The organism is Bacillus cereus group sp. BfR-BA-01381, from assembly GCF_022663555.1.
Taxonomy (GTDB): Bacteria; Bacillota; Bacilli; order Bacillales; family Bacillaceae_G; genus Bacillus_A; species Bacillus_A pacificus.
This window is the reverse complement of record NZ_JAKUFR010000039.1, coordinates 1-47,483: the sequence shown is the minus strand read 5'-3', so window position 1 is coordinate 47,483 and position 47,483 is coordinate 1. Positions and strand designations below refer to the sequence as shown.

Sequence of the window (47,483 nt, the reverse complement as noted above, 5' to 3'; positions counted from 1 at the left end):
TAATATTCAAATTTTAAGAAAATAATGTTTTTACTACTTCACTTACTTTATCATTATGAATTTGATAATACACTTCCAGTCCTCGTCGTTCAAAGCGTACTACTTTATTTTGTTTTAATTTCGTTAAATGTTGCGAAACTGTTGATTGCGGAATTTCTAACACTTCCTGTAATTGTGTTACGTTACATGTTCCACGTTGCATTAGTTCCATTACTAGGCGTAGACGCAACGGATGCGCTAACGCTCTTAACATTTGTACATCTTCTTCTGAAATACGACATTCGAATTGATTTTGGCTCATAAAGTTCCCCTCATTTTCGTTTTTATTTTCTTTTTATTTATTTATATATCTGTTCTTATATTTCCTGTTACGACATAACTTTATCAACCTATAAAGCTGAAAATTTTTTCCACCTTAACCAGCAAAAAACTCAGGAAAAATTCCTTGCTGATTTTGAATATTATACTATATGATATAACGAAAAAGCAAAACAACGGGCTGCAAATACTTTGCTTGCAAACGTTGTTTTATCAGGCTTTTTGTTATATTTTCACCTCATTGCAACGTACAGTAATGATATTGTAAAATACCGTCTATAATTGATAACCTATCGTAACGTATTTGGGTTATATTTAACCTCTTTGTTACGCTAAAAGGAATTTTCAGTAAAAAGAGCTACCGTAACATTAAATATTAACTTATTACTTTTTAATTCATATTCACTAGCTTGAACTATGATGGAATACTTCCTATTAAATACATTTCCTGTCCCACTCCTAACTTGATCAAATGGGACAAGCGATACATTCTGCAGCTCTATATTCGATACAAAAACGGTCTCTACTATAGAGCTGTAGGATCAATAATGTATAAACAACTATAAGAAAAGAATATGCAAATCATTTATCTCGCCCACTCAAATAGATTTGAGTGGGCTTTTTGTCTACTTTATGAACAAAGCATTTCTTTTAACACTATTATGGAATAATTATACTTTTTTACGTTGACAATAGTGTTGAAGGAGAATATACTAAGCATGTAAGTTGATTGTGAATAGTTTCACAAATAATGTGAATTTCTTCACATAAAATAGATAGGAGTTGTCATTATTATGAGTACTTGGACACAAATTTATGACCCATTAAACAATATTTGGTTATCTGCTCTAATCGCAGCACTTCCAATTTTTTGCTTCATCATTTGTTTAATGGGACTGAAAATGAAAAGTTATATCGCTGGGCTTTACAGTGTGATTGTCGCTATTATTCTTGCTATATTCGTTTATAAAATGCCAGCAACAGTAGCTGTAGCATCTGCCGGATTCGGTATTTTATCCGGATTTTACCCAATTTGTACTATCGTTATCGCAGCAATTTTCCTTTACAAATTAACTGTTAAAACAGAGCAATTCAACATCATTCGTGATAGTATTTCAAGCATTACAAATGATCAACGTTTACAAGTATTATTAATCGCTTATTCTTTCGGTGCTTTCTTAGAAGGCGCAGCTGGTCTAGGGGTTCCAGTTGCTATTACAGCTGCACTACTTGTAGGTATGGGCTTTAATCCATTAAAAGCAGCAGGTATTTGTTTAGTAGCAAACATCGCTGGTGGTGCTATGGGTGCTATGGGTATCCCAGTTACAGTACCAGCACAATTAACTGAATTAGATGCATTAACTATCGGTCGTCAAACTGTTCTTATTCTACCATTCATTAGTATTGTATTACCTTTCTTACTTGTTTCAATGGTCGATGGAATTAAAGGTATTAAAGAAACTTGGCAAGGTATTCTTGTAAGTGGTATTTCTTTCGCAATTACTCAGTTCGTTGTAACTTACTTCTTAGGTGCAGAACTTACTAATATTTTCGCAGCCGTTGTAAGTATGATCTCTCTTGCATTATTCTTACGTGTTTGGCAGCCAAAATCTTCTGCTAAAGAAGAAAAACAAGAAGAAAAAGAATCTCATACATTCAATCAAATTTTATATGCTTGGTCTCCATTCGTATTCTTAACTGCATTTGTAACAATCTTTAATTTAAAACCAATTAAAGCTTTATTTGCTCCGGATGGCGCACTAGCAAACCTAGTATTTAACATTCAATTCCCTGGTCTTCATAACGCTGTTATGAAAACTACACCAATTACAAAAGCTGATACACCTTTCGCAGCGGTTTTCAAATTTGATGTATTCTCATCTACAACTACTGCAATCGTATTAGCAATTATCGTTTCACTTATCGTGTACCGCGTAAAAGGTAAAATGGTTAAAGAATTAATGGTTGAAACAATAAAAGAACTAAAAGCTCCAGTGTATACAATCTGTAGTGTTATCGCTTTAGCTTACGTGGAAAACTACTCTGGTATGTCATCTACACTTGGACTTGCATTCTCTTCTACTGGTAATGCATTCCCAGTTCTTTCTCCAATCTTAGGATGGATTGGCGTATTCATTACAGGTTCAGTAGTATCAAGTGGTTCATTATTCGCACCGCTTCAAGCAGTAACTGCAGATCAATTAAACATCGTTCCTTCTACTCTTGTTGCATTAAACGTAGTAGGTGGTACAATGGCAAAAATGGTTTCACCACAATCTGTAGCAGTTGCTTGTGCAGCAGTTGGACTAGTTGGTAAAGAATCTGCCCTATTTAAAACAGCAATGAAATACAGTTTAATCTTCTTAGCTATCATTAGCTTACTTCAATTAAACGCTGTATTTAATATCTTTTAAAAAAAGGAAAAAGTCTCGATTTGTAACGGGACTTTTTCCTTTTTTCAATTCAAAAAACATCTTTTTATAAGACGTTTTTTCTTGTTATATTGCTGTTCGTCTTATATAATTCCCCCCCTCTCAACATGAAGTAAATTTGAATAGTAATATAAAAACACCTCCTGAATTTGCATACTACGTATGTAAATTCAATGGAGGTGTTTTTTCACATTACATCTTCTTATTCTTTAGTAAAGAAGCACCAGCAATTTCAGGATGCGTCATTTCGAATGGATCTAAAATAATATCCAATTCTTCTTCTGTCAGTACACCATGTTCTAAACATAACTCCCGAACAGATTTTCCTGTTTCAATTGCTTCACGTGCAATACGTGATGCTGCTTCATAACCAATATGAGGGTTAACTGCTGTAATAATTCCAACACTTTTCTCAACATATTGTTTCAGCAGTTCTTCATTTGCTGTAATTCCTTTAATACAATATTCACGGAATACACGGAATCCGTTATTCATAATACTAATAGATTGAATTAAATTAAATACAAGCACAGGCTCCATTACGTTGAGCTCCAGTTGTCCTGCTTCTGACGCTAAGCAAATTGTATGATCGTTACCAATTACTTGGAAAGCGACCTGATTAATTACTTCTGCCATAACAGGATTTACTTTACCCGGCATAATAGATGAACCTGGTTGACGAGCTGGTAATTGAATTTCCGCCAATCCAACACGTGGACCAGATGCCATAATCCGAAGGTCGTTCGCAATTTTAGACATATTCATCATACATACTTTTAATGCTGCAGATACTTCTGTGTATGCATCTGTATTTTGCGTTGCATCAACTAAATGCTCTGCACCAACAAGTGGGAATCCGCTAAATGTTCGTAAGTGTTTAACCACTTGCTCAATGTAGGTAGGGTTTGCATTTAATCCCGTACCAACAGCTGTCGCCCCCATATTCACTTCATATAAATGTTGGCGAGATTGTTTAATTCTTTTTATATCACGCGCAAGCACTCGGCTATACGCTTCAAATTCTTGTCCAAGACGAATCGGAACAGCATCTTGTAAATGTGTACGTCCCATTTTAATGACGTGATCGAACTCTTTTGCTTTTGCACAAAAAGCAGCATGAAGTTCTTCCATTGTAATAAGAAGTTCTTCTAACATCATAAGAGTTGCAATATGAATCCCCGTTGGAAACGCATCATTCGTTGACTGAGCCATGTTTACATGGGTATTTGGGCTAATTTTTGCATACTCGCCTTTTTCATATCCCATACGTTCTAACGCTCGATTAGCGATTACTTCATTCGTATTCATATTAATAGAAGTTCCAGCACCGCCCTGAATTGGATCTACAATAAATTGATCATGAAATTTCCCATCAACAATTTCTTGTGCTGCCTCTGCAATTTCGTGTCCAATGTCTTTCGCTAAGTAACCAGTATCGATATTTGCAAGTGCCGCCGCTTTTTTCACAATTGCCATTGCCGTAATGAGTGACGGATGAATGCGATACCCTGTAATCGGGAAGTTTTCTACCGCACGTAATGTTTGTACACCGTAATAAGCTCTACTTGGTACTTCCTTTTCACCTAAAAAATCTTTTTCTATACGTATATCCTTCGTTGCTATCATTTTCATCACCTATACTTTTCATTCTAAATCCCTATTTAAAAAATTCGCCCTCTAAAAATACGAGTATCATTCAGAAGAATTTTTCAGTGTCCACCTTCACTATATAGCACCTTTTTTGAAAGCGCAAACATTTAATTTTCTATATATACCTTTTATAGAAAATCATTCTTCTCCCTTCTTTATTTCCACTCGTTTAATTTGATGCATATCTTTTTCCAGAACTTTAAAAGAAAAGCCGTGTTTTTCAATAATATCTCCTTCAGCAACGATTTGCTTTTGTACCATAATCCAGCCACCAATTGTATCTACATCATCAGCGATTAAGTGTATGCCAAATAAATCATTTACTTCACTAATAAGCACTTTCCCCTCTACAATTTTACAGCCTTCACTTATATGTTCTATAGGCGGGTGTTCATCTTCATCGTATTCATCTCGAATTTCTCCAACAATTTCTTCTAAAATATCTTCTAATGTAACAATCCCTGCTGTACCACCATATTCATCATACAACACAGCTAATGGAATGTGTTTTCTTTGCATTTGTAATAGTAAATCATGAATTGGAATATTTTCTAACACTTCAATAACCGGCCTTGTATATGGCATAATCGAGCACTCCTCGTCCCGATTACCATCCATATAACGAATAAATAAATCCTTTACATTAACCATTCCAATGATTTCATCTTTATCTTCACCAAATACAGGATACCTCGTATATTTTTCTTGTGCGATTATTTTAATATGTGTTTCAAATGGTTCGTCCTCATATAAACCTACAACTTCCGTACGAGGCACCATAATTTCCTTTGCTACTCTATTATCAAATTCAAAAATATTATTTACATATTTAAATTCCCTTTGATTAATCTCTCCGCTCTCATAACTCTCAGATAAGATTAATCGTAATTCTTCTTCCGAATGAGCAACTTCATGCTCAGAAGCTGGATGTAACCCGAATAGTCCTGTTACAAGCCTTGCAGAACCATTTAAAGCCCAAATAAACGGATACATTACTCTGTAAAAGTAAATAAGTGGCTTCGATAATAATAAGCTAACTTGCTCTGCTCTTTGTATGGCGAACGTCTTAGGAGCAAGTTCACCAATAACAACATGTAAAAACGTAATAACTGCAAAAGCAATAATAAATGAAACGGTACTTGCAATTGCAGAAGATAGGTGTAGTTTTAAAAACAACGGCTCAAGTAAATGTTTTATAGTCGGCTCGCCTAACCACCCAAGTCCTAAAGCGGTAATTGTAATACCTAACTGACATGCTGATAAATATTCATCTAAATTTGAAGTTACTTTTTTTGCTGCCAATGCTCCTCGTCGTTTCTCACTAACGAGTTGGTCAATACGACTGCTACGCACCTTAATAATTGCAAACTCAACAGCTACAAAAAAACCTGTTAATGCAATAAGAATGACTACCATCAGTAATTTTAAAATATCCACATATATCCTTTAGCTTTCTTAGCTAAAGTGACACCTCCTTTAAAAAAGAAGTTTCACTTTAGTTTCTTCATTTACTCAAAAGCAACCCTATATAAAATTCACCAATTTCAAACCTCATACAATTCTAAAGGTAGACCATCCGGATCTTGGAAAAAAACAAATTTCTTTCCGGTTATTTCATCAATACGTATCGACTCAGTCTCAACACCACATTCGTTTAAATGTTTTACAGCCTCTTCTATATTTGTAACAGCAAATGCTAAATGTCTAAGTCCAGACGCTTCTGGAAAACTCGGGCGCTCAGGTGGACTTGGGAATGAAAATAATTCAATTTGATACTCTCCCCCTACACATAAATCTAACTTATAAGAATCTCGTTCCTTTCTATATACCTCATTTACCTCTTTAAAACCTAATATCCTGGTATAAAAATCTTTTGATACATCATAATTTGAACAAATAATTGCAACGTGGTGTACTCTACATATATTCATACTCTCTCTATTCCTTTCTTTACCAAAGATGCATATTCTCCCTTGAAATGAAAAACATATATAGCAGAATATCTCTATTAGGGGGCTTACTATGAAATTTATTACTTTTTTCGTGGGACTTATCGTTGTTTTCTTCCTTGCTTATATTGCTAGTAACAATAAGAAACATATTAAATTGAAACCTATTTTCATCATGCTTATTATACAGTTAATTTTAACCTATTTATTATTAAATACAGAATTTGGCCTCATACTTATTCGGGTCATTTCTAGTCTGTTTACAAAGCTACTCGAGTATGCTGCTGATGGTATAAACTTCGTATTTGGCGGCCTTGCCAATAAAGGTGAAATGCCATTTTTCCTTACTGTCTTATTACCAATTGTCTTCATTTCCGTCTTAATTGGTATATTGCAACATTTCAAAATACTGCCATTTTTCATTCGTTGGATCGGTTACTTCCTTAGCAAAATAAATGGTCTTGGGAAATTAGAGTCTTACAATGCTATCGCATCTGCCATTGTCGGCCAATCAGAAGTTTTTATTACGGTCAAAAAACAATTAGCTCAAATTCCAAAACACCGTCTTTATACACTTTGTGCATCTGCCATGTCAACTGTATCTATGTCTATCGTAGGTGCCTATATGACTATGATCGAACCTAAATATGTAGTAACCGCACTCGTTCTCAATTTATTTAGCGGCTTTATTATCGTACTTATCATTAACCCTTACGACGTGAGGGATGACGAAGATATTTTAGAAATAAAAGGTGAAAAGCAAAGCTTTTTTGAAATGCTTGGAGAGTACATTCTAGATGGCTTTCGAGTAGCTATCGTTGTCGGTGCTATGCTTATCGGATTCGTCGCATTAATTAGCTGCATTAATGATCTATTCCTCATTATATTCGGCATTACTTTCCAGCAATTAATCGGCTACGTCTTTGCACCAATTGCGTTTCTTATCGGTGTACCAAGTACTGAAATTGTCACAGCTGGTAGCATTATGGCAACGAAGCTTGTAACGAATGAATTTGTAGCCATGATGGATCTTAGTAAAATTTCTAATAGCCTTTCTCCTCGTACAGTTGGTATTATTTCTGTCTTCCTCGTCTCTTTTGCCAACTTTTCTTCTATCGGCATTATTTCAGGTGCGGTAAAAGGATTAAACGAAGAACAAGGAAACGTCGTTGCCAGATTTGGCCTTAAATTACTATACGGAGCAACTCTCGTTAGCATTTTATCTGCAATTATCGTAAGCATTATGTTGTAATTAGGTAAAATTTTATCATTTTCTTCTCCCTATCTTTTGTATACAATAACGAATAGATGTCTTTATAAATAATCAAGACATCTATTTTTTATACATGTACAATCGCTTTTATTTAGCGTACAATATTTTTTATGTGTTTGAATGCGCTTCTAGATGTATATACTTTGATAGTTTTAAAGGAGAAAAAATGATGAAATCCGATATGAACAAAGATACTCGAGCCAAAAAAGGACGCTCAAAGAAAAAACGCCTACTTTGGTTCCTGCTTATTCCATTACTGGTTGTAGCACTTGGAGCTGGGGGCTATTCCTTCCATATATACAGTAAAGCAAAGTCTGTGTTAAGTAATGCCTATTCTGAACTGGGCCGTGGGGATAAATCCAGCAAACGTGAAAAAGCCGTTAAACCTATGACTGATAACATTTCTGTACTCATTATGGGGGTTGATGAAAGTGAAATCAGGGACAAAAATTACGGAAAAGCAACTCGTACAGATGCACTATTACTTGCCACAATTAATAAAAACGATAAATCTGTTAAGCTTGTCAGTATTCCACGTGATTCACGTGTATACATTAAATCACGTGATAAATACGATAAAATTACACATGCGCACGTATTCGGTGGTGTAGATAGCACGATTGATACGGTAGAGAACTTTTTAGATGTTCCAGTTGACTACTATGTAAAATTCAACTTTAAATCCTTTATCAAAATTGTTGATTCCCTTGGTGGGATTACTGTAGATGTTCCAGTGGAGTTCACAGAACAAAATAGTAAAGATGAAGCAGATGCAGTTCACCTTAAAAAGGGACGTCAACATTTAAATGGAGAGGAAGCACTGGCACTAGCAAGAACTCGTCATATCGATAGTGATTATATGCGCGGTCAACGACAACAGCTTGTTTTAGAAGCTATCGCTCAAAAAGCACTATCACTTAATTCCATTAATAAGATCGGTGGTCTATTAGATGCTGTCGATAAAGACTTAAAAACAAATTTAACTTTTGATGATATGATGACAATTGCAAAAAATTCAATGGATTCCAATTTAAAAATGGACAAAATGCAAGTAGAAGGTACTGATAAATATATAGGTGGTATTTATTATTACGTTCCAAACGAAAAAAGCGTCAATACGATTTCGACAAAACTACAAGAACATCTTGGTGTTACGAATAAAAATGAACATAAAAAATTATAATAAAAAGGCTGCTAGAACTTTCTAGACAGCCTTTTTATTATAATTTTCAACATATTTTTCGTACATATTGTGACAAAAAGAGACAATTATTACAACAGTGTAACATTTTTTATAAAAACATTACACACATAGTGAAAATAATAGTATACTAGTACGTACATAATGTTATTTTCATCATTTTTATACAAAAAATGTAATACATATATTTATACAAAAATTTCTGGGGGGAAATAAATGAAGCTAAGTAAAATACTGATCGGTTCTGCAATTGCTGGAGGCATATTACTTTGTGTTGGCGGATATCAATATGTATCCAAACTAAATAATCAATTAGATACTACTGCATTACCCAATACTTCATTTGAAGGTATTTCTCTCGATGGAAAAAATAAAAAAGATATTCAAGCTATTATTAATCAAAAAATCACTGAATTAGATCAAAAATCACTTACGTACATATTCCAAAACGATAAACAAACTTACACATGGAAAGATTTAGGGATAAATTATAAAGAAAAAGATATTATCGACAAAATCTTTAAAGAACAAGAAGGCAACGCAATAAATCGTTACAAAATGCGGAAACAAGCTGAGAACGGTGAAGTAAAACGTGACTATAAATTAACACCTCAATTAAATACAACTGCTTATAAAAACTTTATGAAGGATAAATATAATGAAACATTAAAAAATCCCGTTAATGCTGAATTAAGTATTGAAGGCACTACAGTAAATATTAGCCAGAGCCAAAATGGAGAAAAAATCGATAAAGAAAAGTTAACTGATTTAACGCAGCAAGCCATTACTTCTGGCACATCTGACGTTACATTACCCGTTACACTATTAAAGCCTGAACGTTCTACAGAAGATATACAGAAAATGGGGATTAAAGAAGTAATTGCTGAATATTCAACTCCAATGGCTGGTCGTAATGGGAATCAATCCTTTAACGTAAATAAGTCAGCTAATACTTTAAGTGGAGTGATTGTCGCACCTGATGAAACATTTAGTTTTAATGGCCGCGTTGGCGTAACGGATGCTGCTCATGGTTATAAATCCGCAGCTGTATATTCACAAGGGAAAGTTATACAAAGTGCAGGTGGAGGCGTTTGCCAAGTTAGTAGTACTTTATATAGCGCAGCTTTAAGAGCAGATTTAGGAATTGTTTCTCGAAGCAATCATTCTATGCCCGTAAATTATTTACCACTTGGGCAAGATGCAGCAGTAGCAGATTATGGTCCAGATTTAAAATTTAAAAACAATACAGGCAATCATATTTATATTCAAGCATTTTCAAATGGAGGTAGTATTACTACACGTATTTTCGGCACAAATACTGGTAAAAATGTTGAAGTTTCTTCTCAAGTAATTAGTAGAACTAATGATAAAATAACAGCAGTTACATATAAAAAAGTTACACAAAACGGTGAAGTAATATCTAATGGGCAAATTTCAAAAAGCGTATATAAAAGCGCTCCAAAAGAATAAGACACTATTAAACGAACAAATTTCAAAAAGAAAAAGGCGTGAATAAGTCACGCCTTTTTCTTTTGCAATAATACTAAAAAGGTTGCAAGATGGTCTTTCGTTTCTTCTAACGACCACATACGATTTCCTTGCTTCGCAGCTAATACGCACGCCTCTTCCCAAGCATCCTTTTTCTTCATATATAATAATTCATCGCGTAATTTCAAAACAATTTCTTCGTCCTCTTGCTCTATAAACTCTTCCATCACGCCTACTACTTCATCCTCATGGATACTTAACGTACAATACGATTTGAAAAAATATTGTAATGTCGTATACATATTTACTCCCCCTTCTTATTTATCAGATGGATAAGAAGTAATGATCTTATATCCTAAATCTCCTGACTTATCTCTCGCTAAAACAGTAACAGTTTTGACTAACTTGTCTTTTACATTCATATTTTTCTTTATTACCGTTTTTCCAACCGGGAATGAATGTGTTGTATTTAATACGAGACGAGCCTCTTTAGAATTTTTTAACCAATCTTGAATTTCCTTATCATGCTGCTTCAAACTATCTTTTACAGCTTTCGTTGCCGTTTCCTTGTCATAGTATGTACTTGCTGCTGATACTTTATCTGTCTTCAAGCGATTCTTCAAATCTTCTTCTGATTTGCCTACATGTCTTTCAATCGTGTGACCATTTTTAGGTGGCCCTTCCATTTCGTCTAAAATATTATCACTAATTTTTTCTACTGATGTCGATTGATTCCCTGTTTGTTTCTCTGTTTTTTGTTCTTTTCCTGCACATCCACTTAAGATCAGTATTAATGCCAATAAACTACTCAAGAAAAGACTACTTATTCGTTTCATCATATCACCTCTTTCATGATTATTATCGTAACTTCACTAAAAGTCAATTTCACACCGAAAAAACATATACATTTTTCAAATTCCTCATCTATTTTTCATAAAATCGCTATTTTTGACCTTTTATAAATATACCCCTATGTTTTTATAATTATTTCCCAAGTTTAAACACCTATAAAAACACCAAATAAACCCTTTAAACAAAGGGTTTATTTGGTGTTTTTAAGTTATATAAATATACCCCTTATTACATATACCCAATACCTATATAAGGTATATGAATGGTGTTTTATCAACGTTTTCTACATTATGTAAATTTGCACTTGCCTATACAATGGAAATATGGTGTAATGCAAAAAAAGATAAAGGATTTTAAACAATGGCTGAAACAATTCAAAACTTCTTAACAGACTATTATTCAATCGCAATTCCACTTAGCATCTTAATCAACATAGTCATTAGTCTTTTAGGCGTTATCCCTAGTATTTTTTTGACCGCTATTAACATACAGCTCTTTGGTGTAACAAATGGAACTATTATTTCGATCGCTGGTGAGGCATTAGGGGCTATTATCTCGTTTTATATTTATCGTATAGGTCTTCAGAAATTCACTCACAGCAAAGTAAATAAGTATCCAAAGGTAGAACGCCTACTTTATGTAGAAGGTAGAGAGGCCTTTCTACTCGTCCTATCGTTCCGCCTCATTCCTTTCATTCCGTCTAGTATCGTGACTTTATTTGCAGCTCTAGGCAAAATGTCATTACTATCCTTCAGTATTGCCAGTACAATAGGTAAAATACCGGCATTGTTAATCGAGGTATATTCTGCATACCATGTCATGAATGGCACAAATGAAGCGAAGTGGATTGTAACAATCGCAGGTTGCATTGGGTTGTATTATTTGTGGAAAAAATGGAGAAAAAAATAAAGAAGGAGCCTATGCTCCTTCTTTATTTTTGAGGTATTTTATTAATAGCTATCCTCTAAAGCCTTAGTTGATACCAACAGCACTAAATGATTGCTTAACTGCTGCTACTTCTGCAGAATTCGCACCATATAAGTCAGCTGCAGCTTGTACTGCACCAGCACGAGCTTGGCTAAATGTAGTAGATTGCGTGTAATATTGTGTGTTTGCACGGTAGTAAATTGCACCTAGCTTATCTTTACCGATACCAGTCACAGTTACACCGTAATGTGTTCCGCCATTTGCTAATAAATAAGCTTGTTTATTAATAATACCACTGTTTGTATGAACCCCACCGTTATCACTTGAACCTGTGTAACGCTTAGAATAATGATCTGGATCACCATACTTCGTAGGGTCACTCATAGAACGAAGCGCATCTCCCGCTTTACCAGGTGTGTAAATATCTTCACCAATCTCCCAATCTGGGTTACGGTTATCATAGAATTCTACTAAAGTACCAAAGATATCAGAAATTGCTTCATTTAAAGCTCCTGATTCATTTTGATAAATTAAATTAGAACTATTTTCCGTAACTGCATGCGTTAATTCGTGACCAATTACATCAATTCCACCAGATAATGAAGTGAACGTTACACCATCACCATCTCCATATACCATTTGTGATCCGTTCCAGAATGCATTATTATAATTACTTCCGTAATGAACTGTTGATTTTAACGGTGCTCCTGCATCATTAATAGAATTTCTATTAAATGTAGCTTTATAGTAATCATATGTTTTACCTGCATAGTAATGAGCATCTACTGCTGCTGCATCATACGCTGCATTGAAAACATTATCTGCATCTGCCCATAATGTTCCTGGTAATGTTGAGCGGTTTTTCGCATCATATGTGAAAATCGTTGCTCCGCGCGTATTATCTTGTAAATAGTAAGAAGATCCAGATAATGTTGTATTAAGCGACTTCGTATCTCCTAATACCCCTTTACCAGTTCCTACTTTATTTGTTCCTGTTACAGGCTTTACAACTGCTTTTGCATCTTGCTTAGGAGCCTCTTGTTTAACTGGTGACTTATCATCATTTGTCACATGATCGATTGTATTAAACTTATTTAATACTTTACCGCTTTCTGCCTCAATGAAATAGTAGTAGTTTCCTGGACTTGGATCTAAGAAGTTTAAATTCACAACATATGCGTATGTTGTATCTTCACCGTTTTGATATACATATAAGTCCGCTTTTGGTTCTACCTCATATTTAGGTGTAATCCCTAAATCTTTTTGCGCAATTTCAATTGCTTTTGCGCCTTCAATCTTATTTTTATTTTTCAGCTTGTCTTTTTTGTCTAAATCAGCCGCAACTGTTCCAGACAATACTTTTAAAGAGCCATCTTTACTCACATGAGCTACTTGAGTAGAACCCCATACAGGTACTCCTTCGTATACTTGTTGCAAACGTACTACCGTTGAATCAGTTACAGCATCTTTCTTCACTTGTTTCACTTTGAAAGAATCTTGCGCACTCTTTTCCCCTAACTTGTAATCGCCTTTTGCCGCGTTTAAGTAATCAAACACAACAGATTCTGCTTTCTTACCAGTTGCTTCAGTTAGATCACCAGAAATAAACTCTGGTGACTGTACTGTCTCATTGTACTTCTTCGTAGAGAGCACATTTTTAGAATCCGCAAACGCAGAGCCTGTCCCTCCAAACGTAGTAACTGCCATTCCTGTCGCTAACACTAATGCTAAACTTTTCTTTTTCATGAACCTTCCCCCTAATAAATTATTTTTTGAAAAAGAGTAGTTTCATATTAGCATTATGTTTTCACTATTAATATACTAAAAATTCAAATAATTTTTTTCTCAAGTTTTGTAGAATTTTGAGGAACAAATATTGAAAAACCCCTTTCCGGTTGGAAAGGGGTTTTTTATTAAGAATTTACCAATTCAACTACTTTTTCTCCTTGACCATAGATATCCGATGTCCAAGCATATTGTGGTTCCAATACTACCAATACAGCTATCAAAGCCAAAGCACCAATAATTATTTTCTTTTTCATACTATTTTCCTCCCTTTTCTTCTAATAAATTAATTGCTAGTTTATAGTAATTATTACTTTCCCTATACTCTAATAATTCTTCATGGTATCCCGCTAGTTCTAAATACACCATTTTTAATTCTTTTTTATTCTCTTCACTTCTAAAGAACGGGATTGCCTCAACCTCTAAAAACTTTTTATAAACATCTTTAGTTTCAAAATATTTATGCTTAAGTATTAAAAGTATATATAGCATACTTTTATACTTTTCATCCCTCTTCGCGACATCTATCCCTTTATCAATCCAATCTTTTGCTTCTTCAAATTCTTTTAATTCAATGCACTGCAAAGCGATCTCATATACTGCATCAATATAATTTAAATCCTCTTCCTTTTTGTACTTTAGACATTGCAAATAATAGTCTTTAGCTTTCGCATAATCTTTTAAGTTATAGTACAAGAAGCCTAAATTATTTAAAGCAATAGCTATTATACTTTCTTTATCGGCAAAAGAATTTGCTTCTCTCAAAATATTATTATAAATAGCTAGTGCTTCATTATATTGTTTTTTTTGTATATAACTCAATGCAATAAGTAACTGGCAATTTATCACATAACGGAATTTATATTCATTCTTAAATCCTTCCATTGCTACATTAGCAAAATGTAAAGTCATATGTTCAACTTCCAATTCATTATAAACAAGAGCTAAGTTGAAATATATTCCATTTTCATGATAACCTTGTTCCTTTGCCATTACTTCTGTTCGAGTCAAATACTCCAATGCCCTCTTATATCTATGTTGTAAAAAATAATACAAGCCTTTGCTATACGTATATAATAATTTTTGGAATGGTGAATACTTTTTGTACATCTTCTTTAAGCTCTCTAATTCTTCTTTGACAGCAGGAAAATCTCTCTTCATAATTAAATACCGCGTATAAAGTAACTTATAATAATTTATAATTTCAAAATCCAAAACATGCTTCATTTCACCTTGTAATTCTTCATATATGCGCTCTACTTGTGGCTTGTCCAAATGAACTAATGCATTTAACCATTCATCCAGCTTCCCCTTCACATCTTCTTCTACATCTCTCAAATCCGTCACGGCAATTTCTAATCTTGCGCAGAGCAATTGTAGAATCTCTTCTGATGCTTCGATCTTTCCATTTTCGATTTTACTTAAGTATGAGACAGAACAAATGCCCTGACATAATTCTTCTTGTGTCATTTTTTGCTGTAGCCGCTTATAAAAGACTTGTTTGCCTATCTTTTCTAATGTTTGTTGCATTGTCCTCCTCCATTCTCATTTACCCCCATTACTTTAATAATACATAAAATCTTGAGAAATATAAATTGATAAATGTTAATTTTCTAAAAAATATGCAATATTTCATTTTTTTCCCACTTGACTATACTTTCATATCCATTCTTTGCTACGAGCCGTGAAAAATTGGTATACTATAACCAAATTATGGAGGTGTTTTCGCGATGACTTATTATAAAGACGATAGCTATGCCTTACATACAGATTTATATCAAATTAATATGGCTTATACATATTGGAAAGATGGTATTCATAACCGCCGCTCGGTGTTTGATTTATACTTTCGAAAACTTCCATTCGAGAATGGTTATGCTGTTTTTGCTGGTCTTGAAAAAATTGTAGAGTACATAGAAAACTTCAGCTTTACCGAAAGCGATATCGCTTATTTAGCAGAATTACAATTTGAAGAAGAATTTCTTCAGTATTTACAAAATATGAAATTCACTGGGACGATTCGAAGTATGCAAGAAGGTGAAGTTGTCTTTAATAACGAGCCTTTATTACGTGTCGATGCACCACTCGGCGAAGCACAAATTATTGAAACCGCCCTGTTAAACATTGTGAATTACCAAACATTAATTGCAACGAAAGCAGCTCGTATGAAGCACGCTGCAAATAACGATGAACTTTTAGAATTCGGCACAAGACGTGCCCACGAGTTCGATGCAGCCCTTTGGGGTACACGTGCTGCCTTTATCGGTGGTTTCTCATCTACGAGTAACGTACGGGCTGGGAAACGCTTCGGAATACCTGTAGCCGGCACACATGCACACTCTTTCGTTCAAGCATACCGTGATGAATATGTTGCGTTTAAGAAATACGCTGAAACTCATAAAAAATGCGTCTTTCTCGTTGATACATATGACACATTAAAATCTGGTGTTCCAAATGCAATTCGCGTGGCGAAAGAGTTCGGGGATCGCATCGATTTTTACGGAATTCGCCTTGATAGTGGTGATATGGCTTATTTATCTAAAAAGGCAAGAAAACTACTAGATGAAGCTGGCTTTACACATACAAAAATTATTGCTTCTAGCGATTTAGATGAATACACAATTATGCACTTAAAATCTCAAGGAGCAAAAATTGATGTATGGGGCGTTGGAACAAAATTGATTACCTCCTTTGAGCAACCAGCTTTAGGAGCTGTTTATAAACTCGTTGCGATTGAAGATACTGATGGAAAATTAAATGATACAATTAAAATTTCATCTAACCCTGAAAAAATTACTACTCCAGGACTGAAACGAATTTATCGCATTATCAATCGAGTGAACGATCATGCTGAAGGCGATTATATTGCATTAGATTGTGAAGAACCAGGAAAAGAAGAGCGCCTAAAAATGTTTCATCCTGTTCACACGTATATAAGTAAATTTGTAACCAACTTTGAAGCACGCGAACTGCATAAAGACATTTTCGTTAACGGTGAAAGAACATATGAACTACCAGGCATATTAGATATTCAAAAATATAATGAACAAAGTCTCGCACTATTTTGGGAAGAATATATGCGAACTTTAAATCCTGAAGAATACCCTGTCGATTTAAGTCAAGAATGCTGGGATCATAAAATGAATTACATTCAAACTGTTCGAGAACAAGTTGAAAAAAATATACAAAAATAAAACAGAGAAGCTGCCCTTCTCTGTTTTTTTCAATGCTATATATCTTTGTAAAAAATATATTAAAATAACAAGACAAATATTTTTTATTTGTAAATTTTAATATTACGTTATTTATTTTAAAAATAATATTTGTTATTATTTTATTGAGTCAATTTCAACAGAATAACCTAAAAAAGAGGACGCAGGTTGCGTCCTCTTTTTTATCCCGCATTAACGGGCAGTAAGACCCCCCACCTCAAAATTCAGCGAAAGCAAAGGCGTTAGATGGGGGATCAACTGCCCGTAAAAGCCCGATTGGTTCAACTAATAATCAGTGGGGGATAAAGCCCCCCCCACTGATTAAAGTTTCACTTTATAAATCTTTCACTCGTAGTACACGCATTGCATTTAACACTGCCAGTAGTGTCACACCAACATCTGAGAAAACAGCTTCCCACATTGTTGCAATACCGAAGGCACCAAGTAATAAAACTAATCCTTTTACTCCTAATGCAAAGATAATATTTTGCCACACAATGCGTCGTGTACGTTTGGCAATGTTTACAGCTGTTGCAATTTTTGAAGGCTCATCAGTCATAATAACAATATCTGCTGCTTCAATTGCTGCATCTGATCCTAAACCACCCATTGCAATACCAACATCGGCTCTTGCTAATACCGGTGTATCATTAATACCATCACCAACGAAAGCAACTTTTTCTTTTCCATGCTTCGCTGCATCAATTTTTTCAATCTCTTCTACTTTTTGTTGCGGTAATAGTTCTGCGTGAACTTCATCTAAACCTAATTCTTTACCAACAGCTTCACCAACTGGTTTTGCATCACCAGTTAACATGACTGTCTTCTTAATACCTAGTTCTTTTAACCTTTGAATTGCTTGTTTTGAATCTTCTTTTACCTCATCAGAGATAACAATATAACCTGCATATTTTCCATCTACAGCAACGTGAACTAATGTACCTACTGTTTCTGGTTGCTTAAATGTAATGTTCTCTTTTCTCATTAATTTAGCATTACCTGCAAAAATTTCTTTTCCTTGTACTTTTACGACTGTACCGTGACCAGAAATTTCGTTATAATCATCGATTATTTTTTCATCAACTGATTTTCCATATGCATTTCGAATCGATTGTGCAATTGGATGGTTAGAATACACTTCAGCAAATGCTGCATACTCTAATAATTCTTCATTTGTAATGCCTTCGCTTGGTTCCATTTTTGTAACTTTAAAGACACCTTTTGTTAATGTGCCTGTTTTATCAAAAACAATATATTTCACATCATTTAAAGCTTCTAAATAGTTACTTCCTTTTACTAACACACCACTTTTAGATGCGCCACCGATACCTCCAAAGAATCCAAGAGGAATAGATACAACTAACGCACATGGACAAGAGATTACTAAGAACACTAAAGCTCTATAAATCCAATCAGAGAATGTAGCTCCTTCTAGAATAAGTGGTGGAATAAACGCCATGATCGCTGCTGTAATTACTACAACTGGAGTGTAGTAACGCGCGAACTTCGTAATAAAGTTTTCTGTTGGCGCTTTTTTACTGCTTGCATTTTGAACTAAATCTAAAATTTTTGATACAGTTGATTCACCAAATTCTTTTGTAACTTCAATTGTTAATACACCATTTTGGTTCACAAAACCACTTAATACATCATTTCCAACTTCAACTTCACGTGGTACAGATTCACCAGTCAATGCTGAAGTATCTACCATTGATGTTCCTTCAACTACTTTTCCGTCTAACGGTACTTTCTCACCAGGTTTCACGATAATATAATCGCCGATTTGTACATCTTCTGGTGATACTTGTTTCGTTTCATTTCCAACCTTTACATTAGCGTAATCAGGACGAATATCCATTAATGAAGTAATTGATTTTCGAGAACGGTTTACCGCAATACTTTGGAATAGTTCTCCTACTTGATAGAATAACATTACTGCAACCGCTTCTGGGTATTGTTGAATTGCGAAAGCTCCTAGTGTTGCAATTGCCATTAAGAAGTTCTCATCAAACACTTGACCACGAGTTATGTTTCTTACTGCTCTCCAAACGATATCTCCACCGATTAATACATACGCAAGGACGAATAACGGAATTGTGATCATTTGTGGTAAGCCAGCTAATGCAGCAATTGCTGTCAAAATTCCGCCGACCACTAATCGTCCTACCATCTTTTTCACATTTGCTTCACCATGATCATGACTATGTCCATGGTCATGACCACCCTTTTCTTCACGAACAACTTTCACATCTGGTTCTAACTTTTGAACGACATTTGTTATATTAGCTACAGTCGCTTCTAGTTCCCTTTTATTCGCTACTTCAACTCGTAATTTCTTTGATACGAAATCAACAGTTGCTGCTGAAATGGTCGGCATTTCTTTCACTTTATTTTCAATCTTCATCGCACAATTTGCGCAATCTAAACCTTCTAATATAAACACTTCTTTTGCCATTTTTGTGTTTTTTTCTTCTTGCACTTTAATGTGCGGTTCTAATTTTGTAACGAGTTGTTTTGCTTCTGTAACAACTTCGCTTTCTTTATTTTGCGCTGTTTCTAAAACCATTGTTTTTGTCGCGAAATTTACAGAGCAAGAATTTACTCCTTCTATATTTCCAACACCTTTTTCAATTTTCATTGCACAGTTCGCACAATCTAAACCTTCTAACATCAGTTTCTTTTTCACTAATGCTTCAGCCATCGTTCTCCCTCCTCGCGTTCTATTTATTCTTCCTCGTTTACGTGTTCAAACGCTTGCTCGAAGATATGAATTACGTGTTGGTCAGCTAACGAATAATAAACGACCTTTCCTTCTTTACGATTCTTTACAAGTTTCGCTTGCTTTAACACACGAAGCTGATGTGAAATAGATGATTGTGTCATTCCTAATAAATACGCTAAATCACAAACACACATTTCAGCTTCAAATAACGCATGTAATATTCTCGTACGTGTACGATCGCCTAATACTTTAAATAATTCTGCTACTTTACTTAAACTTTCATCCGTTGGAATTGTTTGTTTTACTTGATCAACAACTTCTTCATGAATTATCGTTTGAGAACATGTCTCTTGTGGTGTTTCTACTTTATTTCCAGCCATTATAGCTCACCTCTTTATTTGAACATATGAACAATCATTCATATATCTTATACCTTTATTATATGAGCGTCCATTCATATGTGTCAATGAAATCTCATACATTTTTTTGAACATTTCGTTCACATTTAAAAAAGATCTACACATATTTTCCGCATCCATTACATTCTCATACAAAAAAGAATATACACTTTGCACAAAAGAAAAAGCCTTGCGCGTTCCCTAGACGCACAAGGCTTACTATACTTATATCCCTTTTAACTAAGCTTTTAATTAGCTTGTTCTAAATTATCCTGCGAACTTCCATCGTCTTTTAAATGACTATGTTTTTTCGAATAAACAAAGTATACAACTACTCCAATTGCTAACCAAATACCGAAGTAGATCCATGTTGTTAATGGTAGGTTAAACATTAAGAATAGACAACATGCGATTGAAATAAGCGGTAGCGTTGGTACAAGTGGTACCATAAAGCCACGTTTTAAGTTCGGATGTGTTTTACGAAGAATAATAACTGACACACCTACCATCGCAAATGTTAACAATGCTCCAATATTCGCTAAATTCGACAATTCTTTTAAATCGATAAATCCAGCAATTAAAGCACTACCAATACCTGTTAACCAAGTTGAAAATACTGGTGCTTCTGTCTTTTTATTAATTTTCGCAAATGATTTTGGTAATAAACCATCACGGCTCATCGCGAAGAATACACGTGTCGTTGCATAAATGTAAGCAAAGATTACAGCCATAATACCAATTACAGCTCCAACTGCGATTACACCTGCTACTTTATCTTGTCCTACAACTTCTAACACATATGCCATAGCTTCTGGTACATCTAATTCTTTATAAGAAACCATACCTGTCATAACGAGACATACTACAACATAAATAATTGTACAAATAACTAACGAAGCAATAATACCAATCGGTAAATCACGTTGTGGATTTTTTACTTCTTCAGCAGAAGTTGCTAATGCATCAAATCCTAAGAAAGCAAAGAATACTGCTGCTCCGCCGGCAAAGATTCCGCTAATACCGTATGGTGCAAATGGTGTCCAGTTTTCTGGTTGTACGTAGAACGCACCAACTGCAATGAATAAAATAACAATACCAATTTTAATTAATACCATTATGTTATTCACACGCTTACTTTCTTTCGTACCTCTTGATAGTAACCAAGTTAAAACTAATGTAATGACTACTGCTGGTAAATTCACGATCCCACCTTGTGATGGAATCTTTAACAACTCTGTTGGAATTTCTAATCCGAATCCACTCACTAAGTTATTAAAATAACCTGTCCATCCACCTGCTACCGCAGCAGTTGTTACGACATATACAGATAGTAATGTCCATCCCATTAGATGGGCAATAAACTCACCAATTGTCGCATATGAATATGTGTACACACTACCTGAAACCGGAAGTGTAGATGCAACTTCTGCATAACATAATGCTGCAAATCCACAAACAATCGCTGCAATCATGAATGAAAAGATAACTGCTGGACCAGCATCTCTTGCTGCTACTAATCCTGTTAATACTAGTACTCCTGTACCAATTATCGCACCAATCCCTAGCATTGTTAGGTCAAATGCCCCTAGCGTTTTCGTTAAAGTTTTACTTTTACTTTCCCCTAACAATTGCGTAACGGATTTCTTTTTAAATAGGTTGGCCACGATGTATGCCCCCTTTTGCCAAGAAGAGCTAAGAGATATTCACTCTTAGCTCTTATCATGTTGGTTTATATATTGTTCGATTTTGTTTTGTATAATGCTTCTATTAGCAAGATACTGTTTCTGCTTCTAATAATTCTTTAGCACCTTTGTACTCTACACTGTGAGCTTCTGCAACTGCTTCGAATGTTACATAGCCATCTAATGTGTTAATACCTTTTAGTAATGCAGAGTTGCCTAAGCAAGCTTCTTTGTAGCCTTTGTTAGCAATTTGTACTGCGTATGGTACTGTTACGTTTGTTAATGCAAGAGTTGATGTACGTGGAACCGCACCTGGCATGTTTGCAACTGCATAATGAACAACGCCGTGTTTTTCGTAAGTTGGGTTATCATGAGTTGTAATACGGTCAGTTGTTTCGAAAATACCACCTTGGTCAATCGCGATATCTACAACAACAGAACCTGGTTCCATTGATTTAATCATTTCTTCTGTTACAAGTTTTGGCGCTTTTGCACCTGGGATTAATACTGCACCAATTACAAGATCAGACTCTTTTACAGCTTCTGCAATATTGTACGGATTAGACATTAAAGTTTTTACTTGGTTTCCGAAAATGTCATCTAATTGACGAAGACGTTCTGCACTTAAGTCGATGATTGTTACATCCGCACCTAGTCCAACTGCAATTTTAGCAGCATTTGTACCAGCTTGTCCACCACCGATGATTGTTACTTTACCACGTTTAACCCCTGGAACACCTGCAAGTAAGATACCTTTACCGCCTTTGTTCTTCTCAAGGAATTGTGCACCAATTTGTGCAGCCATACGACCAGCTACTTCACTCATAGGTGCAAGTAATGGTAGAGAACGGTTTTCTAATTGTACTGTTTCATATGCAATAGAAACAACTTTCTTTTCGATTAATGCTTTTGTTAATTCTGGTTCTGGAGCTAAGTGTAAGTATGTGAATAAGATTAAACCTTCGCTGAAGTGTTTGTATTCGCTTTCAATTGGTTCCTTAACTTTCATAACCATTTCCATGTTCCAAGCTTCTTCAGCTGTATCAACAATTTTTGCTCCTGCTTCAACATACTGAGCATCTGTGAAACCAGATCCTAAACCTGCACCCTTTTGAATGAATACTTCGTGATTGTTACGAATTAAATGTACAACACCTGCTGGTGTCATTGCCACACGGTTTTCGTTGTTTTTAATTTCTGCTGGTACCCCAATACGCATAATGAAATGCCCCCTTATAATTAACAGAAAAAAGAAAGTCTTTTTTCTTTTTGTAATAATTAATAACTTATGTCCTTATTCTAGCATAACTTAAAAGTTATGAAAACGCTAACATACTATATTTTTAAAGTTTATATATTTAGAATAGTGTAAATATATGGAACATTGATTCTATTAGTCTCTTTGTTCCATCTCGTTATCTATCAATCTATTTTTATTATACTCCTTTAAAATAAACAGCAATCATTTATTATTCGACAATAATGTAACAATGTAAGAAACACCAATGATGCCGTATACATATACATCTATGAGTTTAAACAATACTTTAGGGATATATTCTTTCCAAAAAAAACAGCTGCTAGCATTTAGCTAGCAGCTGGATAACTTATAAATAACTTGGAAAATAAATCATCTGTTGTTTCAGTAATTTTATCAAACAGATCACTTTCTTCCTCTTCTTGCTCTTTTAACATCTTAATTGTTTCACGTGCATCTTCAGGATAATCGGTAATGATACCATCTACGTTCAATTTATAATATCCCTTTAAACTTTCCATATCATTTACTGTCCATACGTAAATTGGTTTGTTTAACTTCCTTGCTTCTTTTACTAATTTCTTATTTAACATGTATTCTTCTGCTACATAAAAATCAGCTTTCACATTCTTTAAGTTGGCTCTACTTGCATACAGTATATATCCGACTTTTATATCTGAATTTGCACGCTTAAACTCTTTTATAAGTGGGTAATGTAACGTTTGAATAACACATTGCTTCTCAAATTCATTATCTTTAATCGTTTTTAATACTTTATTTACAAAATCTTTTTCACCACCATGAAGCTTCACTTCAATGTTAAGTTTGATTTTACCCTTAGCCAGCTTAATGATTTCATCAAGTGTACTGATTTGTCCTGAAAACCCATCTTGACTAAGGGTAAGCTGCCTTAACTCGTCCATCGTTAAATCCGAAACATGAACATTAGCATTAGCAAGACGTTTCAACTTCAAATCATGTATAACTGCTAGTTCACCGTCTTTCGTTTGTAGTACATCAATTTCAGCGTAGTCTGCTTTCGCATCAATAGCTCCCTGCACAGCTTCTTTCGTATTTTCTACACCTTTTGAAATATAACCGCGATGAGCCATAATAATCGGTTCTTTATATGTGTTTGTAATAAAGGTCACAATGAAAGCAACAACCATTCCCGCCGTAATAATTCCTACAATATATACACCAATAAATTTCCAACGATGTTTTTGGAAGAAACATTTATCTGCCTTCGTCTTTGAATAATCTAATCCTTCTTCTAATAAAACATCTTCGACTGGAACCTTTTGTAAATACAATCTTGTTAACGCCATAATATAGAACGGCGTCATAATAAAGCTAAATAGATACAATGTACTTGTTAGGAAAACTGAAATAGTTGACTCTGCTAGTAGTGCAAATGTCCCTTCTGGGTTTGTAAATTCATATACTCCCCACAGACAAAGTAAATAAATTCCTACACATAAAAGAAAAACAATTCCTACAGATATGAAAAAACCTACTAAAAAGAACAACACTTTAAAGAAGCTTTCTTTTACTAAGTTTGCGCTTTTGCGTGCTGCCGTACGGAACGGCTTCTCCTCTAAAACAATAATAGGTAAAACAAAAATCCAACGAAGGTTCAAATAGGCAACTACAGCAAAGAAAGTATAATATCCAACTTGCCCCATTGTTGTCTTAAATAGTTCACCTGTAATAAAATTAGGAATTTGAATTTCAGGAATCAATGCAGATTTATATCCCATACTTAATAGTGGTAATAGTACAACTGCATATAAAACAAATCCAGGTAAGCAATATGTAAACAGAGAAGGTAAATACGTTACTGTTTTATATAAAATCGGACGTAATCTCACCTTTTGCCTTTTATGAGCGAAGTACGAAATGATAATAAGTACTGCAAACTCTGTAAAGATCAGAAACAATGCCAATATAGATAAAATTACAATCGCTAAAATCCCGTATGGTGTTTTCAAAAATGCTAATAACTCATCATTTGTTGCGTTTGCATACCCACCAAAGTACAACAACTTATTGAAAATAATACCGAAAAGTGGGATAAACACAATCGCTGCTAATAATTTATAAGCAAGTTGGAATGTTAACACATTCCAAAAAGCAAATCTAACAGTTTGAAAGGAATGTCTCATTACTCCTGGTATAGATAGTCTTTTACGGTGTTGCATATATTCCTCCACATTCTAAAACGATATTTGAGATGGATTCCACATTTCCATTTCTAACCCATCCCTTTAATAATAATATATTCCGCTTAACATGAACACTCTTATACATACAATGAAAAAAGTGATGGCTACTTCCCATCACTTTTTCACTTACTCTATTTTTTCTCTAACCCTTGCCCAAATGCTTTCAAAAAACTAAAACCGAATGTAATGGCTCTATTGATATCTGGATCTTTTAATACTTTAAAGAAATCCATCACTTTTGTTTTTTTACCACTTTTTAATTCATCTGTTGCAAATTGCAATCCAGTGACTAAGCTCGAGGTAATTTGCTTCGTTACTTCTGGGTCAACTGAGGATAGTGCTTCCCCCGCACCCATCATATTGTTAAGTGCATTTTTAACTGGTTCACGATTTAATTGCTCCACAGCGATTTTTGAAACATCTTCCTTCGCAGCAAGTAAACTAATCGCCGCATCTAATATTCCAGCCTTCTGCAACTGCGCTAACAGCTGCATCGTTTCTTCTACTGCTTCACGATTATTAGATAGCTCATTTAGAAGTTCATCTGCTACTTGCTGTTTCTGTTCTTCCTCTGTTACAACTTTCTTTTTAATTAAAGTAATTTCTTTCGCCACTATCTCCGCCCCCTAGTCCACGAGTGATACATATTGTTTTCTTTGCCATTTTTGCTCGATTTCAACACCATTTTGCGGATTACGCTTTTTATCTCGCGGGTTTGAAGATGGTAACGGACGATTTCCTTTTTCACGTAATACACGCATTTTCACCATCGTTTGTTTGTACGCCGGTGTACACGTATAAAGGTCTGTTGCCGTCCCAGTTAAAATATTGATCGCTTCTTCATTTATCGTTGCATGCATCGGTAAGTATAGCTCTTTCCCCGTTACACGATCAGTAATAAGCGCTTGTACTTTAATTTTGCCAAATGGTGATGCTAATTCTACAAGACCACCATCTTTCACATTGCGTTCTATAGCAAGTTCAGGTGAAATTTCAACGAACACTTCAGATACTTTAGATAAAATACCAGCCGACTTATTCGTCATATTCCCTTCATGGAAATGTTCTAGCATACGTCCATTATTTAAAAGTAAATCATACTCATCTGGCGCTACAACTGGTGGTACCCATTCATCTAATGATAAACGAGCTAGTTTATCTGGGAAGTTAAATCCGTCTACATATAATAGCGGTGTATCACTACCATCATGGCTACCCCAACATAAACTATTCCATCCTTCTAGACGATCGTACGTTGCTTGAGAGTATAACGGTGCAAGCGATGCAATTTCGTCCATAATTTCACTTGGACTTTCGTAATTCCAATCCCCGCCGAGTGCACGAGCAACTTTTTGTAAAATCCACCAATCTGGTTTTGAATCACCCAGTGGTTTTAATACTTCATATAATCTTTGAATACGTCGCTCTGTATTCGTAAACGTTCCTTCTTTTTCTAAGCTTGGTGCCGCTGGTAAAATAACATCAGCAAAACGAGCTGTTTTTGATAAGAACATATCTTGAACAACGAGGAAGTCTAAATTCGCTAAAATATGTTGCACATGGTTCGCATTAGAATCGACTAAAGCCATTTCTTCTCCCATGACATACATACCACGTAGTTTTCCTTCTTCTGCCGCAAGTAACATTGCAATATTATTTAATCCTGGTGCTTTCGGAATCGTTGTGCCGTATGCTTTTTCAAACTTAGCACGAAGCGTATCATCCGATACTGCTTGATAACCTGGAAGCCAGTTTGGTAATGTCGCCATATCACAAGCACCTTGTACATTATTATGACCTCGTAATGGATATGCGCCTGCACCAGGACGACGATAGTTCCCCGTAACAAGCAGTAAATTTGAAATAGCAGCAGATGTTGTACTTCCTCCTGTATTTTGCGTTACACCCATTCCCCAAAGTATACAAGTTCCATCTGCTTCATATACCATACGAGCCATTTCTTTCAGGTTTTCTTTCGAAATCCCCGTAATTTCTTCTGTATAATCAAGCGTATACTTTTCTAGCATTATGCTATATTCATCAAAGTTCTTCACATTTTCAGCTATGAACTTTTTATCATGCCAATCTTGATCAATAATATATTTCGTAATACCAGCAAGCCATACGTAATCCGTACCTTGGCGCGGATGAATAAATAAATCCGCACGCTCTGCCATTTCATGTTTACGAAGGTCTGCTACAATCAGTTTTTGCTCGTGTAATTTATGAGCGCGTTTTACACGCGTCGCAAGTACAGGGTGTCCTTCTGTTGGATTCGCACCAACGATAATGACAAGGCCTGCTTCAGCTATATCTTTCACTGTTCCTGCATCTCCGCCCATACCGACAGTTTTAAATAAACCATCTGTTGCTGGAGATTGACAATAACGAGAACAATTGTCTACATTATTCGTTCCATATATTTGTCGAGCTAGTTTTTGCATAAGGTAATTTTCTTCATTTGTTACTTTCGATGAAGAAATAAATCCAAATGCATCGCTGCCGTATTCAGATTTAATATGCTGCATGTTAGAAGCAACAACTTCTAATGCTTCTTCCCATGAAGCTTCAACAAACATATCTCCTTGGCGAATTAATGGCTTCGTAATGCGATCTTCACTGTTTACAAAGTCCCATCCAAATTTACCTTTTACACATGTGGAAATACCATTAACCGGTGCATCTGAAACAGGTTGCACTTTTAATATATGGCGATCTTTCGTCCATACTTCGAATGAACAACCGACACCACAAAATGTACAAACTGTTTTTGTTTTATTCACTTTCGTCTTACGCATCGCAGCCTCTACTTCTGAAACCGCTAAAATACTACTATATCCAGGCTCTACATCTTTTACAAAATCAATCATCGGATCTAACACATCTGGTTTTAATCCTGTCATAAATCCAGCTTCACCTAACATGGATTTCTCCATCAACGCATTACATGGACATACTGTTACACACTGCCCGCAACTTACACAAGATGAGTCATTTATACTTACACCATTATCCCATATAACACGCGGACGATCTAAGCTCCAGTCTATCGATATAGTTTCATTAACCTGTAGGTTTTGACATACTTCTACACACTGTCCACAAGCAATACATTGATTTGGATCATACCGATAAAACGGATGTGACATATCCACTTCACAAGCACTTACTTTCGGCTCATACGGATATTTCTGTTCTTCAATTCCCATCATATGTACGGTGTTATGGACTTTACAATTACCATTATTGTTATCACACACGGTACAATACAATAAGTGATTCTCTAATATTCGATCCATCGCCTCAGTCTGTGCTTCTTTTGCACGCTGTGACTGTCTTTCAATATGCATACCGTTCTCTAATTTCGTTGAACAAGCACGCATTAACTTCCCATCTACTTCTACAATACACGTATCACAAGTTTGAATTGGATCTACTTCTGGTACATGACAAATTTGAGGATGTTCCAAATTACTCTCATTAAATAATTGTAGTATTGTCTTTTCACCTGATGCTGAAAATTCTTTACCATCTACGGTTACACGGACTGTCTGTTCTGCCATAGTTTCCCCTCTCCTTACAACCAACTGTACAACCCACTTGTGAATCCGTTTTCATAAGTGGGTTACTGTACATATTTTTGAAACGCTCTGCGCAAATACTTTTCTTATGAAGTCGATTCTAGATGTTATAAGGTATAACTACGAAAGCTTGAAAATATCACTATTCTACAGTTCTATTATATCGTACATATACAATAATAACCAAAATAATCTGTGATCTTCTTCCTAATAGGTGTTTTTATTTTTTCCATTGTTTTATGATAAATATGGGAGAGAAATACATAAAAAAGGGGAATTTAATATGGAGCCTACGCAAGAAACGTATACAATTGTACGCTATCAATCTGGTACATTTTCAAAACAACTGGATGAGATTGTTACAGAATCTCCTATTACAATTAAATTGAATGGTAAAGAATATGTAACAGTCGTATGCACACCAACCTATATTGAAGACATGGTCATTGGTTTTTTAATTTCTGAGGGGATTATTTCCTCTTATAAAGATGTTGAAGAACTATGGGTGCAAAAAGATAACGGAATTGTCCATGTAACATCATCAAAAATAAATCCGCTCTATCAAAATTTATATAATAAACGATACATCACTTCCTGCTGTGGAAAAGGTAGACAAGGTTTTATTTTCGTTAACGACGCAGCGAAAGCAAAAGATTTACATGATATACATGTAAAAATTACTCCTGAAGAATGCTTTTACTTAATGAATACTTTACAACAATCTTCCACTACCTTTCGTCAAACCGGCGGTGTTCACAATACCGCACTATGTGATCGAAACAATATCCTCCTATCAAGAATGGATATTGGAAGACATAATGCATTAGATAAAATATATGGACATTGTTTACGCAATGATATATCTGTTAAAGGAAAAATCATTGCATTTAGCGGGCGCATTTCATCCGAGATTTTACTCAAAGTTTCAAAAATCGGATGTGAAATTGTTCTATCTAAATCCGCACCAACAAAATTAGCATTGCAACTCGCTCACGATTTAGGCATTACTGTCGTAGGATTTATTAGAAATGAATCTTGTAATATTTACACACATCCACATCGAATTGATGGTTATCGATCGAATAACTAAAATAACTCCTCAATCGAGGAGTTATTTTAGTTATGAAAATGTAATATATTAAACACTTGAATAGTTAATAAAGTTAATATATAATTTCATTACATAATTAAAAACAAAATATTGTAGCATATATCTTTTCATTCTTTTACAAATTAAAAGAGACTGCTAACAAAACGCATACACATTCTTATATATGTAATGGATTTATTTGATTTAAAATCGACCAAGGAGGTTACAACGATGGAAATTCGCTTATTAACGACAGAGGACGCAGAAATATATTTAAAAGTTTGTATGGAAGGTTTAACGAAGAACCCGGAAGCTTTTAGCTCTTCTTATGAAGATGTTCTGAAACATGAGGATCCTGTAGCTGCTATGGCAAAACGATTAAGCAATCCGGATAAGTATACTCTAGGGGTCTTCAAAGATAATGATTTAATCGGCATTGCTACTTTAGAAACAAAGCCTTTCATTAAACAAGAACATAAAGCAAAAATCGGTTCCGTTTTTGTTTCCCCTAAAGCACGTGGCCTTGGAGCAGGACGGGCTCTCATTAAAGCAATTATCGAGAATGCCGATAAATTACATGTAGAACAACTTATGCTCGATGTTGTAGTTGGTAACGATGCAGCAAAAAAATTATATGAATCATTAGGTTTCCAAACTTACGGCGTACAAGAGCGTTCATTAAAACATAACGGTCAATATTGGGACGAGGAACATATGGTTCTATTCTTAAATGATTAATACTTCAATATAAAGTGAAACTTTACTAAATAGTTATTTTTTCCAAAAGCATCTTTTTATTAAGAAAGATGCTTTTTTTCATTACAACAATGTAATCTTCATGTCACCTTTATCGATCGTACCAAACCTTTCCATTCATTATACTAAAAATATAAAGTGAAACTTTACTCAGTGGGGAACTACATCCCACGCTGATCGCATGTACTTGATATGTAGAGGAGAATGTGACATGAAACAAAACAAACGAGCTATGGTTTTAATATTTACTACAGCAATTGTAACTTCTGGATTAGCAATTTTACCTTGGTTTATTATATAAAGTGACACTTTACTCAGTGGGGATTTTCTTCATCCCCCACTGAGTATCAGCCCCCACCTAACTTCTTTGCTTTCGCTGAATTTTGAGGTGGGGTCTTACTACCCATTAAAGTCGGATAAAAATACTCCCCCTAACAACGAAAAAAGCTTATTACTTCTTAAGAAGCAATAAGCTTTTTTTATATTATAAAATCCCCAAAATTTTATTTACACAACTTATAATAATAACCATAGATACGGCAACGCACATGACAACCGTATTACGATCTTGCTTTTCTTTTTTTGAAATTTCTTCTTTTGGATTCATGTGTATGATCTCCTTTTAAAAAAAGTGTGAGATAGGAAATTTTTCTTATCCGATGCGAGGTGAATACGAAAACCCTCTCTATCTCACATACACAATAGAATGGAATTGTCATTTTATAAATAAAATGACATGACGTTATGTCGCAACATAGGGTATTTTGTGTCGCTACGTTTTCTATTATAAAAAATAGTTGTGCAAAACTAGTGCATTTTTTATGTCAATTACTCTGAGCGAGAAATCACTCTTCCACTCAATCACATAAAAAGAGTTTTTTATCATTTTCATGTAAACTATACAAGTAGAATGAACAGTTTGGGGTGCACAAGATTATGGTAAAAATTTTATTAGTAGACGATGAAGAACGTATGTTACGATTATTAGATCTGTTCTTAAGTCCTCGTGGCTATTTTTGTATGAAAGCTACCTCTGGCCTTGAAGCACTAAAGTTAATAGAACAAAAAGACTTCGATATTGTTTTGTTAGATGTAATGATGCCGAATATGGATGGATGGGATACTTGCTATCAAATCCGTCAAATTTCCAACGTTCCCATTATTATGCTAACAGCTCGTAATCAAAATTACGATATGGTGAAAGGCCTTACTATCGGTGCAGATGACTATATTACAAAACCATTTGATGAGCATGTATTAGTTGCACGAATTGAGGCTATATTACGCCGTACAAAGAAAGATGGATTTGTTAGCTTCAATGGTATTGAGTGGGATAAAACGAAACATACTGTCACAGTGTATGATGAAAAAATCTCACTGACTCCTATCGAATTTTCGTTACTTGGACTATTTTTACAAAATACAAACCGTGCTTATAGCCGAGATGATTTAATCGAAAAAATTTGGGGTTATGAAACAGACATTGAATATAGAACAATCGATTCACATATTCGCAATATCCGTGATAAATTACGTAAAAAAGGATTTCCAGTTGAAAATTACTTAGAAACTGTTTATAAGGTCGGATATAAATGGAAAAGTGAATAATTACTTCGGTCAGTGGACAATAGTATATCACTGACCCTTTATATGAAATAAGGTATGGTGAGAAAATGAGTAAACTTTCACTTAAAATTGGTACATACTTTTTAATATTAGCTTTATGTATTGAAACAATTGCTTTCGTATCTTTTTACAAAAGCATTTCAACAATGCGGATTGAGGAAGAAACACTTGCTCTTTTAGAGAAAGGGAATCGCTATAGTAAAATGCTAAAAAAACGTGCAGAGTGGAATGAACGTACTAAACACCAACAATACACTGAACGTCCAAAACGTTATGGGTATCAGGAGTTCACTATCGAACATGCGGCTGAAGGATTAATTGAATCCGAGTTAATTGCTAACTCGGATATAACTATCATTATCACTGACAATGACGGGAAAATTATCTCTAACTCAGAACCCGTAACAAAGGAAATGCAAAAACAGCTTACTTGTAAAACAGAACCTATTCCAAAAGACGGATTAATTATTGAAAGAAATTGGAAAAAATCAAAATTCATCTCAACAGTAAGTCCAATTGAAATTCAAGGATTTCAAGGTAATTTATATATGTTATTAAAAACATCTTTCTTAGAAAGAATGTTACTTAAACTCATGAATCAATTCCTTATTATTAGTATATTGACGGTTATTTTAACAACTATTTCTGTCTTTGTTTTTTCTCGTGTTATTACAGAACCGCTTATAAAAATGAAGCGGGCAACAGAAAAAATGCCAAAATTAAATAAGCCAATTCAATTAGGTATTAAACGGAATGATGAACTTGGAAGCTTAGCAAAAACGATTGAAGATTTGTCCAGTGAACTGACTTATATGAAAAAAGAACGCAATGAATTTCTTGCTAGTGTCGCCCATGAACTATTAACTCCATTGACCTATATGAAAGGTTATGCGAAAGTAGCAAAGAGAGACACTTTAACGAAAGAAGAGCGAGAAGAATACTTACAAATCATTGAGGATGAAACAGATAGTATAACTGATCTCGTTCAAGATTTATTTATGCTTGTACAATTAGAACAACACCAATTTGTTATAAAAAAACAAAAAGTGACCCTTCAACCATTTTTAGAACGAATGGTTGAAAAGACAAAAACAACATTAACTAACAAACAAATGCAACTCCATGTATATTGCAAAGACGATTTAGAAGTTTGCATAGACGAAAGACGTATGGAACAAGTTATGTTAAATTTATTACACAATGCTTATCAACATTCGCTAGAAAACACCACTATTACAATACGCGTACTCACAGAAACAAATTCTTTTACAATAAGTGTACAAGATGAAGGTGAAGGTATTCCTGAGGAAGATATTCCGCATATTTTCGATCGTTTTTATCGTGTTGATAAATCTAGAACGAGAGCTACTGGAGGAAAAGGTATCGGGCTAGCTGTTGCGAAAGAAATTGTGGAATTGCATAACGGTTCCATTCTAGTAACAAGCAAATTAGGCGTAGGAACAACCTTTATAATTGAGCTACCTTTTGAATAATATATGTGTGTGAAAACACCAGTAGTAGTAAACACTACTGGTGTTATTTTGTTCATAAAATCAGCTCATATAAGCTAAGCTTTTGAAATTATTCTTATTTCAATATAAAATAAAGATACATTTGTCAAAGATTTGGAGGGTGATATAATTGGATATCCATGTATTAACAAAAGACGAAGCGGAAATTTACTTAGAACTTCGTGTAGAAGGATTAAAGCAAAACCCTGAAGCTTTTAGCTCTTCTTATGAAGATATTATTAATAAAGAGTGTGCGATTGAATATAAAGCACAAAAATTAGCACAAGATGAAAACTATACGCTAGGTGCATTCAAAGATGGAAAATTAATTGGGGTTGCAACACTGGAAACGAAACCATATGTAAAACAAGAACATAAAGCTAAAATCGGTTCTGTATATGTGTCTCCAAAAGCACGCGGACTTGGAGCAGGAAAAGCACTTATTAAAGAATGTCTTGAACTTGCTAAATCTTTAGAAGTAGAACAAGTTATGCTTGATGTTGTTGTTGGCAACGATGGAGCAAAAAAACTTTATGAATCATTAGGATTTAAAACATTCGGTGTGCAAGAACGTTCATTAAAATATAACGGACAATATTGGGACGAAGAGCATATGGTCTTATTCTTAGACGAAAATAAATAAATAAATAAATAATAAAAAACATCCTCTCATGTATGAGGATGTTTTTTTACTTTTTTTCTAAACCACGCTGTATTTAATAGTTGAATCGCTTTTGCAATTTCTTCTTCTGATAAGATCGCAAACCCAAGTAAAACGACATTTTCAGGTGCAGTACCGTCTTTATAGTACGTAGAAACAGGATATACTTTAATACTATATTTTGCAGCTTCTTGAATGAGTTCCTCTTCTCGCATTCCATTATGCACTTGTAATAAAATGTGCAATCCTGAATCTTCTCCTATCACTTCAACACGATTAGAGAAATACTTTTCTATTTCAAAGACAAGTCGATCCCTCTTTTTTCGGTAGACGACACGCATTTTATGAATATGTTTTTCCCAATAGCCTTCATTTAAAAACTTTCTAATCACTTCTTGATCCATTCTTGAAACGCTTTGTGTATAAAACAAATATTCTTTTTGATACTTTATAATTAAATTCTTCGGTAATACTATATAGCTCATCCGTAACGAGGGCAATAAAGCTTTTGATAGCGTCCCCATATAAATAACTTTCCCCTCTGTATCTAATCCTTGTAGTGCCGGAATTGGCCTTCCTGAATAGCGAAATTCACTATCGTAATCATCTTCAATAATATACCTGTCTTTCGCTTTCTTCGCCCATTGTAAAAGCTGCGTCCTTCTCGTAATAGGCATAATCATTCCATATGGGAATTGATGAGAGGGAGTTACAAATACAACATTTGCATCGCTATTTTCTAAATCTGCCATACAAATGCCGTCCCTATCTAAAGACAACATTTGAACCTTCTCTTCTCCCTGTTCAAAAACGACCATTTTCCTATGATAACCTGGGTTTTCAACTGCATAATTGCTTCCCTTTAACAATTGAAACAATAGTTTCACTAATATTTGTGTTCCCGCTCCTAATACAATTTGACTAGCTGAACAACGCACACCTCTAGATTCATACAAATAGTTCGCAATTTCCTCTCGTAAGCTTAATTCTCCTTGAGGGTGTCCAAGAAAAAGCAAATCATTATTATGCGGCTGCCATACATCATTTATAAGCTTGCGGTACATAGTGAAAGGAAAAGTATTCGTATCAACCCCTGTTTGGGTGAAATCAAATGTATAGTTCTCCTCTCGAAACGGTACTTCTTCTACTTTCGCTTCGCTTCCTTCTACATCAATCATTTGTTCAACTTTACATACAAAATAACCTTTTCTTGATGCCGACTCAATATAACCTTCTGCAAGTAATTGCTCATAAGCCGCTTCTACTGTATTCTTACTCACTTGTAAATAACTCGCCAGCTTTCTTTTTGCAGGTAATTTTGTAAAAGCCGGAATCGTTCCATCTTTAATCTCTTTTTTTATATACTCATACAATTGCACGTACAATGCTCTTTTACTATTCACATTTAAATTAGGTGTTAATTCTAACATAATATCTGACCCCTTAATAAAACTGAAATCTGATACTTTTTACAGTACCAGAAGTTATATATAATTCCTTTTATCATGTCACACAAAAAAAATCAAATACTGGAGAGGAGAAACATGATAATGAACAATGGTAGACGTATCGGACTCATTATGATTATTACAGGAGCTACATTATGGGGGTTATCTGGTCCAATGATTCAGTGGCTATTTCAGCATACTAATGTATCCTCAATTGATTTTTTAACAATTCGATTGCTGCTTGCGGGAATATTTATTTTATCTTTTTTACTGATAAAGAAACAAAACATTTTTCAAATTTGGAAACACCCTAGACATTCTATACAACTTATTATTTTCTCTATTCTCGGCATGCTTGGTGCGCAATACGCCTTTATCGAGACGGTTCATATTAGTAATGCGGTCACAGCGACATTATTTCAATTTCTAGGTCCTGTTCTTATTACCATTTATGTCGCATTTGAACAACGAAAATTCCCTGCTTCTATGCAACTACTCGCAATTGTAACTGCGCTAACAGGGACATACTTTATTATTACAAACGGTTCAATTGAAAATATTATTTTATCGAAAGAAGCCATTATTTTTGGTCTATTAACAGCAATTGGATTTGCATTTTATACCCTTCATCCAGCTTCCCTTATTAAAGAATACGGAACAACTGTAGTAATTGGCTGGGGGATGTTAATTGGCGGCATTGCCCTGCTTATTTGTAATCGCTCGTTTGGATGGCATGAGCTTTCGCAAACTTTTACAACAAAAACTTTTTCAATGCTTATTCTTATCATCATAAGTGGAACTCTTTCTTTTCTTCTTTATATCGGTAGTCTGAAATATTTAGCAGCAACAGAAACAAGCATTTTATCTAGTATTGAACCACTTGTAGCTGCCATCGTTTCAATCGCTTGGCTGAATGAATCTTTTGGAGCATATCAATTATTAGGCGGCGTATGTATCGTTCTTTCTGTTATTTTCTTAACGATGCCGCAAAAAGAGAATGAGCCAGCCTTTACATCTGAACAAATATAGAAAATGTCAAAAAAGGTCGTACAAAACTTACGACCTCTTTTTATACTTTAAAGGAATTGTCCCGCTTTCTGGCAAATACAATTACACTAACAATCAAAATTAGGAGTGTGGCACCATGAAAAAAATCGGAACTATGCTACTGTTCTTCTTTCTCATCACTGGATGCTCGCAATTGCAACCTGATTCAGAATTACCTAAAAAAGAAACTATCGCAACGTCATCCACTCAAGTTAATGCACCTTCCTTCTTTCACCTTAGCGTTTTAAAAGATGTAAATTGGGAAGAAACACCCTCCTTCATACAAGAAAAAATACCTTTAAGAGGTATCGAAGACAAAATCGCAATGGCTGATAGCCCTATTATCGCAAATGAAAAAAGCGAAATGATGTGGTACTTTTTAGATCCTGAAATGCCAACTGGAGAATTATCTATTATTGCACTAAAGCAAGGATCAGTAACTCCAACACCCGTACTCTTTCAACAAGAAACTTCCAAACCAACTTGGACTACTTCAAATACAATTGATTCCACTACAAGCGAACTTCCTCTCACTATGTCACTACCTTCATCTGGATTATGGGTATTAAATATATATGTGAATGAAAAATATTATGATCAGTTTGTAATTACTGCTGAGTAAAGTGACAGAACTAAATTAGTTTCTTACAACCATGTAATTTCCACGTCATATACTTCGATAGTTGAAGTCTCTCTCTTCTCTTATACTTAAAGTAAGAAATGACACGAGGAGAGATGAGAGATGAAAAAAATGATAGAAGTGATCGTAGCAGTAACTGAGGTTTTAGTAAATGGTAAACAAGTTGCAATGGAATTAAATAAATAGTGAGGAAACATAAATAAATAATGTTACACTTCTTCATTATTTTGATTTCTTATCTCAAAAAAGCAGTGCCTCTTTAGGCACTGCTTTTAGCTATTAATAACTTGGTATTTTCGTAATTTGCGCCACGCCTGAATCAATGGCTGCTTTCGCTACAGCTTCCGCAACACTTGGAACAACTCTTTTATCTAACGGATTCGGGATTACATAATTCGCATTACGTTCTTCGTCCGTAATGATGTTAGCGATCCCATATGCTGCCGCTAATTTCATTTCTTCTGTAATATCAGTCGCGCGCACATCTAACGCACCGCGGAATATTCCGGGAAACGCCAATACATTATTTACTTGATTCGCATAATCCGAGCGCCCAGTTCCTACTACAGCTGCCCCAGCCGCTAATGCATCATCAGGGAAGATTTCTGGAATTGGATTCGCCATTGCAAACACAATTGCTTTCTCATTCATCGTCTGTACAAGTTCTTTCGTTAATACGTTAGGAGCAGATACGCCAATAAAAATATCAGCCTGATGAATTGCTTCTTTTAACGTTCCACGCACATGTTCTCGATTTGTCTGTTTTGAAACTTCAATTTGCGCTGCGTTCATCCATGTTTCACCTTCACAAACAATACCTTCTAAGCTAACTAACGTAATGTGCTTTGCACCAGCTTTTAATAATAGTTTCCCAATTGCAATTCCTGCCGAACCCGCACCGTTAATAACGATTTTTACATTATCCATTTGTTTGCTAACAACCTTTAATGCATTAATAACAGCTGCTAAAACGACAATAGCTGTTCCATGTTGATCATCATGAAATACAGGAATATTCGTTTCTTCTTTTAATCGTTTTTCAATTTCAAAACAACGTGGTGCTGCAATATCTTCTAAATTGATCCCTGCAAATGTAGGCTCTAAATTTTTTACAAGGGTAACGATTTCATCCACATCAGTCGTACCTAAACATAACGGGAAAGCATCTACATTCGCAAATTTTTTAAATAAAATACTCTTCCCTTCCATAACAGGCATAGCTGCTTTCGGGCCAATATTCCCTAAACCGAGTACCGCTGTTCCATCTGAGATAACTGCCACCATATTACCACGTGCTGTATAGTCATACACTGTTTCTTCATCTGCTGCAATTGCTTTGCAAGACTCCGCTACACCTGGTGTATATGTCAGACTTAAATCATCCGCTGAATTTACTTCTACCTTACTTGTAATTTCAATTTTCCCTACTAATTCTTTATGCAATAACAATGATCTTTCATTAATTTGATTTTCTAACATACTTATAATCTCCCCTTAATTTGACAAGCTAGCTATATGAATATAGCTAGCTTGTTTGATCATGAAAACATTTTTAATAAAATTGTCGCTGTTACAACCATTGCTGCCCCGCCTAAACGAGTCGAAATTTGCGCGAATGGCATTAATTCCATTCGATTTGAAGCTGATAAAATAGCAACATCTCCAGTTCCACCTAAACCACTATGACATCCAGTTACAATCGCTGATTCAACTGGATACATTTTCATCACTTTCCCTACAAGAAAACCTGATGCTACCATTGTAAGAACAACTGATGCGCACACTACAACATATCCTACTGAAAGAACTGCTGCTACGTCTTTTAGCGGAATATATAGTAATCCTAGTCCAACCATTAAAGGCCAAGTTAAATTCTTCGAAATGAATTTATATAGATGGAATGCTCCTTGCTCCATTTTTGCTGGCATTAATTTAAAGTATTTCACAAGTGCTGCTGAGAAGATCATAATGATTGCCCCAGGAATACCGATGAACTTAGAAGCAAATCCTCCGAAGATGAAGAATGTACATGCAATTAATAAACCTGCTCCCATTAATGAGAAGTCAATTGGCTTCTCTGTATTTTGTTCTTTTAATAACTCGGCTTGATTATCTGTTTTTACTAATACACCGTTACCACTAAGCTCCGGTTTCTTCTCACCTAAACGCTTCATATACCCTGCACTCACAATAGCAAACATATTTCCAATAATAGCCGCTGGAATAAGCTGTGATACAAATGTTGCTGATGATTCATTTAAAATATCACTATAAGCTAGCGACAATGGTAAAATCCCTTCCCCGATACCACCACTCACAATTGGTACGATGATAAAGAAGAATGTTTGCTTCATTTCAAATCCAAATAGTGAACCAACCAATAATCCTACTGCTACAGAAGCTAACGTCCCTACCACTAAAGGTATAAACATACGAACGAAACCTTGCACTAATACTTTACGATTCATTCCTAAAATACTTCCGACTACTAAACAAGAAATATATAAATATAAAAAGTTCGATTTTTTCATTAACATAGTCGCAGCTTCCATTGAAGCTGGATTCATCCAGTTAAAAAATACAAGTAATGATGGAATAAATAACGAAAGTATTGCTGGACCACCGATATTTTTTAAAATTGGAATTCTCATCCCAATGTCTCCTAAGAAAATACCCATGATCATAATAACTGCAAATCCACCAATCATATCTGCTGGCAATTTATTATATACAGATGCCCCATAAATAATAGCAGCCAATACTACATATAACGGTAAAGGTATAACACCGATTTTCACATTCATAATTTTAGAAGCGAAAGATTCTCTTTGTACTTCATTTCCTCCAGAAAATGATACCGCTTCCACATCCTTTTGAATTCCCATATGGCACCCCCTTGTTTTCTTAATAACAATATTAAAACGCTTTCAATAGTAAAAATAGTTTTTGTAAGTTTTGTAATTGATTTTGTAATTAAAAAAAGTATAAGCGACTTATAATAAGTCGCTTATACGTAAAACTCTATTTTATTTTGGTCAATACATCTTAATTTACTCACCGGTCTCCCTACATGTTGATACACCATTTCGTTTTCTAACACTCCAATTTCAGTTAAAAACATTACATACTTTCGTATAGAAACCCTTGAAACACCAACTAATTGCGCCATTTCCTCTGTTGTAAACGCTTGTCCATTTAGCGACTCGATCTTCTGCCAAATTAATTGCATCGTTTGCTTCGTTAATCCTTTTGGAAGCTCTTTAGTGACAGTAGGCTCTCTTTTTTCTTTTTGCAAAATTAACGAATCTAATTCCGATTGACTAATTTTTTGTTGTTCTTTCATGAAAGTAAGTTTTTCTCGATATATAGTTAATGCCTCTTTAAATCGTTCAAATGTAAATGGCTTAATTAAATAATCTACTACGCCATATTGTAATGCTTTTTTAATACTCCCCATATCATGTACAGCTGAAATCATCATAATATCGATTTCTTTTTCTTGGTTCCGAATATACATTAAAAGCTCAAATCCAGTCTCTTCAGGCATAAAAATATCAAGTAATACTAAATCTACTCGTGATTCCTCTAATACTTCTATCGCCGATTTTACCGAATTAACTGCTTGAACAAGTTCAAACCCTCCTACTTGCTCTAAATAATGCGTATTTAACATTGCTACCATCGGGTCATCTTCTACAATTAAAACTTTAATCATATTTGCCTCTCATCCCTACCTTTAGGTATTTCAATTGTTATCGTTGTTCCCTTTCCTACTAATGAATGCATATGAATTTCCCCATTTATTCGCTGTATACTTTCTTTTACAAGATACAAACCATAACCACGGTTATCTCCCTTTGTGGAATAACCTTTCGTAAATAATGCCCCTATTTCTTCTTCTTGTATACCTTTCCCCGTATCTTGTACTGTAATGATTAATGTATCCCCATATTGTATCTCAAGTTCAACTTGCTTCTTTTCACAATTCGTCACTGCCTCTAATGCATTATCAATTAAATTTCCGACAATCGTAATTAGTTCATGAATAATACTTTCATCATCTATTTCCGGCATGTAAGAATCTTCACTTATAATTAATTTTATATTTTTCTCTCTAGCATAGCTAAGTTTCCCGAGTAAAAAACCAGCAAATACTGGACTTTTTATTCTTTCCATAACCCCACCAATTTCATATTGATGCTCTGATACCATACCGCTTATATACTTCTGTAATTCTTCATACTGCTTCATGTGTGTAAGCCCTAATACGACATGCATTTTATTCATAAATTCATGCGATTGTGCCCGTAAGGCTTCTGCATATAGTCTAATACCAGTTAATTCTTCTGCTAACTTTCTAATCTCTGTTTTATCACGAAATGTTGCAATCGCACCAACTATTTCTCCTTTTACATATAAAGGAACACGATTCGTCACAATCGTAATTCCATAAATATTTTGTTCTTCGTTTAATTGTACTTCTCCCGTTTGTAATACTTCTTTTATACGTGAATTAGGCATATACAACTCAACATCTTTACCAATAAAATCTTCTTCAAGACCACTTTTCTTAAACAATCGTTTTGCCTCATTATTTATTAAAGTTACATTGGCCTCTTTATCTACAGCAATAATACCTTCTTTTACAGATTGTAACATCGTATTTCTTTCTTCGAGAATTTTCGCTATCCTGTGAGGTTCAAGACCGAATAAACTTTTCTTTATATGTCTAGCTAGCAATATTGCTCCTATAATTCCGACTAGTATTCCAACTCCGACACCAATATAAATGATATGTCTGCTTTCCTTAACTCTCTCTTTTACATTATCTGCTGAAATACCAACGGCTACCGCTCCAAGCTGTTCACCTGTTTCAGAAAATACAGGTACAAACACTCGCATTGAAATACCTAAAGTTCCTTCTGCCAGCGATACATGTTCCTTTCCTTTCAATGCAGGCCCTTCATCTCCCCCAATAAAATGATGACCTATTTTTTGAGGATTTGGATGTGATTTTCTTATTCCATTCATGTCCATAACTACAATAAATTGAACACCTGTGTTTTTTAATATTCTATTTGTATACGTTTGGATTGCAGTAATATCTGCTTTCCCAGTCAAACCGTCGATTACAATCGAATCATTCGCCACAATGTGTGCAATTGTTTTTGCTTTCTCTGCTTGGCTATCCTCCGTTGTCCGTTCTACATTATGACTAATTAATATATCTGTCACAAGTAAAGAAAAAATTACAACTGTACAAACTAACAATGTAATCGTTTTCCATAAATTCCATAGTCTTTTTCTTTTTTTCATCCCGTTAATGACTCCCCTAATTGCTGAATAGAAAAATAAGTAAGGTGATATTATTTTCACCTTACTTATCTGCTGTTATTATACTTTAAATTTACTAGTCATCGCTTGTAGTTCTTCGGCCATCTCAGCTAAATTTTGCGAAGCTGAACTAATTTCTTCCATGGAATTAACCTGTTCTTCTGTTGAAGCTGCAACACTTTGCATACTAGCTGTATTTTCTTCTGCCGCAGCTGCAATTTCATCAATAGCATTTGTCACTTCATTTGCATCTCCAGCAATTCTCTTCGTTGTTTCTACCATTTGATTCACTTGAGAAACAATATGTGTAGTAGAACTTAAAATTTCCGTAAAACTTACTTTTGTTTTTGTTACAACATCAAGGCCTTGTTGGACTTCCCCATTCACATTATCCATCGCCTTAACAGTATGTTCAATATCAGCCTTAATTTCTGCAATTAAATTTGCAATCTCTCCAGATGATTCTCCGGACTGCTCCGCTAATTTTCTAACTTCATCTGCTACAATAGCAAATCCTCGGCCCTGTTCACCTGCTCTTGCTGCTTCAATAGCCGCATTTAAAGCTAAAAGATTCGTTTGAGTAGCGATATTTTGAATTGCTTCAGAAATAGCCCCTACCTGCTTAGATTTCTCATCAAGAAGTTTAATAATGGCATCTGACTCGGATACCGACCTAGAAATAGACTGCATTTGTTTTGCTGTTTGTTCAACTAATTCTTCCCCTTCTTCAGCTCTTTCTCTCGCATGCAATGAGGATACAGAAATTGATTCTGCACTTCCAGTTACATCTTGAATTGCTGTATTTACTTGTTGTAATGTAGCCGCACCTTCTTCAACACCTTGACTTTGTGATTCAGCCCCACCTGATACTTGTTCCATTGCAATTGTAATTTGATCTGTCGCATCATTTGCTTGCTGTACGCTCGCTGTTAACTCCTCAGCCGATGCAGCGACATGCTCTGCTGAAAAACTAATTTGAGTAATCACATCTTGTAAAGAGGCAGACATTTCATTAAAGGAATTCCCCAATTTCCCTATGTCATCCTTGGAATGGATTGTAATTTTCTCTGTTAAATCTCCCTTACTAATTTTATGTGCCGAGTCAGCTATTTTTCTTAATGGTCTTGTAATAGACTTTGTAATGAAATAAATTAATACACTACCAAATACAATAGCGATAGCAATAACAATAAAAGTCTTATAAAACACTGGATTCGCAGCCTGGTTAATTTCTTCATCAAACATAACTCCAACTACTTTCCAACCCGTTTTCTCATTTGTTGCAAAGATTAAATGCTTTTTATCATCTTGTTCTGTATAAGAGACATTTCCTTGTTTTTCTTCATAAATTGGTTTAATCCAAGGATCAGTAACTTTTGCACCTGGTTTTCTAGATGGATGACTAACAATTTGCTTATTTTGATCTAAAATAACTGCATAACCTTTTTCACCAATGTTAATCATTTTGGAAATTTTCAAGATGTTATCTAGATTTAAGTTAATTCCTATAACACCTTTACCATCTTTTACTTCTTTTGCAATTGTCACTACCATATTTTTTGTAGATGCTGATTGATATGGTGCAGTAACAATTACTTTCCCTTTATTTTCATGTGCTTCTTTATACCAAGATCTATCTGTTGGATTATACCCATCATCCATTTTGATAAATGGTTCTCTTATAAACTTTCCTGTCTGCGTTCCAATATAAATACCTTCTACTTCTGGATGAAGTTTTATATATTGCGCTAACTTCGTTCTTACTATTTCTTCTTGTCCGTTTGGATATGTATCCTCTGTTAAGATGTCTGCAAAGTATGCTGCATCAACAAATTTCTCTTCTATATTTTGAGAAATAACAGTATTTAAAATCGAAATGTTTTCCTTTGCTTTACCTGTGATTTGTTGTTCAAAATTTGTTTTGGCGGTTTGATATGAAACACCACCGATAATAAGTCCTGGTATAGTTAAAATAAGAAAAAATGAAATGATTAATTTTTTCTTGATGCTCATACATTTAACCCAGTTAAATATTTTTTGCATAATAAGCCTCCTTTATGGAATGTGGATACTTGTGTAATTTTATACAAGTAACATATATAAAACAATATATAATGATAACATATAATATTTTCGTCAATTATGCATTTTTACATATTCACTACTTCTAAATATTTAATCATAAAAAACAAAAGAACTTTAGCTTATATAATAGGCTAAAGTTCTCTTATTTCTTAACAAAAAAACCAACAAAACTCCTCTTATAATTCCTTACTAATTCATTTAGAGCTTTTCACATAACTAATCGCCTGACTCCCCATTTGTACCCATGCCTTTTCAAAACTTTCTCTCGGTACTTTTACATCTAAACTATCACTTAGAGGATCTCGAATATATACAAATTTCTTATCATATCCAATAAGCACTACACAATGTTCATTATACGTAATAGAAACATCCCCACTATTTGTGTCCCATGTAGTAAATTCATCTTCATCTAACGGCGCAAATGTTGCATTCGTAATCATGACTACCGGTTGTCCTGATTTTACACTCTTATAAAGTTCTTCTATACTCTTCCCCGTTAAGTCCACAGCTTTATTAGGTAAATACTGTTTCGCTAATTGAAATAATGGTCCATGATATACACCATATCCAGATTCAGAAAAGGTATAAATATTCCCTACAAATCCTTCATTCGGGTTCCCACGTATACCATCGTTCATAAAATCAACTTTCTTTATTTCGTTTGCTAATTTCATCTTATCCACTGTAATACCTGCGTATTGTAGCATCATCGCTAAGCTCGTTACTTCACAGCCTCTATCTAACTCTGGTAATTGCTGAATGAAAGGTACATTTGATAAGATGACCTTTTCACCATTATTACTAATCTTCGCTTCTTTTCCACTTTGTATATTGAAGAATGTTAACTTCTCCACATACTTTGTAATTCCATTTGTATATACGTTCCATACTGCTATACCGAGTAAGGCCATACATAAATACCACTTCCATTTCCGTATCACTCTCACACCGATACGATAAACTTAACTAAATCTATACAATTCAATCAAATTTACACAAGTTAGTGCTTCATCGTGTTCTCGCAGCCCCAAAGGGACGAGGGGTATAACACTCCACACGAGGCAGTATCGTTACCTCCTATTATCAAGCATTTATTTTACCCATCTTGATAAATTTATCGACGCATTTACATCCCTATCGTGATAGCTATTGCATGAAGCACAACACCACTCACGTATTTTTAAACTCCACTGTCCTTCTGGTTGAACTGAATGGTCGTATTTTACTCCGCAACATGAGCAAATCTTGCTTGAGGCGAAACATTTATCAGCTTTTACATACGCAATGCCGTACTTCTCGCACTTGTATGATAAACATTGAAAGAAGAAGTTTAATTTTTGAAAGGAAAGTGCCTTCGATAGTTTTTTGTTTTTTAACAGGTTTGAGATAGATAAGTCTTCCACAACAATTCTCATTGGTTTGGTTTTCACCAATTTAGCTGTTGCTTGATGGATATGGTTATTTCGGATATTCATAATTTTCCTAGATAACCGCAGGTGCTCGATTTTTGCTTTTTCATATCCAGCAGATTGAATTTTCACACCTTTTTTAAATCTCCTAGACATATCTCTTTGTGCTGACTTTTTCCTTCTCAAAAGTTTTTTAACCTTGGCATCTTTGTTTATATTTCGTTCTTTCATACCATTAGAAGCTACAAAAAGTTCTTTTAAACCAACATCCACACCAATCGATTCATTCGTTAGTTCTTGTGATTCAAAGTCTTCTTGGAATCCTACACTAATCCACCAGTGACGACCATCAAAGGTAACTCTTGGATTGGATGGTTTTTTATTTCTTGGTAGTTGTTGGCTTGTTTTCACTTCTCCAATAGACTGAATATGAACTACTCTCTTTCCTATAATCAGTCTTTCATAATTGGCATAAAATCCTTGAATCAAATCTTTTTTGGATTTATAAGAAGTGTGATACCCATTTTTGTACTTTTTGAACGAATTTTTTCTCGCCGTATCAAAATCTTTTGAAGCCTGTTTGGGCACTTGTGCATTGATTTCTTTTAACCACTCATAATTCTTTCGCTTCTTGATCTTTGTAAATCGTTTCTGTAAAGCTAACTGTGAAACAGATTTTCCAAATAGCTTATAATATCTATCACTCATTCTTTTACAATAGTTATAAGCGAATCTTGCAGCTCCAGCATGGTTTCTCAGCACTTGTTCTTGTTCAGGCGTTGGAATCAGTCTAACTTTCTTCGCCAATATCATCAGAATGTAACTCCTTTAATGAAAGATTTGTTCTTCTGAATCGTAGCGTGTTCCACCAGCATTCTCCTGAGACTACTCGGATGCAAACCTGTTAATTCTGATACTTG

At 34.7% G+C, this 47,483-nt stretch carries 38 protein-coding genes and 1 pseudogene; 13 read left to right on the top strand and 26 right to left on the bottom strand.

The window, feature by feature from the left end; all coding sequences use genetic code 11:
• Nucleotides 1–13: 13 nt before the first annotated feature.
• Nucleotides 14–301 carry an ArsR/SmtB family transcription factor gene (locus MR079_RS15165; RefSeq protein WP_000081429.1) on the bottom strand — a complete coding sequence of 96 codons (288 nt, stop codon included), beginning with the start codon at nt 299–301 and terminating at the stop codon, nt 14–16.
• 811 nt (nt 302–1,112) lie between these two features.
• Here MR079_RS15165 and MR079_RS15160 point away from each other — a divergent pair.
• On the top strand, nt 1,113–2,732 hold the full coding sequence (locus MR079_RS15160) for an L-lactate permease (protein WP_139869373.1): 1,620 nt from the start codon (nt 1,113–1,115) through the stop codon (nt 2,730–2,732).
• Nucleotides 2,733–2,942: 210 nt separating this feature from the next.
• Here MR079_RS15160 and aspA read toward each other — a convergent pair whose 3' ends face one another.
• The 3 genes from aspA to gloA2 form a co-directional block, all read right to left on the bottom strand.
• Nucleotides 2,943–4,376 carry an aspartate ammonia-lyase gene (gene aspA / locus MR079_RS15155; RefSeq protein ID WP_242294214.1) on the bottom strand — a complete coding sequence of 478 codons (1,434 nt, stop codon included), beginning with the start codon at nt 4,374–4,376 and terminating at the stop codon, nt 2,943–2,945.
• Nucleotides 4,377–4,538: 162 nt separating this feature from the next.
• Nucleotides 4,539–5,837, bottom strand: coding sequence for a hemolysin family protein (locus tag MR079_RS15150; RefSeq protein WP_000353305.1), 1,299 nt, complete (start codon nt 5,835–5,837; stop codon nt 4,539–4,541).
• A 107-nt stretch (nt 5,838–5,944) separates the two neighbouring features.
• Nucleotides 5,945–6,331 (bottom strand): SMU1112c/YaeR family gloxylase I-like metalloprotein, encoded by a 387-nt coding sequence (gene gloA2, locus MR079_RS15145; protein ID WP_001017669.1) that lies wholly within the window; start codon nt 6,329–6,331, stop codon nt 5,945–5,947.
• A gap of 91 nt (nt 6,332–6,422) precedes the next feature.
• Here gloA2 and MR079_RS15140 point away from each other — a divergent pair, with 91 nt between their 5' ends.
• The 3 genes from MR079_RS15140 (at nt 6,423) to MR079_RS15130 (ending at nt 10,293) form a co-directional block, all read left to right on the top strand.
• Nucleotides 6,423–7,601, top strand: a complete 1,179-nt coding sequence (locus MR079_RS15140; protein WP_000668861.1) for a NupC/NupG family nucleoside CNT transporter — start codon at nt 6,423–6,425, stop codon at nt 7,599–7,601.
• 187 nt (nt 7,602–7,788) lie between these two features.
• Nucleotides 7,789–8,805: an LCP family protein gene (locus MR079_RS15135; RefSeq protein ID WP_313897262.1), complete on the top strand. Its 1,017-nt coding sequence runs from the start codon at nt 7,789–7,791 to the stop codon at nt 8,803–8,805.
• A gap of 234 nt (nt 8,806–9,039) precedes the next feature.
• Nucleotides 9,040–10,293 (top strand): VanW family protein, encoded by a 1,254-nt coding sequence (locus tag MR079_RS15130; RefSeq protein WP_242294213.1) that lies wholly within the window; start codon nt 9,040–9,042, stop codon nt 10,291–10,293.
• A gap of 47 nt (nt 10,294–10,340) precedes the next feature.
• On the opposite strand, the gene MR079_RS15125 is transcribed toward MR079_RS15130, so the two are convergent.
• The gene (locus MR079_RS15125) at nt 10,341–10,613 is read right to left on the bottom strand and encodes a hypothetical protein (protein WP_000288789.1); all 273 of its coding nucleotides are present in this window, start codon (nt 10,611–10,613) and stop codon (nt 10,341–10,343) included.
• A 15-nt stretch (nt 10,614–10,628) separates the two neighbouring features.
• Nucleotides 10,629–11,147, bottom strand: a complete 519-nt coding sequence (locus tag MR079_RS15120) for an RNase A-like domain-containing lipoprotein (protein WP_000822707.1) — start codon at nt 11,145–11,147, stop codon at nt 10,629–10,631.
• Nucleotides 11,148–11,523: 376 nt separating this feature from the next.
• Here MR079_RS15120 and MR079_RS15115 point away from each other — a divergent pair, with 376 nt between their 5' ends.
• Nucleotides 11,524–12,072, top strand: a complete 549-nt coding sequence (locus MR079_RS15115; protein WP_000852208.1) for a TVP38/TMEM64 family protein — start codon at nt 11,524–11,526, stop codon at nt 12,070–12,072.
• A 63-nt stretch (nt 12,073–12,135) separates the two neighbouring features.
• Here the strand turns inward: MR079_RS15115 and MR079_RS15110 are convergent, their stop codons facing one another.
• The 3 genes from MR079_RS15110 to MR079_RS15100 form a co-directional block, all read right to left on the bottom strand.
• The gene (locus tag MR079_RS15110) at nt 12,136–13,836 is read right to left on the bottom strand and encodes a M4 family metallopeptidase (RefSeq protein WP_134198224.1); all 1,701 of its coding nucleotides are present in this window, start codon (nt 13,834–13,836) and stop codon (nt 12,136–12,138) included.
• Nucleotides 13,837–14,003: 167 nt separating this feature from the next.
• The gene (locus MR079_RS15105) at nt 14,004–14,132 is read right to left on the bottom strand and encodes an NprX family peptide pheromone (protein ID WP_138322496.1); all 129 of its coding nucleotides are present in this window, start codon (nt 14,130–14,132) and stop codon (nt 14,004–14,006) included.
• Nucleotide 14,133: 1 nt separating this feature from the next.
• On the bottom strand, nt 14,134–15,405 hold the full coding sequence (locus tag MR079_RS15100) for a tetratricopeptide repeat protein (protein WP_139869370.1): 1,272 nt from the start codon (nt 15,403–15,405) through the stop codon (nt 14,134–14,136).
• Nucleotides 15,406–15,605: 200 nt separating this feature from the next.
• On the opposite strand from MR079_RS15100, the gene MR079_RS15095 reads away from it, so the two are divergent.
• Nucleotides 15,606–17,069, top strand: a complete 1,464-nt coding sequence (locus MR079_RS15095; protein WP_016716431.1) for a nicotinate phosphoribosyltransferase — start codon at nt 15,606–15,608, stop codon at nt 17,067–17,069.
• A 352-nt stretch (nt 17,070–17,421) separates the two neighbouring features.
• On the opposite strand, the gene MR079_RS15090 is transcribed toward MR079_RS15095, so the two are convergent.
• From MR079_RS15090 to fdhF, 7 genes are all read right to left on the bottom strand, one after another.
• The gene (locus tag MR079_RS15090) at nt 17,422–19,788 is read right to left on the bottom strand and encodes a heavy metal translocating P-type ATPase (protein ID WP_139869368.1); all 2,367 of its coding nucleotides are present in this window, start codon (nt 19,786–19,788) and stop codon (nt 17,422–17,424) included.
• 23 nt (nt 19,789–19,811) lie between these two features.
• Nucleotides 19,812–20,189 (bottom strand): ArsR/SmtB family transcription factor, encoded by a 378-nt coding sequence (locus MR079_RS15085; protein WP_000918377.1) that lies wholly within the window; start codon nt 20,187–20,189, stop codon nt 19,812–19,814.
• Between the two features lie 266 nt (nt 20,190–20,455).
• On the bottom strand, nt 20,456–21,871 hold the full coding sequence (locus MR079_RS15080; protein ID WP_001284877.1) for an amino acid permease: 1,416 nt from the start codon (nt 21,869–21,871) through the stop codon (nt 20,456–20,458).
• A 103-nt stretch (nt 21,872–21,974) separates the two neighbouring features.
• A complete protein-coding gene (ald, locus tag MR079_RS15075) occupies nt 21,975–23,108 on the bottom strand; it encodes an alanine dehydrogenase (protein WP_242294212.1) in 1,134 nt (377 codons plus the stop codon).
• Between the two features lie 368 nt (nt 23,109–23,476).
• Nucleotides 23,477–25,348 (bottom strand): glycerophosphoryl diester phosphodiesterase membrane domain-containing protein, encoded by a 1,872-nt coding sequence (locus MR079_RS15070; RefSeq protein ID WP_127813846.1) that lies wholly within the window; start codon nt 25,346–25,348, stop codon nt 23,477–23,479.
• 155 nt (nt 25,349–25,503) lie between these two features.
• Nucleotides 25,504–25,986, bottom strand: a complete 483-nt coding sequence (locus MR079_RS15065; protein WP_001040528.1) for a helical membrane plugin domain-containing protein — start codon at nt 25,984–25,986, stop codon at nt 25,504–25,506.
• 12 nt (nt 25,987–25,998) lie between these two features.
• Nucleotides 25,999–28,935 carry a formate dehydrogenase subunit alpha gene (fdhF, locus tag MR079_RS15060; protein ID WP_242294211.1) on the bottom strand — a complete coding sequence of 979 codons (2,937 nt, stop codon included), beginning with the start codon at nt 28,933–28,935 and terminating at the stop codon, nt 25,999–26,001.
• 301 nt (nt 28,936–29,236) lie between these two features.
• On the opposite strand from fdhF, the gene fdhD reads away from it, so the two are divergent.
• Nucleotides 29,237–30,043, top strand: coding sequence for a formate dehydrogenase accessory sulfurtransferase FdhD (fdhD, locus tag MR079_RS15055; protein WP_062821327.1), 807 nt, complete (start codon nt 29,237–29,239; stop codon nt 30,041–30,043).
• A gap of 231 nt (nt 30,044–30,274) precedes the next feature.
• On the top strand, nt 30,275–30,781 hold the full coding sequence (locus MR079_RS15050; RefSeq protein WP_000405875.1) for a GNAT family N-acetyltransferase: 507 nt from the start codon (nt 30,275–30,277) through the stop codon (nt 30,779–30,781).
• Nucleotides 30,782–31,283: 502 nt separating this feature from the next.
• On the opposite strand, the gene MR079_RS29230 is transcribed toward MR079_RS15050, so the two are convergent.
• The gene (locus MR079_RS29230) at nt 31,284–31,406 is read right to left on the bottom strand and encodes a hypothetical protein (RefSeq protein ID WP_001068392.1); all 123 of its coding nucleotides are present in this window, start codon (nt 31,404–31,406) and stop codon (nt 31,284–31,286) included.
• 329 nt (nt 31,407–31,735) lie between these two features.
• Here MR079_RS29230 and MR079_RS15045 point away from each other — a divergent pair, with 329 nt between their 5' ends.
• The 3 genes from MR079_RS15045 to MR079_RS15035 all read left to right on the top strand — a co-directional run bounded on the left by MR079_RS15045 (nt 31,736) and on the right by MR079_RS15035 (nt 34,579).
• On the top strand, nt 31,736–32,407 hold the full coding sequence (locus MR079_RS15045) for a response regulator transcription factor (RefSeq protein ID WP_000238954.1): 672 nt from the start codon (nt 31,736–31,738) through the stop codon (nt 32,405–32,407).
• Nucleotides 32,408–32,472: 65 nt separating this feature from the next.
• Nucleotides 32,473–33,918 carry a HAMP domain-containing sensor histidine kinase gene (locus tag MR079_RS15040; protein WP_242294210.1) on the top strand — a complete coding sequence of 482 codons (1,446 nt, stop codon included), beginning with the start codon at nt 32,473–32,475 and terminating at the stop codon, nt 33,916–33,918.
• Between the two features lie 148 nt (nt 33,919–34,066).
• On the top strand, nt 34,067–34,579 hold the full coding sequence (locus MR079_RS15035; RefSeq protein ID WP_000351212.1) for a GNAT family N-acetyltransferase: 513 nt from the start codon (nt 34,067–34,069) through the stop codon (nt 34,577–34,579).
• A 26-nt stretch (nt 34,580–34,605) separates the two neighbouring features.
• Here MR079_RS15035 and pdxR read toward each other — a convergent pair whose 3' ends face one another.
• Nucleotides 34,606–36,027 (bottom strand): MocR-like pyridoxine biosynthesis transcription factor PdxR, encoded by a 1,422-nt coding sequence (pdxR, locus tag MR079_RS15030; RefSeq protein ID WP_139869366.1) that lies wholly within the window; start codon nt 36,025–36,027, stop codon nt 34,606–34,608.
• A 120-nt stretch (nt 36,028–36,147) separates the two neighbouring features.
• On the opposite strand from pdxR, the gene MR079_RS15025 reads away from it, so the two are divergent.
• Both MR079_RS15025 and MR079_RS15020 read left to right on the top strand, forming a co-directional pair.
• A complete protein-coding gene (locus MR079_RS15025; RefSeq protein WP_139869365.1) occupies nt 36,148–37,074 on the top strand; it encodes a DMT family transporter in 927 nt (308 codons plus the stop codon).
• Between the two features lie 115 nt (nt 37,075–37,189).
• A complete protein-coding gene (locus MR079_RS15020; protein ID WP_139869364.1) occupies nt 37,190–37,714 on the top strand; it encodes a DUF4871 domain-containing protein in 525 nt (174 codons plus the stop codon).
• Nucleotides 37,715–38,011: 297 nt separating this feature from the next.
• On the opposite strand, the gene MR079_RS15015 is transcribed toward MR079_RS15020, so the two are convergent.
• The 8 genes and pseudogenes from MR079_RS15015 to MR079_RS14985 all read right to left on the bottom strand — a co-directional run bounded on the left by MR079_RS15015 (nt 38,012) and on the right by MR079_RS14985 (nt 47,376).
• On the bottom strand, nt 38,012–39,211 hold the full coding sequence (locus MR079_RS15015) for an NAD(P)-dependent malic enzyme (RefSeq protein ID WP_242294209.1): 1,200 nt from the start codon (nt 39,209–39,211) through the stop codon (nt 38,012–38,014).
• Between the two features lie 59 nt (nt 39,212–39,270).
• Nucleotides 39,271–40,617 (bottom strand): 2-hydroxycarboxylate transporter family protein, encoded by a 1,347-nt coding sequence (locus tag MR079_RS15010; protein ID WP_000512693.1) that lies wholly within the window; start codon nt 40,615–40,617, stop codon nt 39,271–39,273.
• A 122-nt stretch (nt 40,618–40,739) separates the two neighbouring features.
• A complete protein-coding gene (locus tag MR079_RS15005) occupies nt 40,740–41,447 on the bottom strand; it encodes a response regulator (protein WP_029437405.1) in 708 nt (235 codons plus the stop codon).
• The gene (locus MR079_RS15000; protein WP_139869361.1) at nt 41,444–43,048 is read right to left on the bottom strand and encodes a sensor histidine kinase; all 1,605 of its coding nucleotides are present in this window, start codon (nt 43,046–43,048) and stop codon (nt 41,444–41,446) included. The genes MR079_RS15005 and MR079_RS15000 overlap by 4 nt, the downstream gene beginning before the upstream one ends.
• Before the next feature lie 78 nt (nt 43,049–43,126).
• Nucleotides 43,127–43,945, bottom strand: coding sequence for a methyl-accepting chemotaxis protein (locus MR079_RS29565; RefSeq protein ID WP_440025286.1), 819 nt, complete (start codon nt 43,943–43,945; stop codon nt 43,127–43,129).
• 120 nt (nt 43,946–44,065) lie between these two features.
• Nucleotides 44,066–45,079: pseudogene (locus MR079_RS29560) on the bottom strand (HAMP domain-containing protein); the annotation flags it as partial.
• Between the two features lie 266 nt (nt 45,080–45,345).
• Nucleotides 45,346–46,095 (bottom strand): C39 family peptidase, encoded by a 750-nt coding sequence (locus tag MR079_RS14990; protein WP_242294208.1) that lies wholly within the window; start codon nt 46,093–46,095, stop codon nt 45,346–45,348.
• A 150-nt stretch (nt 46,096–46,245) separates the two neighbouring features.
• Entirely contained in the window at nt 46,246–47,376 is a 1,131-nt protein-coding gene (locus MR079_RS14985) for an RNA-guided endonuclease InsQ/TnpB family protein (protein ID WP_242294207.1), read from the bottom strand.
• Nucleotides 47,377–47,483 lie beyond the last annotated feature (107 nt).

Excerpts from the sequence above, each read along its gene's own strand:
- MR079_RS15045 (WP_000238954.1), top strand. The coding sequence starts at position 31,736 with ATGGTAAAAATTTTATTAGTAGACGATGAAGAACGTATGTTACGATTA.
- MR079_RS29230 (WP_001068392.1), bottom strand. The coding sequence starts at position 31,406 with ATGAATCCAAAAGAAGAAATTTCAAAAAAAGAAAAGCAAGATCGTAAT.
- MR079_RS15165 (WP_000081429.1), bottom strand. The coding sequence starts at position 301 with ATGAGCCAAAATCAATTCGAATGTCGTATTTCAGAAGAAGATGTACAA.
- pdxR (WP_139869366.1), bottom strand. The coding sequence starts at position 36,027 with ATGTTAGAATTAACACCTAATTTAAATGTGAATAGTAAAAGAGCATTG.
- MR079_RS15115 (WP_000852208.1), top strand. The coding sequence starts at position 11,524 with ATGGCTGAAACAATTCAAAACTTCTTAACAGACTATTATTCAATCGCA.
- MR079_RS15120 (WP_000822707.1), bottom strand. The coding sequence starts at position 11,147 with ATGAAACGAATAAGTAGTCTTTTCTTGAGTAGTTTATTGGCATTAATA.
- MR079_RS15050 (WP_000405875.1), top strand. The coding sequence starts at position 30,275 with ATGGAAATTCGCTTATTAACGACAGAGGACGCAGAAATATATTTAAAA.
- MR079_RS15105 (WP_138322496.1), bottom strand. The coding sequence starts at position 14,132 with ATGAAAAAGAAAATAATTATTGGTGCTTTGGCTTTGATAGCTGTATTG.
- MR079_RS15015 (WP_242294209.1), bottom strand. The coding sequence starts at position 39,211 with ATGTTAGAAAATCAAATTAATGAAAGATCATTGTTATTGCATAAAGAA.
- MR079_RS15135 (WP_313897262.1), top strand. The coding sequence starts at position 7,789 with ATGATGAAATCCGATATGAACAAAGATACTCGAGCCAAAAAAGGACGC.
- MR079_RS15160 (WP_139869373.1), top strand. The coding sequence starts at position 1,113 with ATGAGTACTTGGACACAAATTTATGACCCATTAAACAATATTTGGTTA.
- MR079_RS15100 (WP_139869370.1), bottom strand. The coding sequence starts at position 15,405 with ATGCAACAAACATTAGAAAAGATAGGCAAACAAGTCTTTTATAAGCGG.
- MR079_RS14985 (WP_242294207.1), bottom strand. The coding sequence starts at position 47,376 with ATGATATTGGCGAAGAAAGTTAGACTGATTCCAACGCCTGAACAAGAA.
- aspA (WP_242294214.1), bottom strand. The coding sequence starts at position 4,376 with ATGATAGCAACGAAGGATATACGTATAGAAAAAGATTTTTTAGGTGAA.
- MR079_RS15110 (WP_134198224.1), bottom strand. The coding sequence starts at position 13,836 with ATGAAAAAGAAAAGTTTAGCATTAGTGTTAGCGACAGGAATGGCAGTT.
- ald (WP_242294212.1), bottom strand. The coding sequence starts at position 23,108 with ATGCGTATTGGGGTACCAGCAGAAATTAAAAACAACGAAAACCGTGTG.
- MR079_RS15025 (WP_139869365.1), top strand. The coding sequence starts at position 36,148 with ATGAACAATGGTAGACGTATCGGACTCATTATGATTATTACAGGAGCT.
- MR079_RS15020 (WP_139869364.1), top strand. The coding sequence starts at position 37,190 with ATGAAAAAAATCGGAACTATGCTACTGTTCTTCTTTCTCATCACTGGA.
- MR079_RS15090 (WP_139869368.1), bottom strand. The coding sequence starts at position 19,788 with ATGGCTGAAGCATTAGTGAAAAAGAAACTGATGTTAGAAGGTTTAGAT.
- gloA2 (WP_001017669.1), bottom strand. The coding sequence starts at position 6,331 with ATGAATATATGTAGAGTACACCACGTTGCAATTATTTGTTCAAATTAT.
- MR079_RS15010 (WP_000512693.1), bottom strand. The coding sequence starts at position 40,617 with ATGGGAATTCAAAAGGATGTGGAAGCGGTATCATTTTCTGGAGGAAAT.
- MR079_RS15000 (WP_139869361.1), bottom strand. The coding sequence starts at position 43,048 with ATGAAAAAAAGAAAAAGACTATGGAATTTATGGAAAACGATTACATTG.
- fdhD (WP_062821327.1), top strand. The coding sequence starts at position 29,237 with ATGGAGCCTACGCAAGAAACGTATACAATTGTACGCTATCAATCTGGT.
- MR079_RS15040 (WP_242294210.1), top strand. The coding sequence starts at position 32,473 with ATGAGTAAACTTTCACTTAAAATTGGTACATACTTTTTAATATTAGCT.
- MR079_RS15085 (WP_000918377.1), bottom strand. The coding sequence starts at position 20,189 with ATGGCTGGAAATAAAGTAGAAACACCACAAGAGACATGTTCTCAAACG.
- fdhF (WP_242294211.1), bottom strand. The coding sequence starts at position 28,935 with ATGGCAGAACAGACAGTCCGTGTAACCGTAGATGGTAAAGAATTTTCA.
- MR079_RS15005 (WP_029437405.1), bottom strand. The coding sequence starts at position 41,447 with ATGATTAAAGTTTTAATTGTAGAAGATGACCCGATGGTAGCAATGTTA.
- MR079_RS15095 (WP_016716431.1), top strand. The coding sequence starts at position 15,606 with ATGACTTATTATAAAGACGATAGCTATGCCTTACATACAGATTTATAT.
- MR079_RS15140 (WP_000668861.1), top strand. The coding sequence starts at position 6,423 with ATGAAATTTATTACTTTTTTCGTGGGACTTATCGTTGTTTTCTTCCTT.
- MR079_RS15070 (WP_127813846.1), bottom strand. The coding sequence starts at position 25,348 with ATGCAACACCGTAAAAGACTATCTATACCAGGAGTAATGAGACATTCC.
- MR079_RS29565 (WP_440025286.1), bottom strand. The coding sequence starts at position 43,945 with ATGGAACAAGTATCAGGTGGGGCTGAATCACAAAGTCAAGGTGTTGAA.
- MR079_RS15130 (WP_242294213.1), top strand. The coding sequence starts at position 9,040 with ATGAAGCTAAGTAAAATACTGATCGGTTCTGCAATTGCTGGAGGCATA.
- MR079_RS15125 (WP_000288789.1), bottom strand. The coding sequence starts at position 10,613 with ATGTATACGACATTACAATATTTTTTCAAATCGTATTGTACGTTAAGT.